60 protein-coding genes (2 of these 60 cut by a window edge) are annotated in these 57671 nt (G+C 38.9%); 36 read left to right on the top strand and 24 right to left on the bottom strand.

Going from position 1 to position 57671, the window contains the following annotated elements:
* Both adeG and adeF read right to left on the bottom strand, forming a co-directional pair.
* Positions 1-385, bottom strand: the beginning of a protein-coding gene (adeG, locus tag ACXM0J_RS02910) for a multidrug efflux RND transporter permease subunit AdeG (RefSeq protein WP_032062826.1). It extends 2795 nt beyond the left edge of the window; 385 of the gene's 3180 nt are visible here — the first part of the coding sequence; it begins with the start codon at positions 383-385; its stop codon lies off the left edge, out of view.
* A gap of 6 nt (positions 386-391) precedes the next feature.
* Positions 392-1612, bottom strand: coding sequence for a multidrug efflux RND transporter periplasmic adaptor subunit AdeF (adeF, locus tag ACXM0J_RS02905; protein WP_086265834.1), 1221 nt, complete (start codon positions 1610-1612; stop codon positions 392-394).
* Positions 1613-1811: 199 nt separating this feature from the next.
* Here adeF and ACXM0J_RS02900 point away from each other — a divergent pair, with 199 nt between their 5' ends.
* The 5 genes from ACXM0J_RS02900 to ACXM0J_RS02880 all read left to right on the top strand — a co-directional run bounded on the left by ACXM0J_RS02900 (position 1812) and on the right by ACXM0J_RS02880 (position 6078).
* Positions 1812-2840, top strand: coding sequence for a LysR family transcriptional regulator (locus ACXM0J_RS02900; RefSeq protein ID WP_086265835.1), 1029 nt, complete (start codon positions 1812-1814; stop codon positions 2838-2840).
* A 175-nt stretch (positions 2841-3015) separates the two neighbouring features.
* Entirely contained in the window at positions 3016-3801 is a 786-nt protein-coding gene (locus ACXM0J_RS02895) for an ABC transporter substrate-binding protein (protein WP_086265836.1), read from the top strand.
* Between the two features lie 91 nt (positions 3802-3892).
* A complete protein-coding gene (locus ACXM0J_RS02890; protein WP_005068247.1) occupies positions 3893-4582 on the top strand; it encodes an ABC transporter permease in 690 nt (229 codons plus the stop codon).
* On the top strand, positions 4579-5292 hold the full coding sequence (locus ACXM0J_RS02885) for an ABC transporter permease (protein ID WP_086265837.1): 714 nt from the start codon (positions 4579-4581) through the stop codon (positions 5290-5292). Before ACXM0J_RS02890 ends, ACXM0J_RS02885 begins: the two co-directional genes overlap by 4 nt.
* 9 nt (positions 5293-5301) lie before the next feature.
* Entirely contained in the window at positions 5302-6078 is a 777-nt protein-coding gene (locus tag ACXM0J_RS02880; RefSeq protein ID WP_086265838.1) for an ABC transporter ATP-binding protein, read from the top strand.
* 77 nt (positions 6079-6155) lie between these two features.
* On the opposite strand, the gene abeS is transcribed toward ACXM0J_RS02880, so the two are convergent.
* The 4 genes from abeS to ACXM0J_RS02860 all read right to left on the bottom strand — a co-directional run bounded on the left by abeS (position 6156) and on the right by ACXM0J_RS02860 (position 9874).
* Positions 6156-6485, bottom strand: coding sequence for a multidrug efflux SMR transporter AbeS (abeS, locus tag ACXM0J_RS02875; protein ID WP_017402972.1), 330 nt, complete (start codon positions 6483-6485; stop codon positions 6156-6158).
* Between the two features lie 241 nt (positions 6486-6726).
* A complete protein-coding gene (locus tag ACXM0J_RS02870; RefSeq protein WP_068563361.1) occupies positions 6727-6978 on the bottom strand; it encodes a YfhL family 4Fe-4S dicluster ferredoxin in 252 nt (83 codons plus the stop codon).
* 2 nt (positions 6979-6980) lie between these two features.
* On the bottom strand, positions 6981-8351 hold the full coding sequence (gene trhP, locus ACXM0J_RS02865) for a prephenate-dependent tRNA uridine(34) hydroxylase TrhP (RefSeq protein ID WP_086265839.1): 1371 nt from the start codon (positions 8349-8351) through the stop codon (positions 6981-6983).
* 56 nt (positions 8352-8407) lie between these two features.
* Positions 8408-9874 carry an aminotransferase-like domain-containing protein gene (locus tag ACXM0J_RS02860; protein ID WP_086265840.1) on the bottom strand — a complete coding sequence of 489 codons (1467 nt, stop codon included), beginning with the start codon at positions 9872-9874 and terminating at the stop codon, positions 8408-8410.
* Positions 9875-10102: 228 nt separating this feature from the next.
* On the opposite strand from ACXM0J_RS02860, the gene ACXM0J_RS02855 reads away from it, so the two are divergent.
* Positions 10103-10972: a PhzF family phenazine biosynthesis protein gene (locus tag ACXM0J_RS02855; protein WP_086265841.1), complete on the top strand. Its 870-nt coding sequence runs from the start codon at positions 10103-10105 to the stop codon at positions 10970-10972.
* Positions 10973-11026: 54 nt separating this feature from the next.
* On the opposite strand, the gene ACXM0J_RS02850 is transcribed toward ACXM0J_RS02855, so the two are convergent.
* Positions 11027-11806, bottom strand: coding sequence for a ferredoxin--NADP reductase (locus ACXM0J_RS02850; protein WP_002118187.1), 780 nt, complete (start codon positions 11804-11806; stop codon positions 11027-11029).
* A 101-nt stretch (positions 11807-11907) separates the two neighbouring features.
* Between ACXM0J_RS02850 and tsaA the strand changes: the two genes are divergently transcribed.
* Entirely contained in the window at positions 11908-12642 is a 735-nt protein-coding gene (tsaA, locus tag ACXM0J_RS02845; protein ID WP_086265842.1) for a tRNA (N6-threonylcarbamoyladenosine(37)-N6)-methyltransferase TrmO, read from the top strand.
* 6 nt (positions 12643-12648) lie between these two features.
* Here tsaA and ACXM0J_RS02840 read toward each other — a convergent pair whose 3' ends face one another.
* The gene (locus ACXM0J_RS02840) at positions 12649-13920 is read right to left on the bottom strand and encodes an MgtC/SapB family protein (RefSeq protein WP_086265843.1); all 1272 of its coding nucleotides are present in this window, start codon (positions 13918-13920) and stop codon (positions 12649-12651) included.
* 259 nt (positions 13921-14179) lie between these two features.
* Here ACXM0J_RS02840 and tfpB point away from each other — a divergent pair, with 259 nt between their 5' ends.
* The 4 genes from tfpB (at position 14180) to ACXM0J_RS02820 (ending at position 18484) form a co-directional block, all read left to right on the top strand.
* Positions 14180-15937: a type IV pilus assembly ATPase TfpB gene (gene tfpB, locus ACXM0J_RS02835; protein ID WP_086265844.1), complete on the top strand. Its 1758-nt coding sequence runs from the start codon at positions 14180-14182 to the stop codon at positions 15935-15937.
* Between the two features lie 80 nt (positions 15938-16017).
* Positions 16018-16377: a NirD/YgiW/YdeI family stress tolerance protein gene (locus ACXM0J_RS02830; protein WP_002118236.1), complete on the top strand. Its 360-nt coding sequence runs from the start codon at positions 16018-16020 to the stop codon at positions 16375-16377.
* Positions 16378-16484: 107 nt separating this feature from the next.
* Positions 16485-17147, top strand: a complete 663-nt coding sequence (locus ACXM0J_RS02825; protein ID WP_086265845.1) for a response regulator transcription factor — start codon at positions 16485-16487, stop codon at positions 17145-17147.
* Positions 17144-18484: a sensor histidine kinase gene (locus ACXM0J_RS02820; RefSeq protein WP_086265846.1), complete on the top strand. Its 1341-nt coding sequence runs from the start codon at positions 17144-17146 to the stop codon at positions 18482-18484. The genes ACXM0J_RS02825 and ACXM0J_RS02820 overlap by 4 nt, the downstream gene beginning before the upstream one ends.
* Positions 18485-18556: 72 nt before the next feature.
* On the opposite strand, the gene hemP is transcribed toward ACXM0J_RS02820, so the two are convergent.
* A complete protein-coding gene (hemP, locus tag ACXM0J_RS02815; protein ID WP_002118129.1) occupies positions 18557-18727 on the bottom strand; it encodes a hemin uptake protein HemP in 171 nt (56 codons plus the stop codon).
* Between the two features lie 136 nt (positions 18728-18863).
* Between hemP and ACXM0J_RS02810 the strand changes: the two genes are divergently transcribed.
* On the top strand, positions 18864-19763 hold the full coding sequence (locus tag ACXM0J_RS02810; protein ID WP_086265847.1) for an NUDIX domain-containing protein: 900 nt from the start codon (positions 18864-18866) through the stop codon (positions 19761-19763).
* A 24-nt stretch (positions 19764-19787) separates the two neighbouring features.
* On the opposite strand, the gene ACXM0J_RS02805 is transcribed toward ACXM0J_RS02810, so the two are convergent.
* Both ACXM0J_RS02805 and mrcB read right to left on the bottom strand, forming a co-directional pair.
* Positions 19788-20339, bottom strand: coding sequence for a tetratricopeptide repeat protein (locus ACXM0J_RS02805; RefSeq protein ID WP_086265848.1), 552 nt, complete (start codon positions 20337-20339; stop codon positions 19788-19790).
* 21 nt (positions 20340-20360) lie between these two features.
* Complete coding sequence (gene mrcB / locus ACXM0J_RS02800; protein ID WP_086265849.1) at positions 20361-22757, bottom strand: penicillin-binding protein 1B; 2397 nt, start codon at positions 22755-22757, stop codon at positions 20361-20363.
* 185 nt (positions 22758-22942) lie between these two features.
* Between mrcB and ACXM0J_RS02795 the strand changes: the two genes are divergently transcribed.
* The gene (locus tag ACXM0J_RS02795; protein WP_005073476.1) at positions 22943-23851 is read left to right on the top strand and encodes an NAD(+) kinase; all 909 of its coding nucleotides are present in this window, start codon (positions 22943-22945) and stop codon (positions 23849-23851) included.
* Positions 23848-24120, top strand: a complete 273-nt coding sequence (locus tag ACXM0J_RS02790; RefSeq protein ID WP_002118245.1) for a YeaC family protein — start codon at positions 23848-23850, stop codon at positions 24118-24120. The genes ACXM0J_RS02795 and ACXM0J_RS02790 overlap by 4 nt, the downstream gene beginning before the upstream one ends.
* A gap of 201 nt (positions 24121-24321) precedes the next feature.
* Here the strand turns inward: ACXM0J_RS02790 and ACXM0J_RS02785 are convergent, their stop codons facing one another.
* A complete protein-coding gene (locus ACXM0J_RS02785) occupies positions 24322-25335 on the bottom strand; it encodes a glycosyl transferase family protein (protein WP_086265850.1) in 1014 nt (337 codons plus the stop codon).
* 503 nt (positions 25336-25838) lie between these two features.
* Here ACXM0J_RS02785 and ACXM0J_RS02780 point away from each other — a divergent pair.
* A complete protein-coding gene (locus ACXM0J_RS02780; protein WP_002118145.1) occupies positions 25839-27197 on the top strand; it encodes a dicarboxylate/amino acid:cation symporter in 1359 nt (452 codons plus the stop codon).
* Between the two features lie 163 nt (positions 27198-27360).
* On the top strand, positions 27361-28506 hold the full coding sequence (locus ACXM0J_RS02775) for an acyl-CoA dehydrogenase family protein (RefSeq protein ID WP_017386519.1): 1146 nt from the start codon (positions 27361-27363) through the stop codon (positions 28504-28506).
* A 49-nt stretch (positions 28507-28555) separates the two neighbouring features.
* Here the strand turns inward: ACXM0J_RS02775 and ACXM0J_RS02770 are convergent, their stop codons facing one another.
* On the bottom strand, positions 28556-29182 hold the full coding sequence (locus ACXM0J_RS02770) for a hypothetical protein (protein WP_086265851.1): 627 nt from the start codon (positions 29180-29182) through the stop codon (positions 28556-28558).
* Between the two features lie 108 nt (positions 29183-29290).
* Complete coding sequence (locus ACXM0J_RS02765) at positions 29291-30235, bottom strand: alpha/beta hydrolase (protein ID WP_086265852.1); 945 nt, start codon at positions 30233-30235, stop codon at positions 29291-29293.
* 183 nt (positions 30236-30418) lie between these two features.
* Here ACXM0J_RS02765 and pheA point away from each other — a divergent pair, with 183 nt between their 5' ends.
* The 4 genes from pheA to ACXM0J_RS02745 all read left to right on the top strand — a co-directional run bounded on the left by pheA (position 30419) and on the right by ACXM0J_RS02745 (position 36024).
* The gene (pheA, locus tag ACXM0J_RS02760; protein WP_002049199.1) at positions 30419-31528 is read left to right on the top strand and encodes a prephenate dehydratase; all 1110 of its coding nucleotides are present in this window, start codon (positions 30419-30421) and stop codon (positions 31526-31528) included.
* A 107-nt stretch (positions 31529-31635) separates the two neighbouring features.
* Positions 31636-33882 (top strand): bifunctional prephenate dehydrogenase/3-phosphoshikimate 1-carboxyvinyltransferase, encoded by a 2247-nt coding sequence (locus ACXM0J_RS02755; RefSeq protein WP_213034448.1) that lies wholly within the window; start codon positions 31636-31638, stop codon positions 33880-33882.
* Positions 33883-34009: 127 nt separating this feature from the next.
* The gene (locus tag ACXM0J_RS02750; protein ID WP_005068294.1) at positions 34010-34393 is read left to right on the top strand and encodes a hypothetical protein; all 384 of its coding nucleotides are present in this window, start codon (positions 34010-34012) and stop codon (positions 34391-34393) included.
* 170 nt (positions 34394-34563) lie between these two features.
* Positions 34564-36024, top strand: coding sequence for an aminoacyl-histidine dipeptidase (locus ACXM0J_RS02745; protein WP_086265854.1), 1461 nt, complete (start codon positions 34564-34566; stop codon positions 36022-36024).
* A gap of 106 nt (positions 36025-36130) precedes the next feature.
* On the opposite strand, the gene ACXM0J_RS02740 is transcribed toward ACXM0J_RS02745, so the two are convergent.
* Positions 36131-37087 carry a ribonuclease Z gene (locus ACXM0J_RS02740; RefSeq protein ID WP_086265855.1) on the bottom strand — a complete coding sequence of 319 codons (957 nt, stop codon included), beginning with the start codon at positions 37085-37087 and terminating at the stop codon, positions 36131-36133.
* Between the two features lie 193 nt (positions 37088-37280).
* Positions 37281-37913, bottom strand: coding sequence for an alpha/beta hydrolase (locus tag ACXM0J_RS02735; protein ID WP_086265856.1), 633 nt, complete (start codon positions 37911-37913; stop codon positions 37281-37283).
* Positions 37914-38038: 125 nt separating this feature from the next.
* On the opposite strand from ACXM0J_RS02735, the gene yaaA reads away from it, so the two are divergent.
* Positions 38039-38818, top strand: coding sequence for a peroxide stress protein YaaA (gene yaaA, locus ACXM0J_RS02730; protein ID WP_086265857.1), 780 nt, complete (start codon positions 38039-38041; stop codon positions 38816-38818).
* A 217-nt stretch (positions 38819-39035) separates the two neighbouring features.
* On the opposite strand, the gene ACXM0J_RS02725 is transcribed toward yaaA, so the two are convergent.
* From ACXM0J_RS02725 to ACXM0J_RS02705, 5 genes are all read right to left on the bottom strand, one after another.
* Positions 39036-39821 carry a thiazole synthase gene (locus ACXM0J_RS02725; protein ID WP_001154366.1) on the bottom strand — a complete coding sequence of 262 codons (786 nt, stop codon included), beginning with the start codon at positions 39819-39821 and terminating at the stop codon, positions 39036-39038.
* Positions 39822-39834: 13 nt separating this feature from the next.
* Positions 39835-40032, bottom strand: coding sequence for a sulfur carrier protein ThiS (gene thiS, locus ACXM0J_RS02720; protein ID WP_004700562.1), 198 nt, complete (start codon positions 40030-40032; stop codon positions 39835-39837).
* Between the two features lie 13 nt (positions 40033-40045).
* Positions 40046-40411, bottom strand: coding sequence for a DUF423 domain-containing protein (locus ACXM0J_RS02715; protein WP_086265858.1), 366 nt, complete (start codon positions 40409-40411; stop codon positions 40046-40048).
* Positions 40412-40523: 112 nt separating this feature from the next.
* Positions 40524-41390 carry an RNA polymerase sigma factor RpoH gene (gene rpoH, locus ACXM0J_RS02710; protein WP_002115267.1) on the bottom strand — a complete coding sequence of 289 codons (867 nt, stop codon included), beginning with the start codon at positions 41388-41390 and terminating at the stop codon, positions 40524-40526.
* A 133-nt stretch (positions 41391-41523) separates the two neighbouring features.
* Positions 41524-41769 (bottom strand): sulfurtransferase TusA family protein, encoded by a 246-nt coding sequence (locus ACXM0J_RS02705; RefSeq protein WP_086265859.1) that lies wholly within the window; start codon positions 41767-41769, stop codon positions 41524-41526.
* A gap of 373 nt (positions 41770-42142) precedes the next feature.
* Between ACXM0J_RS02705 and ACXM0J_RS02700 the strand changes: the two genes are divergently transcribed.
* The gene (locus ACXM0J_RS02700) at positions 42143-42355 is read left to right on the top strand and encodes a cold-shock protein (RefSeq protein ID WP_000126912.1); all 213 of its coding nucleotides are present in this window, start codon (positions 42143-42145) and stop codon (positions 42353-42355) included.
* Between the two features lie 108 nt (positions 42356-42463).
* Positions 42464-43615: an ATP-dependent RNA helicase RhlB gene (rhlB, locus tag ACXM0J_RS02695; RefSeq protein ID WP_016140502.1), complete on the top strand. Its 1152-nt coding sequence runs from the start codon at positions 42464-42466 to the stop codon at positions 43613-43615.
* A 38-nt stretch (positions 43616-43653) separates the two neighbouring features.
* On the opposite strand, the gene ACXM0J_RS02690 is transcribed toward rhlB, so the two are convergent.
* Entirely contained in the window at positions 43654-44034 is a 381-nt protein-coding gene (locus ACXM0J_RS02690) for a putative periplasmic lipoprotein (protein ID WP_005073503.1), read from the bottom strand.
* Positions 44035-44238: 204 nt separating this feature from the next.
* Between ACXM0J_RS02690 and ACXM0J_RS02685 the strand changes: the two genes are divergently transcribed.
* The 12 genes from ACXM0J_RS02685 (at position 44239) to ACXM0J_RS02630 (ending at position 56595) form a co-directional block, all read left to right on the top strand.
* The gene (locus ACXM0J_RS02685; RefSeq protein WP_086265860.1) at positions 44239-44814 is read left to right on the top strand and encodes a nitroreductase family protein; all 576 of its coding nucleotides are present in this window, start codon (positions 44239-44241) and stop codon (positions 44812-44814) included.
* A 34-nt stretch (positions 44815-44848) separates the two neighbouring features.
* Complete coding sequence (locus ACXM0J_RS02680) at positions 44849-45922, top strand: NAD(P)H-dependent glycerol-3-phosphate dehydrogenase (protein WP_086265861.1); 1074 nt, start codon at positions 44849-44851, stop codon at positions 45920-45922.
* 56 nt (positions 45923-45978) lie between these two features.
* The gene (locus ACXM0J_RS02675; RefSeq protein ID WP_086265862.1) at positions 45979-46434 is read left to right on the top strand and encodes a SixA phosphatase family protein; all 456 of its coding nucleotides are present in this window, start codon (positions 45979-45981) and stop codon (positions 46432-46434) included.
* A 23-nt stretch (positions 46435-46457) separates the two neighbouring features.
* The gene (gene gspL / locus ACXM0J_RS02670) at positions 46458-47597 is read left to right on the top strand and encodes a type II secretion system protein GspL (RefSeq protein ID WP_086265863.1); all 1140 of its coding nucleotides are present in this window, start codon (positions 46458-46460) and stop codon (positions 47595-47597) included.
* Positions 47597-48076: a type II secretion system protein GspM gene (gene gspM, locus ACXM0J_RS02665; RefSeq protein WP_005073507.1), complete on the top strand. Its 480-nt coding sequence runs from the start codon at positions 47597-47599 to the stop codon at positions 48074-48076. Before gspL ends, gspM begins: the two co-directional genes overlap by 1 nt.
* An 89-nt stretch (positions 48077-48165) precedes the next feature.
* A complete protein-coding gene (locus ACXM0J_RS02660; RefSeq protein WP_086265864.1) occupies positions 48166-49170 on the top strand; it encodes a quinone-dependent dihydroorotate dehydrogenase in 1005 nt (334 codons plus the stop codon).
* A gap of 6 nt (positions 49171-49176) precedes the next feature.
* Complete coding sequence (locus tag ACXM0J_RS02655; RefSeq protein ID WP_044100971.1) at positions 49177-49764, top strand: CvpA family protein; 588 nt, start codon at positions 49177-49179, stop codon at positions 49762-49764.
* Positions 49765-49789: 25 nt separating this feature from the next.
* Complete coding sequence (purF, locus tag ACXM0J_RS02650; protein WP_044100970.1) at positions 49790-51331, top strand: amidophosphoribosyltransferase; 1542 nt, start codon at positions 49790-49792, stop codon at positions 51329-51331.
* A gap of 78 nt (positions 51332-51409) precedes the next feature.
* Positions 51410-53299 carry a M48 family metalloprotease gene (locus tag ACXM0J_RS02645; protein WP_078221132.1) on the top strand — a complete coding sequence of 630 codons (1890 nt, stop codon included), beginning with the start codon at positions 51410-51412 and terminating at the stop codon, positions 53297-53299.
* Positions 53300-53399: 100 nt separating this feature from the next.
* A complete protein-coding gene (locus ACXM0J_RS02640) occupies positions 53400-54047 on the top strand; it encodes a hypothetical protein (RefSeq protein WP_086265865.1) in 648 nt (215 codons plus the stop codon).
* Between the two features lie 11 nt (positions 54048-54058).
* On the top strand, positions 54059-55024 hold the full coding sequence (locus tag ACXM0J_RS02635) for a 2-hydroxyacid dehydrogenase (protein WP_086265866.1): 966 nt from the start codon (positions 54059-54061) through the stop codon (positions 55022-55024).
* Positions 55025-55167: 143 nt separating this feature from the next.
* A complete protein-coding gene (locus ACXM0J_RS02630; protein ID WP_086265867.1) occupies positions 55168-56595 on the top strand; it encodes a M48 family metalloprotease in 1428 nt (475 codons plus the stop codon).
* Positions 56596-56687: 92 nt separating this feature from the next.
* Here the strand turns inward: ACXM0J_RS02630 and ACXM0J_RS02625 are convergent, their stop codons facing one another.
* Entirely contained in the window at positions 56688-57134 is a 447-nt protein-coding gene (locus ACXM0J_RS02625) for a GatB/YqeY domain-containing protein (protein WP_002115302.1), read from the bottom strand.
* Positions 57135-57159: 25 nt separating this feature from the next.
* Positions 57160-57375 (bottom strand): 30S ribosomal protein S21, encoded by a 216-nt coding sequence (rpsU, locus tag ACXM0J_RS02620; protein WP_001136722.1) that lies wholly within the window; start codon positions 57373-57375, stop codon positions 57160-57162.
* 145 nt (positions 57376-57520) lie between these two features.
* Here rpsU and tsaD point away from each other — a divergent pair, with 145 nt between their 5' ends.
* A protein-coding gene (tsaD, locus tag ACXM0J_RS02615) for a tRNA (adenosine(37)-N6)-threonylcarbamoyltransferase complex transferase subunit TsaD (protein ID WP_086265868.1) crosses the window boundary here: on the top strand, positions 57521-57671 show its 5' portion. It continues 860 nt past the right edge of the window; the window shows 151 of its 1011 coding nt (coding positions 1-151); its start codon is at positions 57521-57523; the stop codon falls past the right edge of the window.

The raw sequence follows: 57671 nt of genomic DNA, 5'->3' as shown, positions 1-57671 counted from the left end.
CACCTAAGCGCTGTACATCTTCAGGTAAACGGGGCATGGCCTGAGACACACGGTTTTGAACCAGTTGTTGCGCTTTGTCTGGGTCGATACCGAGCTTAAAGTTCACCGTAATGGTTAAATTACCGTCGCTGTTTGCTTGAGATTGCATATACAGCATGTCTTCGACGCCGTTGATTGATTCTTCAAGCGGAGAGGCAACGGTTTCAGCAATCACTTTAGGGTTTGCACCCGGATATTGAGCACGTACCACCACAGATGGCGGAACAACTTCAGGATATTCAGAAATCGGTAATTGGAATACCGAAAGCAGACCAGCGAGTAAAATCAGTACTGATAAAACACCAGCAAAGATCGGCCGATCAATAAAAAATTTAGAAATATTCATATGTGATTAACCTTTTGCCGGAGTTGATGTTTTATCTGTTGGCTGAGGTTGAGGAGGAGTAGCGTTAGCAGTGATTTGCGCATTTGGCATCGGAACGAGGTGTGGCGTAACAGGGTCACCCGGACGAATTCGCTGTAAACCGTTCACCACAATACGATCACCCGCTTGTAGTCCGCTATTCACGATTTGCAAACCATCTTGTTGTGCACCGAGTTTTACTTCACGGTAGGCCGTCTGATTTTTAGCATCAACTACTACGACAAAGCGTTTATCTTGATCGACCCCAACTGCGGTTGGGCTAATCAGAATTGCTGAACGAGGTTGACCACCGCCTAAACGGATTCGTGCATATAAGCCCGGTAATAAAACCCCATTTGGATTATCAAAAGTCGCGCGAACACGAATCGTACCCGAGGTTGCATCTAGGTTATTGTCAATTGAGTTGATCGTACCTTCGCGAGAGAAACCAGTTTCATTGGCAAGTCCCATATAAACAGGAACTTGTGCTGAGTTGCGCTGATTACTGATATATTTCAGATAAGTTTGTTCATCAACATCGAAAGATGCATAGAGGCGAGAGACAGATACTAAACTTGTTAAGACTTGTGCACCGTTACCCGCAGAGACTACATTGCCGACTGTTACTTCGGCACGGGAAATTCGACCACTAACTGGTGCTGTAATACGGGTGTACTCAAGATTTAAACGGGCAGATTGAACGGCTGCTCTAGCTGCTTGTAGGTTGGCATTGGCTGAACGTGCATCATTTTGAGCTAAATCCAGTTCTTGACGTGAGACAGCATTACTTTGAATTAAACGTTGAATACGAGAAAGATTAGAACCCGTATAAGTGACTTGTGCTTCAGCTGAAGCGAGTTGTGCTTGGGCACGATTCAGTTCGGCCTCGAAAGGCCGTGGATCAATTGTAAAAAGTAAATCGCCTTTTTTAACGAGGCTTCCATCTTTGAAGTGAACGGCGATGAGTTTGCCGGAAACTTGGGGGCGAATATCGACTTGATCAATTGCTTCTAAGCGACCGGAATATTCTTGCCAGTCTGTAATGGTTTTGCTGATGACATTAGAAATATCAACAGTTGCAGCTTGTTGGGCAGAGGTCGGTGCAGCTTTTGCATCGGCATTTTCATGTAAAAACATAAAACTGCCTCCTGTTGCTAAGAGGGCAACAAAGATGGCAGACAGTGCGAACTGTTTGCGAGAAAATGACATGAGGTGCTCCTAGTTATTTGGATACCTGTTTTCAGACTTTTAGTTTTGGTCCGTATGGGAGAAACAGGGTTTATGGGATGGACGGAGCATAAAAGTTTGTCAATCACGAATAAATATATTAAATTCGATAACACTATTCGTATTTTTATAACAATTGATGTGTTTGACTAAAAATGCATTGATTGATAGGAGTGTGCGTGTGGATCTATTTCATGCCATGAAAGTATTTAACAAAGTTGTCGAAACAAATAGTTTCAGTTTAGCGGCTGACAGTTTAGGCCTACCGCGTGCTTCAGTGACTACAACCATTCAGGCTTTAGAGAAACATTTACAAGTTCGATTGCTTAACCGAACAACCCGCAAACTTAGTTTGACACCGGATGGTGCGGTTTATTATGAGCGTACTTCGCGAATTTTAGCTGATGTCGAAGATGTAGAATCAACGTTTCATGATTCGGAACGTGGGCCACGAGGACGACTGCGTATTGATGTTAAAGCTTCAATCGGGCGGCTGATTCTAATTCCGATGCTTTGTGATTTTCATTCCAAGTATCCTGATATTGATTTGGTGATTGGAATGAGTGATCGTCCGGTCGATTTAGTACAAGATGCGGTGGACTGTGTCATTCGTATTGGTCAATTGAAAGATTCAAGTTTAGTTGCGCGCCGTATCGGAACAATTCAATGTGTAACGGTTGCTGCACCACGTTATTTGATGGAGCATGGGGAACCCAAAACCATTGAGGCTTTACAAAAACATCAGGTCGTGCATTACTTTAACAGCCGTACAGGACGCAATATCGACTGGGATTTCATGGTGAACGGTGAGATTCATAGCGTTGGTGTGAAAGGGCGTGTTTCTGTCAACGATGGTGATTCATATATTGATTTGGCAGTGCAAGGTTTTGGCTTAATTCAATGTCCATATTACATGGTAGCAAAACATTTGGAATCTGGTGCACTTAGGGAAGTATTGACTGAATGGTTACCTGCACCTATGCCAATATCAGTCGTTTATCTACAAAATCGTCATTTATCGCCTAAAGTTCGAGTCTTTGTAGATTGGGTGGCTGAATTATTTGCAGGTTGTCCATTGTTGAGTGGTTGTTCAATGTCATTGGATCAAAAATGTGAATTTGCCAGTGCCAAAGAACATAACCATGAATATACCATTCGGACATTGGTCGAAAATGAAAATATGGCGGAAGCTTACACACTTAAAAACTAGCTTAAAATTTGAGTGATTTTTCAACATTTAATCAGTTAATACAATCCATTGTTTAGACACCTTCATAAATCCTTAATTTACTGGTATAGAAATTGCAATTATTTCGGCAGAAGAGTAATTTAGAAATTGCTCAAGTTTTTATCACCTTATTAGGATTTTAAGGAGAAGCTTCAAGATGGCAAGCTTTATGAAAAAAATGTTCGTTTCAACAACCTTAGTTTTGGCTGCTGTTGCAACGAATGTTCAAGCAAAGGATTGGAAGGTGATTCGTTTTGGTACTGAGTCGTCTTATGCGCCGTTTGAATATAAAACACCAGATGGTAAGTTAACTGGTTTTGATGTGTATTTAGGTAATGCAATTTGTGCAAAACTCAAAGCCAAATGTGTTTGGGTTGAAAACTCTTTTGATGGGATGATTCCAGCACTTAAAGCGAAAAAATTTGATGGCATTCTTTCATCAATGACAGTCACTGATGAGCGTGCAAAACAAATTGCATTTAGTAGCAAAATCTACAATACACCAACCCGTATGGTTGCAAAAAAAGGCTCACCTTTATTGCCTACCGCTGCCTCTTTGAAAGGTAAACGTGTCGGTGTACAACAGGGCACAATTCAAGAAACTTATGCTAAAACCTATTGGGCGCCAAAAGGTGTAACGGTTGTACCTTATCCAGTCCAAGATTTGATTTATCAAGACATGATGTCAGGTCGTTTGGATGCGACTTTACAAGATGCAATTATGGTTGACGGTGCTTTCTTAAAACAAGCAAAAGGCAAAAACTTCAGTTTTGCTGGTGGCAATGTGGTTGATGCAAAAACACTAGGTATAGGTGCAGCTATTGGTTTACGCAAAGAAGATGCGGATTTAAAAGCCAATATTAATAAAGCACTCGCTGCAATCATTGCAGATGGTACATACAAAAAACTCGAGAAAAAATATTTCTCCTTTAGCATTTACTAATGATGTGAAAAATGTCGGCTTAGTGCCGACATTTTTAAATCTATTCTCATCTCATCAATATTAGATATTGTTTTTAAGGAGAAGATGAGTCATGTTTTTTTCTGGCTTTGGGCCACTCCTGCTCAGCGGGACATGGATGACCATACAGCTTGCGTTGTTGTCACTTTTACTTTCTGTGATTATTGGCTTAATTGGTGCGAGCTCAAAACTCTCAAGTATTAAAATTTTACGTTATATAGCAACAGCTTACACTACGCTCATTCGAAGTGTGCCTGATTTGGTCATTATGCTGCTGTTATTTTATAGCTTGCAGTTGGGGCTTAACCAAATTACTGAAGCACTGCAAATGGACCAAATTGATATCAACCCATTTGTGGCGGGTGTGATTACTTTAGCGTTCATTTATGGTGCATATTTTACCGAGACCTTTCGAGGTGCATTTCAATCGGTTCCAAAAGGCCAAATTGAGGCAGCAATGGCTTATGGTATGTCACCTTGGCAGGTTTTTCACCGAGTGTTATTCCCTCAAATGATGCGTTTTGCGCTGCCTGGTATTGGTAATAACTGGCAAGTTTTAATTAAGGCGACAGCACTAGTTTCTATTATTGGCCTGACTGATATTGTAAAAATTACGCAAGATGCGGGTAGAAGTACCATGCAACTGTTCTTTTTCAGCATCGTAGCTGCTGCGATCTATTTGGCAATTACAACAGTGTCGAATCTGATTTTAATGTGGCTTGAACGTCGTTATTCTGCTGGTGTAAGGAAGGGACAATTATGATTGAAATCCTTCAACAATATTGGCAGGCATACCTTTGGACCGATGGTTTACAAATGACCGGAGTGGCGATGACTGCTTGGTTATTGGTGCTTTCTATTGGCATTGGTTTTGTTCTCGCTGTGCCCTTGTCACTTGCACGAGTATCGGAAAACCTTTGGTTGCGTGGCCCAGTTTGGTTATATACCTATGTTTTCCGTGGCACACCACTTTACATCCAACTGCTGATTATTTATTCAGGTATTTACAGCTTTGATTACATCCATGAACACCAGAGTCTTGATGCTTTTTTTCGAGAGGGCATAAATTGCACCATTTTGGCATTCGCGCTTAATACTGGTGCATATACCACTGAAATCTTCGCTGGGGCGATTCGTTCTATTCCACATGGCGAGATTGAGGCTGCACAAGCTTTCGGTATGTCGAAATGGAAACGATACACTCGCATTATCATTCCGTCGATGTTACGCCGTGCTTTACCATTTTATGGCAATGAAGTCATTTTAATGTTGCATGCTACAACCATTGCATTTACAGCAACAGTTCCTGACATTTTAAAAATTGCGCGTGATGTGAATGCGGCAACCTATGACACCTTCAATGCTTTTGGAATTGCCGCGGTGTTGTATGCATTGCTGGCATTTATTTTGATTTGGATATTTCGTAAGTTGGAAAAACGTTGGTTGGCATTTTTAAAGCCATCGAATCATTAGGAGACATAAATGGAACAAGTTGCAAAACTAGTGATTCGCGATTTACACAAGACATTCGGCGATCATGAAGTGCTTAAAGGAATATCACTTGATGCAAATGCCGGTGATGTAATTAGTATCATTGGTTCATCGGGTTCAGGTAAAAGTACCTTGCTGCGTTGTATTAACTTTTTGGAACAACCGAGCAATGGCACCATTAAGCTTAATGGTGAAAAACTGCGTACAGTCTTTGATAAAAAAGGCAATTTAAAAGTAGTTGAACCAAAGCAACTACAAAAAATGCGTACCCAGCTCATGATGGTATTTCAGCATTTTAATTTGTGGTCACACATGACAGTGCTAGAAAATGTCATTGAAGGGCCGATTCACGTACTTGGGGTAAAACGTGCTGAAGCAGAAGAGCGTGCACGCAAATATCTGCGTAAAGTTGGGCTACCTGAAAATGTTGAAAGTAAATATCCGGCATTTTTATCTGGCGGTCAGCAGCAACGTGTAGCAATTGCCCGTGCTTTGGCTATGGAACCGGAAGTTATGTTGTTTGATGAACCGACCAGTGCGCTTGATCCTGAGTTAGTGGGTGAAGTACTAAAGGTTATGCAGGGCTTGGCTGAAGAGGGACGGACCATGATTGTGGTGACACATGAAATGGGCTTTGCACGTCATGTGTCTAATCAAGTGATTTTTTTGCATCAAGGAAAAATTGAAGAGCAAGGTCATCCTGATGAAGTGCTCAACAATCCGAAAAGTGAACGTTTAAAGCAATTTTTGACGGGCAGTTTAAAATAAGCGGTTCATACCGAGTATGGTGGAATTTTTTTAAAAAAAAAGGATTCGCATCGTACTCGGTTGCTTTTTAATTATATTTATAGATGAGTATTTTTAGAAAACACATTAATAATCACAATACCTGCAATCATTAAAGTAAGACCAATGCATGCAGCTAAGTCTAAATGCTGTTTGTAAAATATCCAGCCTATTGCAGAAATTAAAATAATACCTGCGCCCGACCAAATAGCGTATGCGATACCGATCGGAATTGTTTTTAGCGTAAGGGATAATAAATAAAAAGCAATCGCATAGCCCACAACAGTAACGATGGACGGAATGGGAACAGTAAAACCTTGAGATGCTTTTAAGGCTGAAGTTGCAACGACTTCACAAGCAATCGCAATTGCTAAATAAAGATAAGACATGGGAAGCTACGCCAGAAAGAGTTTTAATCAATCTATATGAAATGTTGAAATGGTTAGATCAGCTTTAACGATTATTCAATTTTTTGGTACCAAGACACCGTTAAGCCAAACTGATCGTTTGATTTTATCATTAGCAAAGTGGTCTCAGCTATTTATTCGTTTATTTATTCATTGAGCAGCTTAGTCATTGAAGAGGATCAGTAACTTTAGCCTGATCCTCTATAGACTTTTTAAAGATAGATTAGCCGAGTAAATTTAACCCTTTAAATTTCTCTAGCAGTTGCTCTTTATTTTCAATATGCGCAGGATCTGGTTTTATACAATCGATAGGGCAAACCGCTTTACAGGTTGGTGTATCATAAAAGCCTACACACTCGGTACAACGCAGTGGATCAATCTCATAAACTTTGTTCCCTTCAAAAATGGCGATGTTGGGGCATTCTGGTAAGCACATATCACAATTGATACAGTCATTCGTAATCAAAAGCGCCATTTTCAACTCGCTGAATAAGCTAATGTAGAGGCAGTAATGTTTTCCTTGGCATGAGGCAAATTGCGTATGAGTAGGGCATAACTAACATCAACATCTTGTGAGAGTGGAATCTCAATAAAATGCCCCGAACCTTTAGCATCTGTAATTGGGTTACCTTTTAAATCGCGCATTTCGTTTAAGGTAAAGGTGATATTGCCTTGAGGCGTCATCAGCTCAAGTGAGTCGCCCACCACAAAACGGTTTTTAACTTCAATGAGAATATAATCGCCGTGACGTTCTAAAACCTCTCCACAAAATTGTTGGTAGTCGAAATGTGATGAACCATCGGCATAGTTTTGATATTCACTGTGTACATGACGTCTTAAAAAGCCTTCGGTATAACCACGATTTGCCAAACCTTCGAGCTGAGACATTAAGCTTGGGTCAAATGATTTACCTGCTAAAGCATCATCAATAGCTTTTCGATAAATTTGGGCAGTACGGGCACAGTAAAAATATGATTTAGTACGACCTTCAATTTTGAGTGAGGCGATGCCCATTTTGGTTAAACGATCTACATGCTGTACCGCACGTAAATCTTTAGAGTTCATGAAATAGGTGCCGTGTTCATCTTCTTCAGCCGCAAACATTTCTTCATCATTGCGTTGTACCAGCAGCGTTTGAGCCGAGGTTGTTTCTGATTGTGTTGATGAGCAGCAAGACTTTTCTGACGCGTTGAGCTGAGTAACTGGAATCACATCTCCATTTGCATCTTCTTGGGTTTCATGCAACTTATAGTCCCAACGGCAAGCGTTGGTACAAGCACCTTGATTGGCATCACGTTTATTCATATAACCAGAAAGTAGGCAGCGGCCTGAATAGGCCATGCATAGTGCGCCATGTACAAAAACTTCAAGTTCAATATCTGGTACGTTTTGCTGGATTTCTTCTATTTCTTCTAATGATAACTCACGAGATAAAATCACGCGGCTTAAACCGTAATCTTTCCAAAACTTAACAGTGGCCCAGTTAATGGCGTTGGCTTGAACAGATAGATGAATTTGCACATCAGGAAAATGCTCACGCACCATCATAATTAAGCCCGGATCAGACATAATGAGTGCATCTGGTTGCATCGCTACAATCGGTTCAAGATCACGAATAAAGTTTTTTAATTTGCTGTTATGTGGCTGAATATTCACTACAACATAAAACTTTTTGCCCAAAGCGTGGGCTTCATCAATTCCGATTTTTAAGTTGTCATGATCAAAAGCATTATTACGAACACGTAAGCTATAACGTGGTTGGCCGGCATATACAGCATCTGCACCATAGGCAAAAGCATAGAGCATGTTTTTAAGTGAACCTGCGGGAGAGAGAAGCTCAGTTTTCATAAAATAAAAGGCATAAAAAATATATGGTTTTATTTTATTAACTCCACATTTGGGATTCAACCTACTGAATTAGTAGGGATTTGTCCACTATCCTTTTGTACAGGCAGCATATTTTTTGCTAGCTCTCCTAAGCGCATCAAAGCATTTAACATTTTGGGGTTTAACTCAAAACAAGCTGCAATACGTAAACAATGACTAAATCGTTTATCAGCCGAACACAAAATTCCCGGCATACATAAGATTTTTTCATCCATTGCTTGGTGAAACAGTTCTAGGGTATCAATTGATTCGGGTAACTCTAACCATAGGATAAATCCCGCTTGTGGACGACTCACACGGCTACCGATTGGGAAAAAGCGGCAAATATAAGATTTGATGGTGTCAATTTGCTGTTGATAACGTTTTTTGAGTTGACGTAAATGTAGATCATATCCGCCATTTTCTAAGAAAAGGCCTAACGTTTCTGTGAGTAAAGCTGGCTCGGCAACAGTGGTTGTAAATTTAAGCTGCTGCACAATATTGCGAAAGCGCCCAGCTTCTAGCCAACCAATCCGATAGTCTGGTGCTACAGTCTTTGTATAGCTACCACATACCAAAACCCATCCGTTTTGGTCAAACGCTTTAATGTTGGGCAAGAGTGGCTCGGTGAGTTGCAATTCGGCATACATCGCATCTTCAATAACAGGAACTTGGAACTGATTAGCTAACTCTGCCAAGCGACGACGGTTACTTTCAGGCATGCTAAAACCTAGAGGATTGTGTCCTGTCGGAATGGTTAAAATGGCTTGTACACTTTGAGATTTTAAGAGTTCTTCAAGTGCATCAAGGCACATACCTGTATGTGGCGAGGTCGGTACTTCTACAATTTTTCGACCTAAATTATGAAGGAGTGGGTACAGGTTGTGAAATGTAGGAATCTCAAGCGCTATGCTGTCACCTGCTTGAGTTGTTGCCATAATCGCGAGACTTAAAGCCTCCATCGTGCCATGAGTGAGTACAATATCATCTGCTGAAAGAAACATACCGAGTTGTAAGCTTCGCCTAGCAATTTGAGTGCGTAAACGTATAGAACCGGGCGGTAAAGTATAGTTTTTAAAAATGTCTGGTTGTGTCCGTAAAACTTGAGCAGTTAAGCGTTTTAAACGTTCAATTGGATAGAAATTTTCCCCAGAAGGGCAAGCTAGGGCCAAATTGATATAGTCGGGGTCCATTTGCTTTTTAACAATTTGTGCGAGAAAACAGCTAATTCCTGAAAGAGATACTTTTTCTTCACTGATATAACGCTCTTCGAGTTCTAGTAAGTTGGACGGCGCATGACAAACATAGTAGCCAGACTGTGGGCGAACTGAAATTAAACCTTGATCTTCAAGCTGGCGATAAGCTTCTTTTACGGTGTTAATACTGACCTGATAATGCTGGGCACAATCTCGAATTGATGGCAGCCGAGAACCAATAGGCTGTCTGCCATTCTGAATTTGAAGAGTGAGGTCATCACTTACTTTTTTATATTTGTACATATCAATTCATTAAAAAGACAAAGCGATGGATACACTTTATAGTGATCTCTTATTTATCTCAAATATTGTGATTACTTTTGATCAGTTCATTTAACGCAAATCTAAACTTAAAAACTGTATCTATTATTTTTTATATTAATTGATACTGTGACCATTAAAAATAAAACAGTAAGATCAAAAAATGGTGAGGATTTAAAGCCATATTTTAAATTACAAAATCAGTAGGAGAGGTCTATGTCTGTTGTTGCATTTAAACAAGTTGATGTTTTTACTTCACACGCATTTAAAGGTAATCCTGTCGCAGTTATTATGGATGCCAGTACTTTAACATCTGAGCAGATGCAGGAAATTGCGAACTGGACCAATCTTTCTGAAACCACATTTGTGCTCCCTGCGACCGATTCACAAGCTGACTATCAGGTTCGAATCTTTACTCCGCAAAATGAATTGCCATTTGCAGGACATCCTACAATTGGTACTGCCTATGCTTTGCTTGAGGCTGGTCTAATTAAAGCGAAAGAAGGTAAGCTGGTACAGCAGTGCGGTGCTGGTTTGGTGACTCTGACCGTGAGTGAATCAAGTCATATTTCATTTGAACTACCTAAGCCTAAAATTACTCCACTAGATGCAATGCACACTGAGAAATTAGCAGAAATTTTAAAATGTGAAATAAATACTCAATGGAACGCTGCATTGGTGGATGTAGGGGCGCGCTGGATTGTATTGCAAGCTGTTAATGCTGACGCTGTTTTAGATAGCCAACCAGACTTTGCCGCTTTAAAAGAACATGACTTAGAAATGAAAGTTACGGGTGCGACAATTTTTGGTTTTCATGAAAATAATGATGAACAAAAACACATAGAAGTTCGTTCATTTGCCCCTTCATGTGGAATAAATGAAGATCCGGTTTGTGGTAGTGGTAATGGTAGTGTAGCTTCATTTATTCGTTACTATGGGATCCTTCCTGCACAAAATGATGTCGTACTTTCTTCACAAGGTGGGGCAGTAGGCCGAGATGGACAGCTTCGACTTGAATTGTATCAAGATAAAATTTTAGTGGGTGGAACCGCTGTCACCTGTATCGATGGCACAATTAAGTTGTAAAAACAGACATAAAAAAACCGAGGGCTTTGCCTCGGTTTTTTATATCTAGAAAAATTATTTTTCTACAAACGCACGTTCAATGACGTAGTCGCCCATTTCACCCATACGAGGTGATTCAACTAAACCGTGTTGGTCAAGTAATGCAGCAACGTCTTTTAAGAATGCAGGGCTACCGCAAAGCATTGCACGGTCAGTTTCACGGTTGAAGCGTGGTAAACCAATTTTTTCGAATAAAGCGCCAGTTTCAATTGCAGTTGTTACACGGCCTTGAGTGTGGAAAGGTTCACGAGTAACAGTAGGGTAGTAAACAAGTTTGTCTTTAATACCTAATTCTTCAAAGAATTCATGGTTTGGTAATTCGTTCAAGATAAGGTCTTGATAAGCTAATTCAGAAATATAGCGTGTACCGTGAACAACGATGACTTTTTCAAAGCGTTCGTAAGTTTCTGGATCACGAATAATTGATAAGAATGGAGCAAGACCAGTACCAGAAGATAAAAGGTATAAGTTTTTACCTGGTAAAAGGTCATCATGAACCAAAGTACCTGTTGGTTTTTTTGAAACTAAGATTTCGTCACCAACTTGTACTTTTTGCAAAATCGAAGTTAAAGGACCGTCTTGTACTTTAATTGAGAAGAATTCTAACTCTTCTTCGTAGTTTGCACTTGCAATCGAATACGCACGCATTAACGGTTTGCCATTCACTTCAAGTCCGATCATTACGAACTGACCATTTTTAAAACGTAAGCTAGTGTCGCGTGTAGTTTTAAAACTGAAAAGAGTGTCATTCCAGTGGTGAACATGAGTAATGCGTTCAACGTTAAAAGCAGCCATTAAAGGTCTCGATCACGATTAAAAGAAAACAGATTGCTATTCTAATCTAATTTCATTCCCGATAAACTGAATATATTTAATTGTGTTTATAAGAAAAAGTGATGATCAATTCTGTCACCTTACCCATCATTGGCCATATGTGCTCTCCCTATCGTGAAAAATTTGGTATTCCACGCCAGCCTAATCTGGTCAATATCGAGTCTTATATTGATATGGTAGAACCATATAATGACTTATTAGCCTTTGAGGGAATTGAGCAATTTAGTCATCTCTGGTTAGTTTGGCAGTTTCATGATAATAAAAATCAAGACAGCGCAGATAAGTTCCGTCCACAGGTTCGTCCGCCACGTTTAGGTGGTAATGAAAAAATTGGGGTATTTGCTACACGAAGTATGTATAGACCATCTCCAATCGGGCTTTCAGTCGTAAAACTTAATAAAGTGGAAAAGGTAGGGAAGTCCGTTCGTGTCTATGTCACAGGAAGTGATTTGTTAAATGGCACCCCAATTTTAGATATCAAACCCTATATTCGATATTCTGATGCAATTGCGGAGGCTCAAAGTGGTTATGCGCATGCAGAACCTGAACGAAAGGCAGTCATTTGGAATGAAACTGCGTTAACAGCACAAAAATGTTTTCTGCAAAATAAAGAAATAGATTCGCAGTATATTGATGAGCTTGAGCAAGTGTTAGCTTTAGATCCTCGGCCTGCTTATCAAGAAGACCCTGAACGAATCTATAAAATGAAATTTTCAAACTTTGATATTCATTTTAAGGTCGATCAATTTGTAGTTACCGTCATCGATGTGGTGAAGACTTCTTCGCTTGCACAATAGAAATTTTTAAAACCAATGGACATTGAGCCAAAGTAAAGTAATCAATATTCCCATGTGAATGAGTTGGGCGGGAACGAAAGCAAGGGCATAGTGTAGCCCGCCCGAAATTGCAGAATTCACACTTTTAGCAAGTGCATGAACTGCAAAGCCTCCTAAAAAGGCAATTAATAAGGATGTCATGTGTGCGCTATCAGGTTCACCTTGCACAATGACCGCTGCTATAGCTGCATGTATTTCAAATAATGAAGCAAGTAACGTTCCCGCGATTAATCCCGCATCGCCTAAAGATATACTTAAACCATAAACACCTGCCTGAATAAGGGTAAGTGTACCTGCAATAATAATGGCCTCTTTTAAGCTGAACATTCTTGAGTCAAGCTCGGGCGAAGCCGTACTAGGCTCGGCTTTACGTAATAAAATAAAGGCCCATACTGCTAAAACTATTAATGCAATAAGTGTAGGAAATATAATTAGCTTGAACCAAGCAAAGCTAATACCGATCACAATAATTAAGGTCTGAATCAGTGTTGAAACGCAAGACATCAATGCAGCACCTGCATTAGTCTTTGCATTTGCTCGACCAGAACGAACTTCTAAACCTAAACTGGCAATGGTCGCCGTACTTGAAACAAAACCAGAGGCTAAGGAAGAAAGTAATAAAGCATTTTTAGATGACAAAAGTCGCTTTGCTATATGAGCGAGTGCTTGCACAAATAAAATTAAAGTCAGTAATTTTAAAATCACATGTGGATTTAGAACTGGTCCCCAAAAAGGCTTATTGGGAACTAAAGGCAAAGCAATTAAAAGTAAGGCAAGTAGAAAAATACCATCACGCAATTCCGATTCAGTAATCCACTGACTGGCAATGCCATGCATAGACTGCTTAGCTATTAAGATGGTTGTCATGATCACAGCTAGGCCAGCAGCGAGCGAAATATTCCAAATACAAAGTGCGCCAATGAAGTAAGTCATAATAAAGGCGAGTTCGGTGGTTACGCCCGGGTCATTTGGCTGATTTTTAAGAGATACAATACTAATAGCACCAATAATTAAAGCACCGACAATTCCAATTTCAATACCGAATAAAAAACAGATCGCTCCTAATAACGCACTAATTGCAAAAGAACGGAAACCCGCAAAAGTTTTGTATTCATGTTTCAGTTTACTTCGTTCTCTTTCTAAACCAATTAACAAGCCGCAACCAAGCGCTGCCGCAATGACTGTAATGAATTCTTCAAATGATGCTGTTTGTAATGACATTGTCATTGGAAGTTCCATATTACTTCCTCTTTGGCTTATTGTTATAAGTAGATTTGAATCAATTTAAAAAAATTATGTATTCACGTTTAGTTTATGCTTTTTATTATAGTGAGCATAGTGTCTTTTTTAGACAAAACTAGGCATAAAATATTTCTATAAATATGACCTATAACACAAAAAAATATTAAGTTGAGAATTAGTTTAATTAACTGATGTTGAAGGATATTTAAATCTAAAACATCTCTGCTATATTATAAAAATATATTGGGGACAATGCATGAATGCACAAGTAGAAATAGATACGTATTGGTGTCTAGAACAACTATTACAAGAAGGTCGTATTACAGACCGAGACAAATTATTGGTACAGTCAAGTCACCGCCAAAAAGACCAGTTAAAGTGGCATCCATTACAGTGGATCGCACATTTTAATTTAAAAGATCAGCAACACACACATGCCCATTTGAGCTTAAACCGCTTGTGTTTATGGTTTGCAGATCGGGTTCAGCTACCTTTATTTGTAATAGATCCTTTAAAGGCAGATGTCAGCGCTTTAACGCAGGTCATGTCACAAGAGTTTGCGATTCGCAATCATATTTTAGCTGTTGAAATTCATGCTGACCGAATCGTGATAGGAACAGATCAGCCCTTTCAAACAGATTGGCTCAATAATCTCGAACGAAGTCTAGCACCTAAAAAAATTGAACGGGTACTGCTTAATCCCGAACAGTTACAGCGTTATTTGCGAGAATATTATCAGGTAAGTCGCGCGGTAAACTCGGCTCAAAAAGATGCGGCTCATGACCGCGACACTAAAAATGTTGAAGCACTTTTGCAGCTTGGCGATAGTCAAAATCCAGATGCGAATGATCAGCATATTGTGAAATTGGTCGACTGGATTTTACAGTTTGCATTTGAACAGAGTGCCAGTGATATTCACATGGAACCGCGCAAAGATAATGGTAAAGTTAGGTTCCGTATTGATGGCGTTTTACACACCATTTATAACATGCCTTCAAATACACTGACCGCCGTGATTTCTCGAATTAAAATTTTAGGGCGTTTGAATGTAGCGGAAAAGCGTAAACCACAAGATGGTCGCTTAAAAACACGTACACCAAAAGGGCAAGAAACCGAATTACGTTTATCAACCTTACCAACAGCATTTGGTGAAAAACTGGTTATGCGTATTTTCGATCCTGATGTGTTGGTGCGTTCTTTTCAGCAGTTGGGTTTTGATCAGTCATTGCTGCAACAATGGCAGCGTATTACACAAAATAGTCACGGTATTATTTTAGTCACGGGTCCCACAGGCTCCGGTAAAACGACCACGCTATATTCTTCTTTAAAGCAACTCGCAACTGATCAAGTCAATGTCTGTACTATTGAAGACCCGATTGAAATGCTAGAGCCTAGTTTTAACCAAATGCAGGTCAATAACGCAATTGAATTAGGCTTCGCAGACGGTGTACGTGCACTGATGCGACAAGACCCCGACATTATTATGATTGGGGAAATTCGTGATCAAGATACAGCGAATATGGCCATTCAGGCAGCATTAACAGGTCATTTGGTACTATCAACTCTACATACCAATGACGCACCGTCTAGTCTGACTCGGTTACATGATCTAGGGGTACAGCCATTTCTGACAGCCGCAACCATTTTAGGTGTGCTCGCACAGCGTTTAGTACGGCAGCTTTGCCCCCACTGTAAGCAAAAAACTCACATTAATGAGGATGAATGGCAACACCTAACCTTTGACTACATTATGGAAATGCCTGAAACAGTTTATCAGGCAGTAGGCTGTGAAGAATGTCGTCATACAGGCTATAAAGGGCGAGTCGGTATTTACGAATTTATGCCAGTCAGTCTTGAGCTTAAACATCTTGTTAGTAGTCATGTCACATTAAATGATTTAAGAACTCAAACTAAAAAAGAAGGTATAGAACCTTTAAGAATTGCGGGAGCCCGTAAAGTGATTGAAGGGCTTACAACATTAGAAGAGGTCTTGAGGGTTGTGCCATTAAATTAAGTTTTTCTTAAGATTCACCTCATTTATGCTTGATTTAATCGCTTTATCCCAAGAGGGAACCATAAACAGAGGGTAATAATATGAATATGCTTAAAGTAATGTTGATGACTGCTGGTATGACTGCTGCTGGCGTAGTTGTGGCAAATACACCAGTGAATCAAGCTGCAATTGCTCCGGCAACTGTCACCACAGTAAAACAGGCATTAACCTCAAAAGATAATACACCGATCAAATTACATGGTCAGGTTGTAAAATCTTTAGGTGATGAAAAATATCAATTTCGTGACAAGACCGGTAGCATTACAATTGATGTAGATGATGAACTTTGGCAAGGTCGCCCTATTTCAGCCAATACAAATGTGACTTTAATTGGTGAAGTAGACATTGACTATAAACCTTTAAAACGCGTAGAGATTGACGTAGATCAAGTTCAATTCTAATGAATCAATCTCTAGATTCACTACTTTTAGCCGCATTTAAATCATGCGGCTTTGCTTTTTTTATAAAGGCTTGGCAAGATCAAATCAGGATATAACAGGAAAAATAGATGAGAATTTTGCTTGCAGAAGATGATCGCTCTCAAGCTGAAAGCATTCAATCATGGTTAGAGTTAGACGGTTATCAGGTAGATTGGGTCGAAAGAGGGGATTATGCGCTCACGGCAATTGAACAGCATGATTATGACTGTATTTTACTTGATCGGGGACTACCACAACTGGCTGGTGAAAAGGTTTTAACATCAATCCGTCATAAACAAAAAAATGTTCCTGTTATTTTTATTACTGCACGTGACAGTATTCATGATCGGGTAGAGGGTCTGGATTTAGGTGCAAATGATTATTTAGTTAAGCCTTTTAGTTTAGAAGAGTTATCGGCTCGCATCCGCGCTCAATTACGTAAACAAACTTTGAGTCAGCAATCAATTCTAACGTGGGGTGATCTGCAACTCGACACACAAGCGAAAGTCGTATTAAGCGCTGGCAGGTCTATCGATTTAACGGCAAAAGAATTCCAAATATTGCGTAAGCTTATGGTGCATCCCGAGCATATTATTACCCGTGATCAATTAGAAGAAGCCCTTTATGCATGGGGCGAGGAAATTGAAAGTAATGCGATCGAAGTGTTTATTTATCAACTTCGAAAAAAAATCGGAAGCAGCAGCATTAAAACCATACGGGGGCTAGGCTACCGTATGGGAGATTTAAAATGAAATCGAATCGCTCATCTTTGCAGTCGCAACTGATTAAAACCACGATGTGGAGTAGTATCGTGGTGGGATTGTTGGCTTTAAGCTTACTCACCATATTTTCGATCTACCACAACATGTCAGTGCAAGACGAAATCATGGATGAAATTTCAGATACTTTGCTCGTTTCCGATCTTTCCGAACATTCCATGAAACAGTTTGATGAGCTGAGTGATGAATTTGATATTCAGTATGAGTTATTAAACACAGGCCAAGTACTTACTCATTCTCATACCTATCAGCATGAACTTTTTGAACAAGGTAACTTATCAGAAGGTTTTTCGTATTTTTGGTTTGATGGACAATTATGGCGTAGTCTAGCTGCACAGCAAGAAGACTCTCAACTACAAGTTGAAGTTTTTCAACCAATGAGTACGCGTGTTGAAGAGGTACTTAAAGCACTTGCTGGATATAGCGGTCTTATGGTGTTGTTCTGGCTATTACAATGGGTGATTATAAGTTGGCGTACCGAACATGAATTGGCCGCGTTAAATCTACTTTCTAGACGGATTGCTCAAAAAACTGCATCAAATTTAGAACCGATTCAAGAGCCAGATGTCATTACAGAAATTCAACCTGTTATAGATGCTTTAAATCAATTGCTTGCAAGACTGCAAAGAGCTCTCGTTGCTGAACAGCGTTTTACTGCGGATGCTTCGCATGAGCTACGTTCTCCGTTATCTGCCATACAAATGCGCCTTCAGGTTTTGCAGCGTAAATACCAACATCTTCCAGAACTTCATCAAGATTTTGAACGCATACAAGAAGACGTTTCTAGAAGTACAAAAATACTTGAAAATTTGTTACTTCTTGCTCGTTTGGAACCTAATGAAGCTGAGCAGCCCGATCTGCCTAAGACAGTTATCGATTTAAATTATTTGTTGGCAAGAGTGATTGAAACTGTAGATTTAGATGCGAAAGCTAAACAGATGTTGATAGAGACAAATACTTTATCGACAGAAACTAAAACATATGCGAATGAAGAATTGCTGTTTATTGCTTTTAGAAATTTATTTGATAACGCCATTCGTTATAGCCCGAATTTAGGCTCTATTCATGTTGAGATTAGTCAGTATGAACAGCAAATTAAGGTGTCTATTGAAGACACGGGAAATGGGGTAGATGATGAAGTGCTATTACGGTTAGGGCAGCGTTTTTTTAGGGTGCTTGGTACTCAGCAGCAAGGTTCTGGGTTAGGAATTTCAATTACTCGAAAAATTATTGAATTGCATAATGGCAAGTTACATTTTATGCATGCTGAACAAGGTGGTCTGAGGGCAGAGATTATTCTTCCTTCATAAAAAATAGCATGGTTACCCATGCTATCCATTTTTTGTTTTCCCACGAATATTATTGAAACGCGAGTATGTTTTTTATTTGGTTAAAATTAGGCGATTGTTGCGAGTGAGGCGTAAACGATATTCCTCGCCAGCATGCATAATGCGAATTTCACGGCCTAATGCAAAGAGATTATTAGAATGTAACATTGGTAAGGCGTGAGCTGTGTCATTGTTACGGGTAAATAAGCTAAAAGGTGCGTTCATTTGTTGTGCTCCGTGGTATGTTCTTGAACGATTTAAATGATAATCATTATCGAATAGATCTGTCAATGAGATTTTTAAGATTTTATAAAATGATAAAATTTGCTTACACTTGAGAAAAGTTTTAGAGAGTAAAAAGATGCCCAAACCAATAGTCGATGTCGCTATAGCAATCTTGATCCATCGTGGAAAAATATTAGTTGGATGGCGCGAAGAGCAGCAACATCAAGGTGGAAAGCATGAGTTCCCTGGAGGGAAGGTTGAGCAGGGTGAAACGCCAGAAGAAGCCTGCCGCCGTGAAATCTATGAAGAAGTGGGTATTGGTTTAAAAGATTGGCACCAGTTTGATTATATTCACCATGAATATGATGACATCATTGTTAATTTACATTTATTCCATAGTTATGTGCCTGATCAACTATTAAATCTTATTCATCAACCATGGGCATGGTATACACGTGAACAGTTGCTTCACCTAAACTTTCCAAAAGCCAATAAAGACATCATAACAAGGCTATACTGGCCTCATCTCATCAAAATTAGCAATACACTTAAACCTGTAGAAAACAGTGATGCCTTATTGTATTGGCGTATAGAGGATGAATTTGGCCCGCGAGAAGTAGAGCAACTAATTGCCTTAAATGAAGGGCAACGATCAAATTTAATTATAAATGTAGATATTTGGCAGCAATTAAGCCCTGAATTACAAAAACAGATTAAGACCGTTCATTTAAAACAATCTCAACTCATGAATTTGCATAAAGGCGATTTAACAGTGGGCGTACGTTATATTGCTGCTTGTCATGATGCTGTTTCTTTAAAGCAAGCTCAGCAAATTGGCTGTGATGCTGTTTTTGTAAGTCCTGTAAAACCAACTACGACTCATCCAGAAGCTGTGGCATTAGGTTGGGAACGTTTTAGTGATCTCGCTCAAAATAGCCAGATTCCGGTTTTTGCATTAGGAGGGGTGCATCCAGACGATTTAGCCACTGCGCAGCAGCATGGTGCATATGGCTTAGCAGGTATTCGTAATTTCTAATAAGAAAATAAAAAGTATTAAAAGCTAGAGAGCTTTTAATGCTTGCTGTGCTTCTTGAACAGTTTTTTGATTATTGCGTTGTTGCCCAGCTTTTAAGATGACTAACCATAGCTGCTTTTTCATTGGCTGACTTTGGGCAAAACTCAAACCACGTCTTGCTAAAGACTCAGCATTAGAATATTGCTGTTTATGATTTGCCGTAAGCGCAAGAAATAAATAAGTCTCAGCTGCTTGTGGTGCTAAACGCTGTGCTTGAAGCGCATAGCGTTCAGCCTCTGACCATTGCTGATTTTTATAAGCCTGCTGTGTTTTTTGCATTAAAACTTTAAATGCGGGTAATTGGCTTCCGTCATCATTAAAGCGTTGCGGTTTTTTTTGCTGAGGAACAATCACTTGTAAGCTTTTACGTTGAATTTCCGGATGATCATAAGGTGTAATTTTTACACCAGATGAGGACTCGGACTTCTTCTTTTCAGAAACAGGAGGTGTTTTCTCTTTTGGAGCTGAATGATCTGGTAAAGTTGTACAGCCGACCATAAGTACAGCACCAATATAAAAAACACCTTTCTTCAACATATCCTAATTTCCTGTTAACGCTTAGTTGTTATAACTACCACTTGAAATGATTCGTGTGTTATTCGACAGATCTTGTTCCATCTGGTTTTCACTTTCACGAATATAACTGTCGGTATTATCATCCTGAGAATCAGGAATTGTGTTATCACTTTGTGGCGTATATGTTGGATCAACTTGATAATAAGGTGCTCCACATGGCGTAGCACGGTGCGGAACCGTATGCGTTAGCATCGGAATATACATAGCACCATCACATGCCTGAGCAGATAAATCACCCGTTGCACGGTCAATCCACTGCCACTGTACTGTGTCTGGTTGGCGTAGGTTTACAGGCGTTTGACGTAATTGTTTCATCACATTAATCCATACTGGCAATGCACCAGATGAACCTGTTAATCCAGTCACTTTGTTATCATCTAAACCTAACCACACTACAGCAACGTGGTTACCTGAGTAGCCCGCAAACCATGAGTCACGTGTATCGTTAGTCGTACCTGATTTACCCGCCAATTTTAAAGCTGGAGACAAGCTATTATAAGCTGCGCGACCAGTACCCGAAGACATGACCTGTTGTAGACCATAATTCATGATATAGCCAACAGATGGATCAATGGTTTGTTGAACATTCAGGCCATAACGGTCAAGCAGGCGACCATTCGCATCTACGACAGATCGAATCGCGCGAGTCGGATATTTAAAACCACCTGTAGCAAAGTTCTCATAAATTCCAAGAACCTCCATTGGTGACATATTGACTGCCCCAAGGAAAATAGAAGGGTAGGCAGGAATGGTCGACTCAACACCAAACTTTCTTAAGTTGTTGGTAAATGTTGACAAACCAAACTCTTGACCCAAGCGTACAGCAGAGAGGTTATATGAATTTGCCAAAGCTTCACTCAGGCTGACTACACCATGTCCGCCACCACTGTAGTTTTTAGGTGTCCAGCTTTTGCCACCATCTACAGGGACACTAATCGGTGCATCTTCAATTTGGGTTGCCCAGTTGTAACGCCCAGATTCAATAGCACTTAAATAAATCACAGGTTTTAATAAAGAACCGACTTGGCGTTTTGCATCTACAGCACGGTTAAAACCAGTAAAGTCTTGTGTAGAACCAACAGCAGCAACAAGCTCGCCGTTTTCTGGATGTGCAATCAGTACAGCACCTTGTAAATTTTTCAAACGTGATGGGTTACTGTTTGCTAAGCGCTCTACAGAAGCTTTAAACGCATTTTGAACTTGAGTTTGAGTAATTGGGTCTAAAGTTGTAAAAATACGTAAGCCCTGATTAGTTAAATCACTTTCTTGATATTCTGTACGTAATTGACGACGCACAATATCTAAAAAGTCAGGGAATTTTGCAGGGCCTAAACTTGGTTTGCTTAGCACATTTAAAGGACGTGCAATTTCATCTTCATATTCTGCTTGAGTTAAATAACCCATTACACGCATGTTATTTAACACGGTATCGCGACGTTTTTTTGCACCTTCAGGATTTTTCCATGGGTTATACAAAGAAGGGCCTTGCACTAAACCGACTAAATAAGCTTGCTGTGCGACACTTAGCTCACGTAACGGTAAACCAAAATAAAATTGAGAAGCCAAACCATAGCCATTAATTGAGTAGCTACCATTTTGGCCTAGATTCACTTCATTTAAGTAGGCTTCTAAAATTTCATCTTTGCTGTAATGCAGCTCAATGAGTAAAGCCATTAATGCTTCATTAACTTTACGTTTGAGTGTGCGTTCAGGTGTGAGGTAGAAGTTTTTAACTAATTGCTGAGTCAGGGTTGAACCACCTTGACGTTTACCACCTGTGATATTACTCACCAATGCACGAGCAGTACCACGAATTGAAATACCGTGATGATGATAGAAATTACGGTCTTCTGTTGAAATTAAAGCTTCAATAAGTGGTTTAGGGACATTATTCAGTTTAATGAGAACACGGTCTTCATTATGTTGAGGGTAGATCCCGCCAATCAGAAGTGGCTCCAGTCGTGCAACACCAGTTGAAGAAGGTTTTGTACTTCGAACTTCAGCAACCTGATCATTTGCAAAACTTAACTCTAGTACTTGTTCGGGCTCAACACTGTCGCCGTAATCAAAACCACGCGTGTGGATATACATATTGCTACCCTGAGCAACATAGGTTCCAGACTTGTCATAATTACTTGAAGTTTTGTAACCCAAGAGTTTTAATTCTTGAGTGAAATTTGCTTGGGTAATAGGTGCGTTATTATAAATTTCCAAAGGACGTGCAAACACTTTGGCGGGAATATCCCACCGTTGTCCTTCAAATTTTTCACGGATAATATTATCTAAACGAATCAGATAGATACTAAGAGCAATAAAAGCACCAATGACCAAAATGGAAAAAATTAGTGCAAAGAAACCGATACCACGTTCAAACTTCATAAAAATGAGATAAAACCCTAACAATGCCTGTAATGATGCGATAGCTTGTCATCAATTTGCAATGATAAAACTGTGAATAATTGGAAAACTTAGATTGAATTTTACAGCATCTTGTTGTTATGTTTTTTTAAATTAATCAGGTTAATGTTATTATAGCCAAGTATCGCAGCGGAGCTTACTCATTCGTGCAAATTTCACATAAGTCCTTCAGAAACGTCGGGTTAATCGGTCGACCAGATAAATCATCAGTAGTAGAAACACTATGTTTAATTCATGATCATTTGTTGAACCTAGGCTTAAACCCCATTTTTGATCAGGAAACTGCTGAATTAGTGCCTTATGATCATGCACAAATTGTAAGTCGTCATTTATTGGGTGAAGTTGCTGATTTAGTCATAGTTGTTGGAGGCGATGGTTCTTTACTCCACGCTGCTAGAGCTTTAGTTCGCTACAATACGCCTGTTATTGGTATTAACCGCGGGCGGTTAGGTTTTTTAACTGATATCAAACCTTCAGAAGCCATTTTCAAACTTGACCAAGTACTTCAAGGGCATTTCCAGCTTGACCGCCGTTTCTTACTTGAAATGGAAGTAAGAACAAATGGTGAAGTCATTTATGACGCCATTGCTTTAAACGATGTGGTTTTGCACTCGGGTAAATCAGTACACATGATTGACTTCGAACTTAATATTGATGGTCAATATGTTTACCGCCAACATAGTGATGGTTTAATTGTTTCGACTCCAACCGGATCAACGGCTTATGCATTGTCAGGTGGTGGCCCAATTTTACATCCAAGTATGGATGCTATTGCATTAGTTCCAATGCATCCCCATACATTGTCATCACGTCCCATCGTCGTTGGTGGTCAAAGCGAAATTAAAATCGTTATTCGCGAAAATCGGGTATTACCAATGGTGAGTGCAGATGGACAACATAGTGTCTCGCTCAATGTTGGAGACAGTTTACACATCCGTAAACACCCATTTAAACTAAGTTTATTGCATCCGCCAGGTTATGATTTCTATATGGCCTGCCGTACCAAACTTGGTTGGAACCAAGATTTTGAATCTTTTCAAAGAGATGAATCATGAATATTGAACAAATGCTATCTGTTTTAAACCCTGAAATTGTGGAGCGTTTAAAAACAGCAGTAGAAATTGGTAAATGGCCAAACGGCGTTGTTTTAACTAAAGAACAACGTGAGACTTGTATGCAAGCTGTAATCGCTTGGGAGTTGAAGAACTTACCAGAAGATCAGCGTAGTGGTTATATTGACCGTGGTACAAAAGAAGAAGGCGAAGAATGTGATGATGATCATCACAAGCATGAACCAGAGTTTAAACCGATTCGTTTTGTTTAAAACTTAATAAGACAGAAAAATTATTTTTTGTTATTCCATACAGCCTTATATAGCATGTTTTTCATAAGTTATAGCATATAGGCTTTTATTACTTTTGAAGGATCAAAAGTAACCAAAAATCCTTTGTATCACTGACGATACTTCCTGTATCGCAGTGATACGGTCGACATCCATGTCGACCTTCACGATAGCATTTGTTAACTACGAATTAAGATTGCTTAAATTTCGTGTATCCCATAACACTTTTGCTTTTTGCATCGCTTCTTCAAAATTAGCAACAACGCCCATCGTATATAGCGCGATTCCGATGGTTTCTGTTACGGCCATTTCGCCATATTCATGATGCTGCTGACCAAGCCATACTGCTTTAAATGTTGCTAAATCTAATTCTTCTTCAATTGGGCTTCGCTCAGGTGTGAGCTTTGGTAACTCATGTTCATAAAGCTCACCATTTTTAATACCACAAATGAGTGTCTTAGCATCTGGATTTCGTTCAAATTCACCACCTTCACCTTTAATGACGGCACTATTTTGATAGCCTAAGCGTAACGCACTATGTTGATGTGAAGTTCTATAAGCAGGGTGGAATATTGCTTGTAAGGTAGCCTTAGCGTTAAAAGGATTAATTAAACGAGCCAAAGTATGAATAGGTGAACGCAATCCCATGACATTTCTTAGAGATATCAAGTCGCTTAAAACTGGTGAAATCACATCTAGTGGTAAGTAAGCGAAATTTTGCTCTACTAATTGTGCACTAGCTTCTTGTTCAGAATGACAAATTTGATAACCAAGATATTCTAAGACTTGCTCTGTATAAACACGGTTAAGCGTGTGACCTGACGCACCATGCATAACAATTTTATGGCCATGCTGGGCAAGCGTAAGGGCGGCTAACAAAAACCATGGATAGTGTTTTCGCTTACCTGCATAAGATGACCAATCTAAATCGACTTCTAAAGGCTCAAAATGAAGCTGATCTTTGGTCGCTTGCACAAACCCTGCAAGTTCATCAATCGATTCTTCTTTAACCCGAAGTAGCATTAAAAATGCACCTAGCTGTACATCTAGCACTTCACCTTTTAAAATCATGGTAAAAGCTTGATAGGCTTCTTCATAGCTTAAAGAGCGAGATCCGGTTTTCCCCTTACCTAAAATACGGACATATTGAGCAAAGGGATGTTCAGCATCTTTATAGATATTACGTTTAGTATTCATCGTAGTTCAAAACAATAAAAATGATGGGATGTAGGCAGCTCAAAATGAAATGTCCACAAGTATTTAATCAATATGACATAAAAAACTGCTGAAAAAATATCAAAAGTGTTTCTCATACTAAAGTCTTAAGGCTACCTGAGTGTTTTTTATGCGTATTAGCTAAAAAATTAACCGAATCGTTATTTAATTCGAGTACACTTTCTCGTGCTTTTTTGAGCACTCATATCATAATTTTATGTGATTCTCCTATATCTTCAGCTTTTTATTGAAAAAGTAAGAGGTTATTTCTAGCTACTCATAGTGGTTAGAAACTTCAGGTATTCTCCTGTTTTAGAAAACAGCTATTTTGTTTTCATTGAGGTAGTAGGAAGGTTTTTTGTTCACAAAAAACCATTTCCCTTTTGCGGTGTTAATGTGAAAGGTTAGGGCTGTGTATTCGTAAAGAATAGACGTTTCATTTTGGTATTTCCAACGGACTTGGAAATATAGATTGAAGTAAAGTTATGGCTAAAAAACCGATTTATAAATCACTTTATTTTCAGGTGATTATTGCGATTATTGCGGGTATCTTGGTAGGGCATTTTTCTCCAAGCTCAACGCAAATTGTCAATGGTGTCGAACAGCATATTCCGGGGTTAGGTGAAAAACTCAAGCCATTAGGTGATGCCTTTATTCGTTTGATCAAGATGATCATTGCTCCAGTTATTTTCTGTACCGTGGTAAGCGGTATTGCTGGCATGGAAAGCATGAAGTCAGTCGGAAAAACTGGCGGCGTTGCGTTGTTATACTTTGAAATCGTTTCAACAATTGCACTTCTAATTGGCCTTGTTGTAATTAACATTGCTAAACCGGGTGTAGGGATGAATGTTGACCCTACCACTCTCGATACTTCGGGCATTCAAAAATACGTCAGTTCTGGTGAGTCACAATCTACCATTGATTTCTTAATGCACATCATCCCTGATACGGTGGTTGGCGCGTTTGCAAATGGTGAAATCTTACAAGTCCTTCTTTTTGCAATTCTCTTTGGTTTTGCTTTACATAAGTTAGGTGATGCAGGACGTCCAGTTTTAAAATTTATTGATCAAGTTGCACATGTGTTCTTTAACATTGTGAATATGGTCATGAAATTGGCTCCGATTGGTGCATTCGGTGCAATGGCATTCACTATCGGTAAATATGGTGTTGGTTCACTCGTACAATTAGGGCAGCTCATTATCTGCTTCTATATTACGTGCTTACTCTTTATCTTCTTAATCTTGGGTACAATCAGCCGTATTAGTGGATTCAGTATCCTTAAGATGATTCGCCTGATTCGTGAAGAGTTATTAATTGTACTTGGTACATCTTCTTCTGAATCTGTTTTGCCTCGCATGTTACGTAAACTTGAAATTGCAGGTTGTGAAAAATCTGTAGTTGGTTTAGTTATCCCAACAGGTTATTCATTTAACCTAGATGGTACGTCAATTTATTTGACTATGGCTGCAATCTTTATTGCTCAGGCAACAAATACACAGCTTGATATTCAACATCAGATTACTTTGTTATTGGTACTCTTAATTTCATCTAAGGGTGCTGCAGGTGTAACAGGCTCTGGCTTTATTGTTATGGCTGCAACTTTATCTGCTGTAGGGCATATTCCAGTGGCAGGTCTGGCATTGATTTTAGGTATTGACCGTTTCATGTCAGAAGCCCGTGCATTAACTAACCTTGTTGGTAACTCATTAGCAACGATTGTTGTTGCTAAATGGGTCGGTGCTTTAGATAAAGATAAGCTAAATGATGCTTTAAACAATCCAGATGAAGTCGACAGAAAAATGATGGAGCAAAAAACTCCTCAAGTCGCTGAAGGTTTAGATTAATTCAAATAAACCTATATAAAAAAGGAAGCTTTGGCTTCCTTTTTTATTGGCTGACTGAAAAGTACAGTTTTAATGAGCAGCTATGCCATGACAGTTGCTAAAAAAATGATTAGCATGCAGAGCAATGAGATTAGATAAAACAATAAAGCTGAAGGAAAATATTATGTTGGCATACGATGCAGATTTAGAATTATTCCGTGATAATTTTAAACGTTTTATGAATGAGCATATTGCTCCACATTATGACCAATGGGAACGCGAAGGAATCATGCCACGTTCTGTCTGGAATCAACTGGGCGAAAATGGCTTTTTATGTGTGGATGTTCCAGAAGAATACGGTGGTTACGGCGTACCAACCTATTATTCATTAATGTTGGTTGAAGAATCGGCACGTGCTGGTTTTTGCGCATTATCAACAGCGATTTCTTGCCACTCTGAAATTGCTGCACCATACATTTTACACATTGGCACAGAAGAGCAAAAACAATATTGGTTGCCGAAAATGGTAACAGGTGAGGTGGTTGGTGCTATCGGTATGACTGAACCTGGAGCAGGTTCGGATTTACAATCAATGCGTACTAGCGCCATTTTGCAAGATGATCATTATTTATTAAATGGCTCAAAAACTTTTATTTCAAATGGACAGCATGCTGATCTTGTTGTGCTTGCAGTAAAAACTGATCCTCAAGCGCGTGCAAAAGGTGTTTCATTATTATTAGCTGATACTCATCTAGAAGGCTTCAAAAAAGGCACAAATCTAGACAAAATCGGTCTGCATTCTCAAGACACATCTGAGCTGTTTTTTGACAATGTTAAGGTTCCTAAAAACCAGTTACTCGGTCAAGCTGGGCAGGGTTTTGCTTACTTAATGCAAGAGCTACCGCGTGAACGTACGGCCATTGCTTCTACCGCAATTGGGGCAATCCGCGGTGCAATTGATTTGGCAACCGCTTATGTAAAAGAGCGTCATGCATTTGGTCAACCCATTTCACAGTTCCAAAATACGCGTTTTGTTTTAGCACAAGCAAAAATTGATGAGCTTGCTACAGCTGCTTTTTATGAGAGAAACGTTGCTCTATATCAAGAAGGTAAGCTTGATGTGGAAACAGCAGCGGCGCTTAAAAGTTTCAGCACTGACATGCAAATGAAAGTCGCAGATAACTTGCTGCAACTCTTTGGTGGTTATGGTTATATGACTGAATATCCAATTTCACGTTTCTTTGTAGATGCACGTATTCAACGTATTTACGGTGGTACAAATGAAATTATGAAAGAAATCGTAGCGCGTGGATTAATTGGCAAAGCCTAATTAAATAGATTTAAAAAAGCCTACCTTTTAGTAGGCTTTTTTATATTACCTATTTGTTAGTTTGATGAATGACAGGATAGTCTTGTTGTTTCGGTAATTGCTGTAATGCATGATTCATCTTTCTTAAAAACTCATCAGCTTCATCTTGATGAAATGAATCTTCGGTGTATTTACTACGTTCTTGAAAGACGACACCACAACCCGTTATTTTCATATTTTCAGGATTAAATGACCAGTCATTTGGATTCTTTAAGTTAATGTTTAAATCACTTTCACAGCTTTTCCATAAACGTGAAAACTCATTTGATAATTCTGCTTTAAATCCTCGTGTTGGATAGACTGAAAATCCTTTCATTTCGGGATTAGAAAACTGTATAAACTTGTCTACTGGCATACCGCCCCAAATGATTGCTGTATCTGGTGGTAAATAGATACCTGATAAATTTTTCTCTTTTAAAGCATGCATTTGCTCAAATTTCTGTCTGAAATGTTGCGACTGATAGGTCAGCTTGGTTTGAGGTGGGATTGGAATGCCACGAACTTGATTACCGACAGTCGTCATATAGTACGGAGAATTATCCCTACCATTGCATCCTGCGATTAAGGGGCAACCGCCACAAGCGGTTAAACTAAAACTTGTAATACCCAGTAAGCCTAAAACAATAATTTTATTCATTCTATTTTACTGTTGTTATGACATATTGGGTCAGTATAACCAATCTATACATTAAGAGGACTATCTTTAAGAACAACGAAATAATCATCTGTAAATGTAATTATGTTTTTACTTGGCTGGCTGCTGCAACGGCCCATCAAATAAAGATTTACAGCTTTCTAAATTTTGACATGAAGCAAACATAAGTGCTTTAGGCAAGCTCGCATACAAATTTGTAATATGTTGTTCAGCAGGGTTATAAAAATGCCAATAACTAAACTGGTTTGAACGTTTATTTTCTAAGGCTTTAAAGAAATTTGCTTCATTAAATTTATTGTTAAGTTGAGTGTGAGGGCCACCTTGCTCATGTGTACCGACTGTGGTCATGAGTAAAGGAGAATGATTTGGTTTTTGAGTTTGCCAATGATTTAACTGCTGAAATAACATGCCTTGGTCAAACCAGAGAGAAGGGCTTGCAGCAAAGTAACGCTGAAATGCATCTGGTTTTTGAAAAAAATGATAAAGCACAAACAAACCTCCAAAAGAATGTCCATAAAGACTTTGCTGTTGGCTATTAATCGGAAATTGTTTTGCAATTGTAGGCTTGAGTTCGCTATTTAAAAAAGCAATAAACTGATCAGCACCCCCATATTTATATTTACCTTGTGCTTGAAATTCAGCAGAAGGTTTTGGAGTGTAATCATAAGCACGCTTTTGCACATCAAAGGTTTTTTGCTGAGGGTAACCAACTGCTACGATCATGAGTGGATCTAGTCCTAATTTAGTAGAACCAGCGCCAATCGACTGAGCAATATTGACAGCACTTGGAAATGTAGCATTTCCATCTAATATATAAAGTACTGGATACCCATGTTGGGGCGGGGCGACAGGCGGTTTATAAATTTGAATAAGATAATCATGGCCTGCATTTTTAGATTTAATTTGAAATTGTGCCTGATTATTTTGAAAAACGATTTTTTGTTGATTTTGTATAGGCGTTTCAGCCAAAACAGGACAGCTTATTAAAGTACTTAATAGAAAACTATTAGATAAAAGGAAAAATGATTTTTGCATAATGGACGATAATAAAATTTATTATGCAAATGATAAATGAAAATCATTATCAAATAAAGTGATCAAGAAATGTGAGCAAAAAGGTTAATGAAAAAAGCTCTTACAGCTATATTGCCTAACAAATCAAAGCAGACTATTGTTATACTCTCGTTTAAAAGATGATTTTACTGAGGCTGCATTCTAATGATCAACGATGATCAAAACAAAACGACTTCTCTTAGTTTAGAACAAATTCGCGAAGATATTGATAGTGTAGATCAACAGATTCAAGAATTATTAAATCGACGCGCAAGCCTTGCTGAAGCTGTTGCAAAAGCTAAATTTGCTTCCGAAGAGAATCCTTTGTTTTATCGTCCTGAACGTGAAGCACAAGTTTTACGCAAAGTCATGGAGCGCAACCAAGGTCCTTTGTCTGATGTAACCATGGCGCGTTTGTTCCGTGAAATTATGTCTGCTTGCCTTGCTTTGGAAGCTCCGCAAAGTATTGCTTTCTTAGGACCAGAAGGGACTTTTACTCAATCTGCTGTTCTTAAACACTTTGGTAAAGATGCAGTAGTTCGTCCATTACCAACTATTGATGAAGTGTTCCGTGAAGTAGAAGCGGGTAGTGCACATTATGGTGTAGTCCCAGTTGAAAACTCATCTGAAGGTATTGTGAACCATACTTTAGATTGTTTTAAAACATCGAATTTAAATGTGATTGGTGAAGTTGAATTGCGTATTCATCATCAATTCTTAGTCTCTGAAAATACACGTAAAGACAGTATTAAACAGATTTATGCCCACCAGCAAACTTTGGCTCAATGCCGCCAGTGGTTAGACGCGCATTATCCGGGTGTTGAACGTGTTGCCTTAAACTCAAATGCAGAAGCTGCACGTCGTATTCGTAACGAATGGCACTCAGCAGCAATTGCATCTGATATTGCAGCAGGTATGTATAACCTTGAAATCTTGCATAGCAATATTGAAGATAATCCGGAAAATACCACTCGTTTCTTAGTCATTGGCCGTGAAAAAATTCCACAAAGTGGCAATGACAAAACTTCATTATTAATTTCAGCACATGACCGTGCTGGTGCTTTATTAGAAATTTTAGCGCCGTTTGCAAAACATAATATTAGCTTAACAAGTATTGAAACCCGTCCAGCATTACCTGAAAAGTGGGCATATGTATTCTTTATCGATTTGGAAGGCCATATCGATCAAGAGAATGTTGCTGCGGCAATAAATGATATTCGCCCAATGGTAAAAGAGCTTCGTATTTTAGGTTCTTATCCTGCTGCCGTACTCTAATTACTCATGTTGGAATAATGACATGCATCAAGATGGGCATGTCATTATGCTTAAAAACAAATTGCTCAAAGGTTTAAATCACTTTGAGCAAAAGCAAAGTTGAAGTTATGTCACAACCCCTATTTAAAAAAGTTGCATTTATTGGTTTAGGACTAATCGGGTCGAGTTTGGCACGGGTTATTGTTGCCGAAAAGTTAGCGACAACTATTGTGGCTTCTACACGCTCACAGAAAACTTTAGAAGATGCAAAATCACTTGGCTTAATACAAGAAGGATTTTCTGATCCTGTAGAGGCTGTGAAAGGGGCAGATTTAGTTGTTTTAGCCTTGCCAGTACGTGCGACACAAAAAGTGCTTGAGCAAATTAAGCCTTATTTGTCAGAAAGCACGGTTTTAACAGATGTGGGAAGTACAAAAGGTAATGTTGTTGATGCAGCAAAAGCTGTATTTGGTGAAGATTTACCAGCAGGTTTTGTACCAGGACATCCTATTGCTGGTAGTGAGCATACGGGCGTTCATGCAGGTAAGGTTGATTTATTTGCAAATCACAAAGTTATTTTAACGCCATTACCAACAAGCGCAAAATGGGCAGTTGAGAAACTGATTCAACTTTGGTCAGCTGCTAAGGCTGAAGTTATTTGTATGGATGTTGCCAAGCACGATGAAGTTTTAGCACATACAAGTCACTTACCGCACTTGATGGCATTTAATTTGGTTGAGCAACTTGCAAACCGAGAAGATAACCTTGATATTTTCCGCTATGCAGCAGGTGGCTTTCGCGACTTTTCACGGATTGCAGCTAGTGATCCACAAATGTGGCATGACATTTTCTTTGCCAATAAAACAGCCATATTAAATGCTGTAGATGGCTTCGAAAAGCAACTTACAGTACTTAGACAATTGATTGAAAGCGAAGACTCTCATGCATTAATGGGATTACTCGGCCATGCTCAGGCAGCACGTCAACATTTCAATCATATGTTAGCCAAAAAACCTTTAATGGAGAAAAATAAGGTGACACAGCAATTCAGTATCTTACCGGGAAATAAGGCATTTAAAGGTAAATTTACCGTACCGGGTGACAAATCTGTGTCACATCGCTCCATTATGTTTGGTGCTATTGCCGAAGGCACGACGCATGTCACTGGTTTCCTTGAAGGTGAAGATGCTTTGGCGACTTTGCAAGCTTTCCGTGATATGGGTGTAAGCATTGAAGGCCCAAAGAATGGTGAAGTGACCATTCATGGGGTAGGCATGCATGGTTTAAAAGCACCAGCGAGTGCCTTGTATATGGGTAACTCTGGTACAAGCATGCGTTTGCTTTCAGGTATGTTATCTGCACAAAAATTTGATTCAGTAATGACAGGTGATGCATCACTTTCTAAACGTCCAATGGAGCGTATTGCTAAGCCATTGCGTTTAATGGGCGCACAAATCCAGACAACAGGTGAGAAAGGTACACCACCTGTAAGCATTACGGGTAGCCAGCAATTAAAAGGTATTCAATACGACTTGCCAATGGCATCTGCTCAGGTGAAGTCGGGTATTTTACTTGCGGGCCTATGGGCTGAAGGTGAAACTTCGGTAACTGAGCCAGAACCAACTCGTGACCATACAGAGCGCATGCTTCGTGCATTTGGCTATGATGTTAAAACCGAAGGCAACAAAATTTCTCTTGTTGGTGGTGGAAAATTAGTGGGTACTAATATTCAAGTTCCATCTGATATTTCATCTGCTGCTTTCTTTATGGTGGGTGCTGCAATTACAGAAGGTTCCGATGTTGTTCTTGAAGCTGTAGGTATTAATCCAACACGTACAGGCGTAATTGAAATTTTAAAACAGATGGGTGCTGACCTGACCGTTGAAAATGAACGTATTGCCGGTGGAGAGCCTATTGCTGATATTCATATTAAAGGTTCACGCACGCTTAAAGGCATCCATATGCCTGAAGACCAAGTACCTTTAGCAATTGATGAATTCCCAGCTTTATTTATTGCAGCAGCTTGTGCCGAAGGTCAAACAGTATTAACTGGTGCGGCAGAACTTCGTGTGAAAGAGTCTGACCGTATTCAGGTTATGGCAGATGGCTTAAAAATCATGGGTATTGACTGCACACCGACTGATGATGGAATCATTATCGAAGGTAAAGGCAAATCTGGCGATTGGTCACCAATCTTTGCTGGCGGTGAAATTGAATCACATCATGACCACCGTATTGCGATGAGTTTTAGTATGGCAGGTCTTCGTAATTCTGGTCCGATTACAATTCATGGTACTGAAACTGTGGCGACAAGCTTCCCGACTTTCACTGAGTTGGCGAATCGTGCAGGCTTAACAATCGAAGTTAGCCAATAACTTTTGACCTGACACATTTTATAATTGCTAACACAATAGCAACGGCAGCAGCGAGCTAAAGGCTTGGCTGCTGTTTGTTTATTGCTTATGCTAAGTGCAGATAATGATAAAAGTGTTAGGATAAAGGATGAAAAAATTACAATTTATTGCCAGTTGCCCACAACATGGGGTGCTTGATCATCCACCAAATGAATGCCATATCACTCAAGAATATGTAGCGGCTTTACTGTTTAAACAATTGGGGCATTATGGCTTCGATGCACAGCACATTGTGCATGAACATGAAAAAGTAGAAGTGAGTATTGATAATCATCTTTTGCCATTATCTATTACTTGCCAGAAAACAGATCATGAAGGGCATCTCATGTGTGAAATCTCTGCCAATCCAGATGAAGAACAAGACTGGTTTGAGAAAATCGAAACACAAAGCATTATTCGTCAGCTTGCACAGGCCGTTGAAAATAGTTTAAAGGCCGATCACAGCTTTTCAGCATTTGAATGGAAAAACTAAGCACACGATTGTTAAGACTTATTCATGAAGTACGGCTTTTTAGAAAAGTCGTACTATTTCTTTAGATTAAAGATAAAAATACAAAATCTTTCCCTAAATCGCTACCTATCTTTAATGCATTGTGTATATTGAAATTATTACGATATTTACATAATTAGAGTGTGGTTTTCATGACACAAGTTGATATTGCAGCGTTATCTCCTCAAGTAGTTTGGCAGCATTTTCAAACACTTTGCACTATTCCTCGTCCGTCAAAACATGAACAAAAGCTTCGCGAGTTTTTACAAAACTGGGCTGAAAGTCGGAATCTAGAAACTTATGTAGATGAAGTCGGTAATTTGATTATTCGTAAAGATGCGACTCTGGGTAAAGAACATGTGTCTGGAGTTATTCTTCAGGGCCATTTAGATATGGTTACACAAGCCAATACTGGTACGGTACATGACTTCTTTAAAGACCCGATTCGTCCAGTTCTTGAGGATGGCTGGCTAATTGCCAAAGACACTACTTTAGGTGCTGATAATGGCATTGGGGTAGCCTTAGCTTTAGCAGTTTTAGACTCAAATGATATTGCTCATGGGCCAATTGAAGTTCTTCTAACCGTTGATGAAGAAGCAGGGATGAGTGGTGCACGGCTTTTAGAGTCTGGGGTCCTAAAAGGGAAATGGTTATTTAATATTGATACAGAAGAGTGGGGGCAGTTATATCTTGGCTGTGCTGGAAGTATTGATGTTGAAGTAGAGCAACCACTTACTTATGAACCAATCCCTGAAGATCTGAACATTGTGAATATTCAGGTTGCGGGCCTTAAAGGTGGTCACTCTGGTGTAGATATTCATTTAGGACGTGGCAATGCCAACGTTATTTTAGCCCGCTTTTTAAATCACCATTTAGCTCCGCTTGGCGGGCACCTTGTTGAGTTTATAGGTGGTACAGCCCGTAATGCTTTACCGCGAGAAGCAGTGGCAACCATTGCAATTTCGTCTAACCAATTACCCGAATTAGAAAAATTACTCGCTGAATATCAAACGATATGGAAAGACCAATTACAGAGTATTGATGATAATCTGCAATTAACTATCCAACCGAATAGTGCTGAAGTGACCGAAGCGATTGCTCAACAACAGCAAAATGAATGGTTGCAAGCTTTGGCAACAAGTCCTTATGGTGTTGCAAGTATGAGTCAGGTTCTACCAGATGTGGTTGAAACCTCAAATAACATTGGGGTGGTGAGACTAAATCGAGAAGGTGGAAAAGCTGTTTTAATGGTTCGTTCAATGGTGAACCAAGAAGCTCAAGATTTTGCCGAAAAAATTCAGGCCCATTTTAGCCAATTTAATATCGGCTCTACACTTACACCGTTAGTGTCGGGTTGGACACCAAACCCTGACTCGGCGGCTCTAAAGTGCTTACAACAAGCCTATCAAAATGCTTTTAATATTGAACCAAATCTTAAAGTAATCCATGCGGGTTTAGAGTGTGGGATTATTGCTGAACATTACCCACATTTGCAGATGGTTTCATTTGGACCAGATATTCAAGGTGCGCATGCACCGGGTGAACGAGTAAAATTTGATACTGTAGATAAATGCTGGAAGCTACTGGTAACCGCTTTGGCATCAGTAGAGTAGTTTTTACAAATAAGAAGCTCAATTGTGAGCTTCTTAAATTTTAACCTTTACATGAAAATGATCTGGACTCAATTCGGTGAATTCGACTTCACAACAAATATGATTTTTAGTCGATTTTTAAAAGTTGTCCTGTTTCACTTAGAGTAAATTCGTCAAAATCATTCGCTAAATAAAAATGACCTTTATAAAATTGGCGAACTCCTTCGGCAATAGCTTGCTGCCCAGTTTTATCCTGATGTCTAGGGCTAAAGTGTGTCAGAATTAAATTATGTAGAGATTGCTGCTCTGCAAATTCAGCTACCATTTTTGCTGAGCTGTGCATTGGACCTTTTCCTACTTTATCTAAAACTGTCTGCAAATAAGTCGATTCATGAATAAGGAGTTGAGCATCCTTACAAGCATCGGCTAATAATTCTGGCCGATCATTATCACCACCTATAATTGCATGGATTTGGTGATTCTGAACTTTGATAAAATCTTTCGATTTTAAAATTCGTCCTTCAAACTCAACATCATAGCCGCGTTTTAAATGCCCCCAGATATCACCTTTAGGAACGCCAAGCTGAGTTAGAGCCTGAGTATCTAACTTCTTCTGAATAGATTTGATATAAATACTAAAAGCAAAACTTGGAACACGATGGCTTAGTGGATGTGCTTGAACGATGAATTCATCGGTGATTTGCTGTGATTGTGTTGCCTCATTAACATCAATGAAATTGATTGGATAGGGCAAATATAAATCTGTAAGTTGAGTAGTGGTTTCAAACCACTGTTGTATTTCTTTCGGTGCAATGACCATTAATGGTTTTGTACGGGCATTCATGCCTGCACTTGCCAGTAAACCAACTAGGCCATAACAATGGTCACCGTGAACGTGTGTAATACAAATGGCAACTAGGTTTTGTAGAGAAAGTCTAGCTTGTTGAATGCGGTGCTGCGTACCTTCACCAGCATCAACTAAAATCCAATCCTTATTTTTACTATTACGAACTGCTAATCCTGAAACATTGCGTGAAAGGGTAGGTACACCTGAAGAAGTGCCTAAAAAAGTAAAATGAAGCATATTGTTGGAATTTTTTAGTCAAATGCATAAAGGTATTATAGACACTTATGAAAATTTTATAAGAACAATGGAGAACGATAGCGATCGAGTAAAAAATATTTAGCGCGTTTTGGGTTAAGTTGGAATAACTTTCAATAATGACATGGCTTAAAAATGATGGGCATACTCTCAAGTTATGCCCATCAAATACACTTTATTTCATGATAATAAAACGTGTAATGATTTGGCGAAGCTGTTTTAAATAACCTGTAAAGAAGTGGTTGGCCCCCGGTAAAATCGTAATTGGATGCTTTTGTGGTTTTGCCCACTCAATTGCATCTGAAAGTAAGGTGATGTCATCTTGCTCACCATGAATGAGTAGAATATCACCCTGAATTTCAGGTGTTTTATAGTGGCGTAAACCTACTACAGTAGCTGTTGGTAAACCACATAATATTAACTGTACAGGTCGTAACTCAGGGTCAAGCTGTGCAAAGCATTTTGCTAAAACATGTGAGCCAAAGCTAAAACCGCCTGCATAGAATGGCAAGCCTTCATGAAGATTACGAACGTGCTCAATTACAGCTAAAATATCTTCAGTTTCACCATGACCTTCATCATGAACGCCTTCACTGCCGCCTAAACCACGGAAACTAGGACGGTAAACAATACATCCATATTCATTAAAAATTTGGGTTAAAAGAGCAGGGACTTTATGTTGAGGGGTTCCACCTTGCAATGGGTGCGGATGGCAAACAACCGCAAAGCCTTTGATTTCACCTTCAGGGCGGTCAACGAAAAGTTCAATTTTACCAACTGGACCCTGGATGAAAGTTTGCTCAGACATAAAAGAACCGCTAAATAACAATACGTAATGCTATTTTACCGATAGTCGTCATTGAAAACACGAGTTAGCATTAAAAAATATCTACTGTTATAGTTGGTATTAAGAATAATTTTTTCAGGTTGTCTATGCTTGCTTTAATTTCTCCTGCAAAAACTTTGGATTATGAAACAGCGTTACCTACAGATGAGTTTACTCTGCCTCGCTTGTTAGAAAACTCAGCACAATTAATTGATGTGTGTCGCAAACTTTCTGCTTCGGAAATTGCGAGTTTAATGAGTGTGAGTGAAAAAATTGCCACATTAAATGCAGATCGATTTAGAGACTGGAATCCAGAATTTAATTTCTCGAATGCTCGTCAGGCGATTTATGCATTTAAAGGTGATGTTTACACCGGTTTAGATGCTTATCAATTAAAAGACAAAGATATTGATTTTGCACAGCAGCATTTACGTATGCTTTCTGGTCTTTATGGCTTACTGCGTCCTTTAGATTTAATGATGCCTTATCGTTTAGAAATGGGTACGAAATTAAAAAATACTCGCGGTCATAATTTGTATGAATTCTGGGGTGATATTATCACTAACCAAATTAATGAAGACTTGGCAGCAATTAAATCTGAATTACTGGTAAATCTAGCTTCAGATGAATATTACAAATCGGTCAATGAGAAGAAAATTAAGGCTGAAATTGTTAAGCCTGTTTTTCTTGATCAGAAAAATGGCAAATATAAAGTCATCAGTTTCTATGCGAAAAAAGCACGTGGTTTAATGGCTCGTTTTATGATTGAAAACCAATTAAATAAAGCTGAAGATATCAAAGCGTTTAATACCGATGGATACTACTTTGATGTTGAGAATTCATCAGCAAAAGAGTTGGTATTTAAACGTGATGAGCAAGTGGCTTAATTAAATTAATAATTTCACATACCATGCGGCCTTTGGCCTCATGTTTAATTTATTAAACTCTATATTGGCTATGCCTTACTTTTGAATGGTCAAAAGTAACAAAAACCTTTGTTGAACAGAGGGCACATCCATGTGGCCCCTGTTCAACAGTGGCATTCATGCCACTCAGCACGATAGCTTTTGTTATCGTGCTTTAAAATTTAGTCAAAATTAATGATTACTTAAAGAAATAACCTGTTTCAGGTGAGCTTGCATTTGCCATACGTTTGCGTGGCATACGACCAGCTAAAAATGCTTCACGACCAGCTTCAACAGCTTTTTTCATTGCGGAAGCCATCAAAATAGGATTTTGCGCAGCTGCAATTGCTGTATTCATCAATACACCATCACAACCGAGTTCCATTGCAATAGCAGCATCACTTGCTGTGCCAACACCTGCGTCAACTAAAACTGGTACTTTCGCATTTTCTTTAATAATTGAAATGGTGTGTGGGTTTAAAATACCTAAACCTGAACCAATGAGGCTACCTAAAGGCATAATCGCAACACAGCCCATACTTTCAAGTTCTTGCGCAATGATTGGATCATCAGAGGTATAGACCATAATCTCAAAACCATCATCAATCAAAGTACGAGCCGCTTTTAGGGTCTCGGTTACATTTGGATATAAGGTTTTTTCATCACCCAATACTTCAAGTTTTACTAGGTTATGACCATCAAGTAGCTCGCGCGCTAGCATACACGTGCGTACTGCGCTGTCAGCATCAAAACAACCTGCGGTATTTGGCAAAATTGTATATTTTTCTGGTGGAATGACCGAAAGTAAATTCGGTTGATCTGGATTTTGTCCAATATTCACACGGCGGATTGCGACGGTTACGATTTCTGCACCACTGGCTTGAATAGCTAAATCCGTTTCATTTAAGTCTTTATATTTTCCAGTTCCGACCAATAAACGAGATTGAAAAGAACGTGAACCAATAATGAGAGGGGTGTCTTGCATGGATAACTCCGACTTAGCCGCCGCCAACAGCGTGAATAATTTCGATACGGTCATGTTGAGCAATCGTAATTTGCTCTAATTTGCTTTTAGAAACGATTTGCTGATTGTGCTCCACAGCAAAGCGTTTTCCTTCAAGTGCCAGCTCCTGAATGAGTTGCAACAGGTTTTGGCTAGGCGTGTCCGTTAATTCGCCATTTAAATAAATTTGCATGATCACATTCCGATTATTTTGCGTATTTGAAAGCATTCCAAGCCAAAACCAGCCATCCCGCAATCATCAAAGCTCCACCAATTGGAGTAATAGCACCTAATATTCGTGGCAAACCTAGCGCCATGATATAAAGCGAACCACAAAAAAATAGAATACCAATCTGGATAAGCAAGAAGGATAACTTGATTGGGAAATCAGGAATAACCTTACTTAAAATACCAAGAGCTAATAAGCCAAGCGCATGATAAAAAAAGTAGTCGGTAGCAGTCTGCCACCAAGCAAGTTGCTCAGGACTCGCGTGAGCTTTAAGACCATGTGCTCCAAAAGCACCCAATATGACTGCAAAAGCAAGATTAAGGGCTGAAATGGCGATCCACATAACAAAAAACGCAACTGAATAATGAAAGGCAACGTTACCATAGAATAGGTTGGCTAAACATAGCCAGATAAAACAAAAGGGCGAATCGCCCTTTTATTTTTTACATTTATTTTTAGCTTGCTGACATGGCAGTTTTAATTTTTTCCATCGCATTTTTTTCAAGCTGACGAATACGTTCTGCCGAAACATTATATTCAGCAGCAAGCTCATGTAGGGTAGATTTATCATCATCTAACCAACGGCGCTGCAAAATATTACGCGAACGGTCATCTAACTGGTCCATGGCATCATGCAATGCTGAAGTACTTTGCTCTTCCCAATCTTCGTTTTCGACTAAGCGAGCAGGGTCGTAGCGATTATCTTCAAGATACAATGCAGGGGCCGTATGTGGCGTGTCGTCATCGTCATCACCTTGTGCTTCAAAAGCAGCATCATAAGCTGTTAAACGACCTTCCATTTCCAGAACTTGTTCTGGAGTTACATTTAAGTCATTAGCAATCGATTGAGCTTCTTCGAGCGTTAATTTTTTACTCGATTTTTTTAAACTACGTAAATTGAAAAATAATTTACGCTGAGCTTTTGTCGTTGCAATTTTAACGATACGCCAGTTGCGTATAACGTATTCATGAATTTCTGCCTTAATCCAATGGACGGCAAAAGATACTAAACGCACGCCCATATTTGGGTCGAAACGTTTTACGGCTTTCATTAAGCCTAAATTACCTTCTTGAATAAGGTCGCCTTGTGGTAGGCCATAACCTGCATAGCTGCGCGCAATGTGAACGACAAAGCGTAAATGCGACATTACCAGCATTTTTGCGGCATCAAGATCTTGGTCATAATAATAACGTTCAGCAAGTTCTTTTTCTTGCTCTGCCGTTAAAATAGGAATCTGATTGACAGTACTGATATATGCACCAAGGTTTACACCGGGCGCAGACAATGACAGGGGCATCAATTGATTGCTGCTGTCACTCATGAGTTCTCCTTATAGGATCGAATGGGATAACCAATAAATTCATCTTAATTTGAATCAGCTTCATAATTAAGGAAAATTGGGTAGAGAAATGTAAAATTTTATGCAATTTCTAATCTTTTAGTTTAGCAAAGAATTATTGAGTTTCAATTAAATAGTGAAATTCTCTGTCTGATATGTGAGTTGTTTGACACATAAAATGATGTAAACCACAGTAACGAGTTACATCAATTTCACTATGAGGATCTGACGATTTTAATAAAAATTGTTGTTTGCCCGACGCTTTTTTAAGTTCACGTTTTAGCATTAACAATGGCATTGGGCAGGGTTGTCCAAGGGCATTAATTTCAATGGGTGCTGTATTAGAAGAAGTATTGCTCATTCATCATCAAAACAACTAAAAAAAATATTCTAACAAATTTTTAGTAATTGCAGCATATTTTATGGAAGAAGATCTGGCTGATTTCTATAAAAAATATTGTAATAAGCTGTTTAAAAAAAGAACTAAAAATAGGGGAAATAATTGAAAAAAATTCTATTAATTGTCATAAACCCATGTTAAGCTCGAACCGTTTTAGGATTTACCACACAATCAAATTGATTTAATAACCCTATAACAAATGGATGTAACCGGAAATTGTTGATAGTTTTACAGAATGATTACAAGCTTTAAGATTATAAATATTTTAAAACCTTGTTTGCTCTGCTGTTTGCAACACCGGAAGGTCCTTTTTTCAACATCTGAGGATTGACTTATGACAGCTCGTGAACAAGGCGTAGTAAAGTGGTTTAATGACACTAAAGGCTTTGGTTTTATTCAACGTAACGGCGGTGACGACGTATTCGTTCATTTCCGTGCAATCGTAGGTGACGGTCACCGTTCTCTACGTGATGGTCAACGCGTAGAATTTAGCGTTGTACAAGGTCAAAAAGGTTTTCAAGCTGAAAACGTTCAGCCTTTAGACTAAGACTAATTCATCTTTTGATGAATCATGGACGCTCCAATTTTTGAATTGGGGCGTTTTTGTTTATAATGATCTTCTCATTCGAGAGATTGTTTGTTAGAGCACGTATTTATGACATCTGGTTTTGAAACCTTGAATTTACATCCGCAACTTAAAAAGGCGATTGATGCTTTAGGGTTTACTCAAATGACCCCAATTCAGCAAAAGGTTTTAAAATATACATTAGCCGGGCATGATGCAATTGGGCGAGCACAGACAGGAACTGGTAAGACAGCAGCCTTTCTGATTAGTGTAATTAATGATTTACTCAATAATCCGGTTCAAGAGCAGCGTTTCCGTGGTGAGCCACGTGCCTTAATTTTGGCCCCTACTCGTGAATTGGCATTGCAGATTGAAAGTGATGCAAAGCTACTCACAAAATTTTCAGATTTGCACCTTGTAACATTATTAGGGGGTGTGGATTTTGATAAGCAAAAGAAACAGCTAGATGCTAATTTTGTCGATATCATGGTTGCTACACCTGGGCGTCTAATTGATTTTGTAGAACAGAAAGAAGTTTGGCTAGATCAAATTGAATTTTTAGTTATTGATGAAGCCGACCGTTTATTGGACATGGGATTTATTCCTTCGGTAAAACGTATTGTCCGTTATTCTCCTCGTAAGGAACAGCGTCAAACGCTCATGTTCTCAGCGACATTTAGTTATGATGTTCTTAATTTGGCAAGACAATGGTTGTTTGAACCAATCACTGTTGAAATTGAGCCTGAGCAAAAAACGAATAATGATGTTGAGCAACGTGTTTATGTTGTGGCTAAACAAGATAAATATCGTTTATTACAAGATATTTTGCGTGAAGAACCGATCGATAAAGTGATGATTTTTGCTAATCGACGTGATCAGGTGCGCCGTCTTTATGATCATTTAAAGAAAGATGGATACAGAGTAGGTATGCTTTCAGGTGAAATTGCTCAAGATAAACGTTTAAAAATGTTAGAGCAATTTAAGCAAGGTAAACATAATATTATGATTGCGACAGATGTTGCTGGTCGTGGTATTCATGTGGATGGCGTGTCGCATGTCATCAACTTTACATTGCCTGAACAGTCTGATGATTATGTGCACCGTATTGGTCGTACAGGTCGTGCTGGCTCACAGGGGGTAAGTATTAGTTTCTTATCTGAAGATGATGCCTTTTATTTACCTGAAATTGAAAAAGCAATTGGTAAAAAATTACCACTGACCAGATTAGATGGTTATTGCTAATAAAAAAATCCCAATCATTTGATTGGGATTTTTTTTGATTAATTAATTTTACAATAGAATGTAAGCGTTGTTTGGTAATCATCATCTTTTGCTAGAGATGCATTTTTACCAGTTAATGTACCAATAACACCTGCTGCTGCTTCAACCATTTGACCTGTTTTTTCGCTTACAACATCTTTTAATACACCGTTATATGTTGTTTTTTCATCTACAACGACTGGCGTAGTGTTTTTTGAGCAAGTTTTTTGAGCTGCAGTAATCGCATTATTTTTCGCGATTAAATTGGTTTTACCAATACCTGTAACTTCAAACTGATTATTTTCTTTTTGAACTGCTAAAGTATTTTTAGGAGTAGTTGCGCAAGCACCAAGTAATAAAACAACACCGCTCATTGCGCTCGCTAAAATTATTTTTTTCATAATGCACCTAAAGTTAATCGCTAAAAGATATTGCTATTTGAACACAAGTTTTCTATTTGATTTTGAAGACGTTGTATGAGTTTTGATGTTTTGTATTAAAAAATGTCAAAGTGAGAGTTCGCTAATTTTATAAGCTAGATTCAATGGTGGATTAACGGTAGATTATGCTAATCTATTTTGAATTTTTGAGTTAGATCAATATTAATGACGGATTCAGCAATACAAATAATTCACCAAAATATTCATCAGCGTCAGTCTATTGGCCAATTAGTTGAGCCAGCTCCAAGTACAGAGCAATTAGAGTTAGCTTTCCAAGCAGCTTTGACTGCTCCAGATCATCATCGACTTAAGCCAACGCGTTTTGTGGTTGTTTCAGGCGAACAACGTGGTGCTTTTGGTGAAGTTTTAGCAAAGGCTCTAGCAGATTTAGGTGAAACTGATCCCGCTCAACTCGAACGTGTTAAACAACATCCTTTTCGCGCACCATTACTTATTTTAGCGCTTACACAATTACAAGATCACCCGAAAGTACCGCATTTCGAACAAATCTTAAGTACGGGTGCCGCAGTACAAAATCTTTTATTATCTCTACAAGCTCAAGGTTTTTCGAGCATGTGGCGTAGTGGTGCAGTTGTCGAATCAAATTGGTTAAAACAGTATTTAGGTCTGCAACCTCGTGATTTAATTTCAGGTATTATTTACGTCGGCACAGCAGCTAAAGTAATTGCACCGCGTGCAGATATTGAAAGTAAAGAATTCGTAAAAGTTTGGCAGGCTTAAACGTCTGTAGAAGTAAGAAATAGGATAATAAAAGATGGCTGAATTTAAGTTTACAGATTTGGTGGAACCTGTTGCGGTTGATAAAAAAACTGCTTTACGTATTACCGTTCTAGGGGGAGGAAGCTTTGGAACGGCTATGGCAAATTTAGCTGCACGTAATGGTTGCGATACCATGATCTGGATTCGTGATGCCGAAACAGCTGCGGAAATTAATAAAACCCACATTAATAAACGTTATTTGCCAGATTTTATTTTAGAGTCATCATTACGCGCTGTGTCTGATCTTGAGCAAGCCGTGTGTGATCGAGATATTATTTTGGTCGCAATTCCGAGTCACTCATTCCGTGATGTCTTAAAACAAATTGCTCCTTATATTACTGCACAGGCGGTTGTGTCTTTAACCAAAGGTGTTGAAGCTAAAACTTTCAGCTTCATGAGTGATATCATTCGTGAAGAATTACCTGAAGTTCCTTATGGTGTGCTATCAGGTCCAAACCTTGCAAAAGAAATTATGGCAGGTATGCCATCTGGCACTGTTATTGCCAGTGACTCCGAATTAGTTCGTTATGCTGTGCAACATGCTCTGCATAGTGCTTTATTCCGTGTTTTTGGTAGTGATGATGTGCACGGTGTGGAGTTGGGTGGTGCACTTAAAAATATTTATGCGGTTGCAATGGGCATTGGTGCCGCTTACAAAATTGGTGAAAACACCAAGAGTATGATTTTAACCCGTGCTTTGGCCGAGATGAGCCGCTTTGCAGTAAAACAAGGCGCAAATCCGCTTACATTCTTGGGATTGTCAGGTGTTGGTGATTTATTCGCGACTTGTAACAGCCCTTTAAGCCGTAATTATCAAATTGGTTATGCTTTGGGTTCAGGTAAAACACTTGATCAGGCAAGTAAAGAGTTAGGGCAGACAGCAGAAGGCATCAATACAATTGTTCAGGTGCGTGGTAAAGCAGAAGAACTAGACGTATATATGCCAATTACCAATGCTTTATATGAAGTTATCTTTGAGGGAGCACCTCCTTTAAATATTGCATTATCTCTTATGAAAAACGGACACCGTAGTGATGTTGAATTTGTTTTGCCTCATCATGAAGTCTGAAGAAGAAATGTCATAAATTGTGGTTATAATGCAAGAATTATTAACAAGGAAAATTTATGCAACTGACATTGGTTCGCCATGGGGAAGCCGCTCCACCTGTAAATGGTAACGATACTAAACGTCCTCTTACTGCTCGTGGACATGCTCAAGCTGAACAGACAGCAACATTTTTAAAAGATATTGTTAAGCCTGATATTTTTGTAGTCAGTCCTTTACTACGTGCTCAAGAGACACTGGCTCATATTCAGGCTTATTTTAAAGATGTGCCGGTATTGTTATGCGATAAAATTAAGCCTGATGATAATGCTAAAGAAGCAATTGAGTGGTTGTCGCAGATTCCTTATGAGTCAATTGTAGTAGTTTGTCATATGAATGTAGTAGGGCATATTGCTGAGCTACTGACTCATGAAAACTTTAATCCATTTGCACTGGCTGAAGCTCGAATTTATGATCAGGCTGTGATTGCAACTGGCTTATCAACACAAAAAAATAGTTTTATACCCACAATATAATTAAAAAGGTTATTTAGCCCATTATGCTGTATTTATGGATGCCTGAAACCAATGGAATATGGCATTGGTCTAACGGAGAAAACTGGTTGCAGGCTGAAAGTCTTGACCAATTAATACAAGACCTACAATTACATCAAGGAAAAGAGGCTGTCGTCTTTTTTCCTAGTCGTCATGCTCAGGTATTCCAGCAACAAATAGCAAAGTCTCATTACAAACAACTAGGGGCAGATGGTGTTAAATATTTGCTTGAAGAGTTTGTGACTTTACCGATTGATCACATGAAAGTGGTTCATCATTTTCATGCTGATCAATTAACAATATTGGGCGTTGCAAAAACCACTGTGGAAACATGGCAACATGCAATGAATTTGTTGCCAATCAAGCTTGTTGCTTTGTTGCCAGACTTTTTGATTTTGCCGGAACCACAAGAACACCAAGTTATCCTTTGTAATATTGATCAAAAATTACTGGCGCGTGAAAGTAAATGGGTGGGTAATTCACTAGATGATTTGGGATTATTTTTGGAATTCCAGCCAGTTGAAACAAACTATCAATATAGTGGATTAACGACAGAACAATTAGAAAGCTTAGAAGCAGCTTCTAGTGTTGAGCAACGTTCAGAGTTTTTTTATCAATTTCAGGGTTTAGATAAACCTAAACAGCATCCTTTTAATATTTTACCGAAAGCCAAAGGACAAGAGCAAACTGTCTCAGGTTACTGGAAAGCATGTGCTGTTATTCTTTTAGCAATCATTGTGGTTCAGTTTAGCTATGATTTGTTGCGTTGGGTAAAATTAAGAAATGTAGCGAATCAAACAGCTGAACAGACGATAGAGCAATATAAATATTGGTTTGGTCCTTCTAGTCGCGTAAATGAACAAAATATAAAAAGCCAATTTGAAAGTCATTTAAGAATGAGTAAACAAGGCGATACACAAGCACTTTCTTTATTGAGCCGTGTTGGACCTATTTTGATGCAAAGACAAATTTTAGCTCAGCAATTAAATTATGATGCTTCTACACTAACCATGGCCTTGAAAGCAAAATCGGGAGATGATTTGCAAGCTTTAACACAGCAGCTTAATCAGCAAGGATTTAAGGCGGAGTTAGGTAATGTTCAAGCCGATGGTGGTGGGGCAATTGGGGTGGTGAAAATACAATAATGAAAATGTTAGCTCAATTGCAGAACCGCTTTGATCAGTGGATCGAACAAGTTAATCAATATTTAGACCGTTTGACTGTCCGTGAACGTATTATGGTGGTCTTTACTACAATTTTTGTTGTAGTAGCTATTATTGGAGCTTCACTTTGGAAAATGCATTCCTTAGCAGAACAACAGCAACAGCGTTTAAATGATTTAAAAGATTTGATGGTGTGGATGCAAAGTAATGCAGTCACTATGAAACCTGCGAGTGAACTTGAGTTAGGGCAAGCAGAGAAAATACAACGTGTGGCTCAACAACAAGGTTTAACTGTTACTTCTCAACAAAATGGCGAGCAGTTACAAATTATTGTTACTCATCAGAATTATGCAATTTTAGCGAACTTTTTAACCCAACTGGCACAAATGGGCTTAAGTATTGAAAAAATGGAAATGGTTTCAAGCGAAGGACAGATTAAATTAACAGCGACGGTTCAATAACATATTAAAATATGCTGGTCTTAAGCATGGTGTTTTGTGCTCCCTGTGCCTATAATATGCCTACCTAAAATCAGTAGATTGTGATTGGTATGTTATATTCACTTGCTCGCCCAATGTTGTTTAGTTTAGCACCAGAGCGTGCCCATGAATTAACATTATCTATGCTTGATAAAGCACATAAGTTCGGCCTACTACGTCAGAGCGTAGAAGCTAAACCAACAACTTGTATGGGAATTGAATTTCCAAATCCGGTAGGGTTGGCGGCTGGTCTTGATAAAAATGGTGCACACATCGATGCTTTAGCTGGGTTAGGGTTCGGTTTTATTGAAATTGGAACAATTACACCGCGTCCTCAATCGGGTAATCCGCAGCCACGCTTATTCCGAATTCCAGAAGCTCAAGCCATTATTAACCGTATGGGGTTTAATAATGATGGTGTTGATAAGCTGATTGAAAATGTCAAAGCTTCAAAGTTTAAAGGAATTTTAGGCATCAATATTGGTAAGAATGCTGATACGCCTGTAGAAAAAGCTGTTGATGACTACTTGATTTGCCTTGAGAAAGTGTATAACTACGCTTCTTATATTACCGTTAATATTTCATCTCCAAATACTAAGAACTTAAGAAGTTTACAAAGTGGCGATGCATTAACTGAATTGTTGCAAACCTTAAAAGAAAGACAACTTGAGCTAGCTGAACAAAATAACCACTATGTTCCTTTGGTTTTAAAAGTTGCACCTGATTTAACAGCTGAAGATGTTGAGTTTATTGCAGCTCAATTAGTGCAGTTTAAAATTGATGGCTTGATCGTTACTAATACGACCTTATCAAGAGAAGGTGTAGAAAATCTACCTAATGGTAATGAGTCGGGTGGTTTATCTGGTGCACCTGTTTTTGAAAAAAGTACAGAATGCTTACGTTTGTTTGCTCAAACATTGAAAGGACAAATCCCATTAATTGGTGTGGGCGGAATTTTGTCGGGTGAACAAGCAGCAGTCAAACAGCAAGCTGGAGCAACATTAGTTCAAATCTATAGCGGGCTGATTTATACCGGTCCTGTTCTAGTGAAACAATGTGTTGCAGCCATGACTTAAGTGAATATGAACACAATTGATATCATTATTCTGATACTTTTGCTCATTGGGGGGCTAAACGGTTTGCGACAAGGATTTATTAAAGCCTTTGCGAACTTGGTAGGATGGGTCATTGCATTAATTATGGGTGCAAAATATGCTGTCCTTCTTGCGCCGTCTATGTCGGGTTTAAGTCATGATCCAGTTGTTCAAAAAATTGCAGCTTTTGCATTTATAGCACTTTTGATCATTGTTTTAACATGGATCGTCTCTGCATTTTTAAATGGCCTCTTGAAAAGTCTGAAATTGGGGCCATTAAATCGTTTAGCAGGTGGTGCTTTTGGTTCTTTAAAGGGTTTGCTGGTAGTGCTGATTACAATGCAGGGCGTAGGGCCTTGGGTTGAAAGCTCACCACACTGGAAGCAGTCCAAATTTATACAGTTTTTATTGCCTTATGCACCTCTAGCTACAGAGTTGTCTAAAGATGCAGCAAGTGAGGCATTTCATCAAATAACATCTGGAGGCAGTGCCTCAGGCGCTCCTTCAAAACCAATGGACGAATCGGAGGACTTAGAAAACCGATCCGACCATTCGACAAAGAATCCTTTTTATTAATTCCTAGCTTGTCTGCGAGGTTGCTATGTGTGGAGTTGTTGGTATAGCCGGTAAATCGCCAGTGAACCAAATGTTGTTTGATGCTTTAACGATGTTGCAACATCGTGGGCAAGATGCAGCTGGAATAGTAACCTGCCATGAAGGCCGTCTTTTCCTTCGTAAGGATAACGGTATGGTGCGTGATGTCTTTCATACTCGTCATATGAGAGCATTACTTGGTAATTATGGTATTGGCCATGTACGTTACCCAACTGCTGGTTCTGCGAGCAGTGCTGAAGCACAACCATTTTATGTAAACTCACCTTACGGTATTACACTTGCACATAATGGTAATTTGACCAATGCAGAAGAAATTCATGATGACCTGTTTAAAACAGATTTACGTCATATGAATACTGATTCTGACTCAGAAGTTCTTTTAAACGTGTTCGCGCATGAATTACAGAAGAAAGGCACTTTAAATCCTACAGCTGACGATATTTTTCACACGGTTTCTCGTGTGCATGAGCGTTGTCAGGGGGCGTATGGTGTCGTGGCGATGATCACTGGTCATGGTTTGGTAGGTTTCCGTGATCCAAATGGTATACGTCCACTCATTTATGGGTCACGAGTGACTGAACAGGGTGAGATGGAATACATCATTGCTTCTGAATCGGTTGCTATTACTGCTCTTGGTTTTAAAATTGAGCGTGATATTGAACCAGGTGAAGCAATTTTCATCGATGCAAATGGTCAGTTATTCTCTAAACAGTGTGCTGCTAATCCTAAATACCGCCCATGTATTTTTGAGTATGTTTATTTTGCTCGTCCTGATGCCATTATTGATGGAATTTCGGTTTACAAAGCACGTTTAAAAATGGGTGAAAAACTTGCTCATAAAATTTTACGTGACTGGGGTGAGGACCATGATATTGATGTGGTTATCCCAATTCCTGATACGAGCCGTACTTCAGCTTTAGAACTTGCAAATATTCTAGGTGTGAAGTTCCGTGAAGGTTTTATGAAAAACCGTTATATCGGTCGTACCTTTATTATGCCGGGTCAACAGCAACGTAAAAAATCTGTACGTCAGAAATTAAACCCAGTTGAGTTAGAATTCAAAGGTAAGAACGTTCTATTGGTGGATGACTCTATTGTACGTGGTACAACGTGTAATGAGATTATTCAGATGGCACGTGATTCTGGTGCAAAAAAAGTATACTTTGCGTCGGCAGCACCAAAAGTGATGTATCCAAACGTTTATGGTATTGATATGCCTGCTAAAGCTGAGCTTATTGCTTCAGAACGCAGTGTGGAAGAGATCCAAGAAATTATTGGTGCTGATCGTTTGATTTTCCAAGAATTGGAAGACTTGAAAAATGCTGTACGTACCAGCAAAGTGCCTGACTTAACTGAGTTTGATTGCTCAGTATTTGATGGAATCTATGTAACAGGTGATATTGATGGTAACTATCTAAATAATTTGGAGCAGAAGCGTAATGACTCTGCTAAGAAGAAAAAAGATGGTTATATTGACGTTAATGTCGATGCTGCTTCTGTAGATTTAACAGGCATCAAAGAAGAATAGAAATAGCCGAAAAAAGCGGGTATTTCCCGCTTTTTTCTTTTATGATGAAACCTAACAATGTAATTGGGAATATTTACATTGAAAGAAGTAAGCCACTATCTAATCGAAAATAAAAATATGGCATGGTCCATCACTATGTGTTTGGTTGCTGTGTTGCTTACTATTTTTATCTTAAATTTAATTTTAGGTTTACTCGTACATTTTTTTGATTATAGCCAACCAATTTGGTGGCACACTTTAAGTCCTTACTTCATTGCGCTATTACTTTTTATTATGGTTTGGTCGGTAGTGACCGAACTTTATATTCTGCGTAAAGGTGGGCACTCTTTAGCAAAACAACTTAAAGCACGTCGTTTGGTGAAAGAGGAAAGTACTCCCGAAGAACTTGCGGCATTAAAAATTACAGAACACTTAGCGCAAACTTTTTCACTTAAAGTTCCAACCGTATATGTACTACCTGATGAAGTTGGTGTAAATGCACTTACGGCAGGTTTTCATCCCAAAGATATCGTAATTATTCTGACATGGGGTGCTTTACAGAATCTGGATAAGCTTGAGTTATATGGTTTATTGGGCCATGAGTTTAATCAGATTTTATCGGGTGAGGCTGTTGAGAATACAAAATTAAAGATTTTATATAGTGGTTTAACAACTTTTAGTCAGTGGGGTAGTAAATTAGCCAAACAAGGTTTTAAGCGCTATAGCCCGGGCTATAAACATAAATTTGAAACAGTTTTTGTTGCGGTGGGTGGAGTCATTTGGTTGGCTGGAAGCCTCGGTGTACTGATTACTCGTTTTATCAAATATTTGACTTTGAGTGGGCGTACCTTTCGTAATGACCAAAAAACAGTACGACTATTAAAAAATAATGCAAATACCCAAACCTTGTTGCGTATTTATGTTCACCACTCTGGTTCGCAAATTCACAGTGCTTATTCTGAGTCGATCGCACATATGTGTTTTGCTAACTCACTGAGCCCCCAAAGCTGGATGAATATTCACCCGAGTATTCGTGAACGTATTTATGAGTTAAATCCCACTTTGCTACAAGATTTACAATTAGAAAATTTAAAGAAACTTCGTAACCGTCCGTTGTTTAGCTTATTTCATTTCTTGGAAGAATCTGAGAAAGAAATTTATATTCCGTGGTCATCTCCACAGCCTCTACCTTTATTAAGGCTTTCACCAATTAGTTTTGCATTAAATGATGCGATTAAGCCCCTGAGTAGTGATGTACGTCGAAATAAAAAGCGTCCAGAATTAATTCAACGAGCACTACAAACTGCGACTGGTTCGCGTGAAGTGATGGTCGCTATTTTGATGATTCGCCAATATCGGGAATTCATTCCAAAAGATGCACCTGTGAGTCATGCCATTATTGATGCATTATTGAATTTGGATGGGCGTATCCATATTCAGATATTTCATGATGCTTGTAAAAATATTGGGCATATACCTGCAAGTATTGCGCGGCAATTTCTTACTAAGCTAGCACTTATTATCCAAGAAGATGGTGAAATTGGGTTGTTAGATGCACTTTTACTGGAGCGGGTTAAACATGAGTTGAACTTAATGCCGTTACATTTACCGACTGCATTTGAAGAAGTGAAACCTCAAATTGTTCGTTTAATTGATGCTTTACTTCATGTTCAACAAATTAATAGCCCTAATCAGTTGGAAGTACGTGAGCGCATTTTACGTTCGTTACTCAATCCAGATGAAATGTATATCTATGATGAAATTTCAGATGAGCCATTAGATCTTGCTGAAATTTTAAATGATATTGCTGGTTTATTATTACGTGACCGTCTAAGTATTCTAGCTATTGCAGAGATGTGCTTGTGGAGCGACCGTATTATTACGCAAGATGAACTCGATGTGCTTGAATTGCTTTATTGGCGTTTTGGCTTTGAGACAGAAGAAATTGTGGATCAAATGCAAAAGAGAAATAGTGTGATGATTATTTAAAAGACATATACGATTATAAAAACATCTGAATGAAATAAAACACTGAAAAAAAAACTGAAGCCCGTTAGAATGTAGATAGAGTAGAGGTATTGATTTACAGATGATTGGGCAGCAAAGAAATATATTGGCAACTTTGGGAATTGATGTATGGATTCCTAAGACACAGGTGTGCCAAAAAAATAATGCTCAAAGCCTCTGGCGAGATCAAGCTGCTCCAGAAGGTGAGCCAATTATATTGCCTTCTAAGAGCAATCCAGTTGTTGAGCAGCCGACCAAACCACAAGTCAACGAAATTCCAAAAGCTGAACCTGAAATTGCGGTACCACTTCCAGTAGAAGTTCCGCCTGTTGTAGTACCTCGTGCTGAAGTACAAGCTCCAGTGGTTGCGATTGCATCATTTGAGTTGCAAGCTTTTGCGCTTGAAAAATGCGTTATTTTTTTAGATGTTACTAATTTAAGTGAAGAAGAAAAGCAGCTTTGGAATAACATCCAAAAAGCAAAAATAGGGCAATATGCTGAACTAAAATGGCCGTTCCCTTTAGCTAACTATCAAGACCAACGTGGTGCAGGTTCATATATTCAAGGATTTTTAGATGCTGTCGCAGCAGACAAGAAAATCTTGTGCCTTGGTGAATGTTCTTATATTCAACATGCCAATATTATTCATTTGGCGAATTTAAAAGAGATGTTGGAGAAACCACTCCTTAAAAAAAGGTTATGGCAATTAATGCAAGATAACAACGAGTAGTAGGGATTTACATGAAAAAAGTTGTAGTTTTTAGCCAAATTGATGAAGAAATTTTGTCTCGATTACAACAGGATTATCATGTTGTGGTTCTTAATCCAAAACTGGGTGATATTAATGAGCAAATACGCCAACAAGTTGTCGATGCTGATGGAATGATTGGTGCTGGTCGACTTCTTAATGAAAGTAATCTTGCACCTGCTCAAAAACTCAAAATTATTTCATCTGTAACAGTTGGCTATGACAATTATGATGTGGCTTATCTAAACCAAAGAAAAATCTGGTTATCAAATACACCTCATGTTTTAACTGAAACAACGGCTGATCTTGCTTTTACATTATTACTAAGCGCTGCTAGAAAAGTTCCTTTTCTTGATCATTGGACTAAACAAGGTGAATGGAAAAGAACTGTTGGGCCTCAACAGTTTGGTTTAGATGTTTTTGGAAAGACGCTAGGAATTATTGGGCTTGGTAATATTGGTGCTGCAATTGCACGCCGTGGTTTTTATGGATTTAACATGAATATTGTTTACCATAACCGCCGTGAAAAGCCTGAATTGGCAGAGCCTTTAAAAGCACAATATCTTGGTTTAGATGAGTTATTGCAACAGTCTGATTTTGTAGTAACCGCAGTTGATTTAAATAATGAATCGAAAGCCTTGATGGGTAAAGCTCAATTTGAGCTTATGCAAAAGCACGCTATTTTTATAAATATTGCGCGTGGTTCAGTGGTTGACGAGCATGCATTGATTGAGGCCTTACAAAGCGGTGAAATCTTTGGAGCTGGTTTAGATGTATACGAAAAAGAACCTTTACAAGATTCGGAGCTTTTTAAACTGCCAAATGTTGTTACTTTGCCTCACGTAGGATCTGCGACTGCAGAGACCCGTAAAAAAATGGCAAATCTTGCTTATAAAAATCTAGTTGAAGCTTTAGAGGATAAAATTCCTAGATATTTGGTAAACCCAAACTTTGCATAAATGATTAATAACACTTCATTGCAAAACTAAGCGATCTCGAGTGATATATTAAAAGTCTATTGATTGAACATAATTTTTTATGTTTTATATCAGTAGACTTTTTTTGATGGTTTAATTTTACTAGAGAAAAACTTTTGAGATTTTTGCCAATTATTTTAAGTACGGCTTTTATAACAAATGCTTCGTACGCACAGCCTTTCGATCCTCAGCCTTCTGCAAATCAAGTAGAAATTCCAAATATTGGAAGTGGGATTGGTTTGCTTGATCAACAAAAAGAAAAATTTATTGGCGAAAAAGTTTTTCGTGAAGTCCACAAACAAATGCCTGTTATTCAGGATGTTTGGTTAGAAGATCAATTTTTTCAGGTATTTTCGAGTATTTTAAGTGAAACTCAGCTTGGGCAGCCGATTGGTCTAGTCGTGATTAAAGACCCACAAATTAATGCTTTTGCTGTTCCGGGTGGCTTATTTGCACTCAATACAGGGCTTATTGCCTCAGCACGAAATATTGATGAAATTGCTGGTGTTATGGCGCATGAAATTGCGCATGTATCGCAAAGACATTTTAGTCGCTCTGAAGAAGCCTTTAAAGGTCAAACATTGCTAAGTCTAGCAGGACTTTTAGCGGGGGTGGCTATAGCTGCGCAGGGTGGTGGCGATGCGGGTGCAGCAGTGATGCTTGGTACCCAAGCTGCACTCATGGATAAGCAATTAACATATAGTCGAAATCAAGAGCGTGAAGCAGACCGTATTGGTATGCAATATATGTATGCGGCGGGTTATAACCCTCAAAGTATGGCTGATTACTTTGAAACAATGCATAGAGCTACAAGTCGAGTAAGTTTTTTACCGGATTTCTGGTTGACTCATCCCTTGACGACTGAGCGTATGAGTGAAGCTAGGCTCCGTGCAAACCAGCTGCCTAGAGTTAAAAATCGTATATATGATGCAGATTTTGAGATTTTAAAATGGTACACCATGGTGGTTGCTAATCAAGCAACTGAAAACCAACTACAAAGTTTAGCGTCCCAAAAAAATATTGCTGGTTTGATTGCTTTAGCAGCATTTTACACAAGACAAGGTGATTATGTACAAGCGCAGTCTACTCTAGATCAAGCGAAATCTAGTGGAAAGCCTCTTGTAACATTATTGCAGACAGATATTTATCTGGGTCAGAACAAATTAGATCAAGCTTATACTACAGTTGCTTCTATGCAGATGACGATGCCTGAAAATAAAGCTTTTAGTTATAAGTTGGCTGAGGTGCTGCTGCGCCAAGGTAAGTTTGCGCAAGTTCAAACCTTGGTTCAAAGATTTATTAATAAGAATCCAAGAGATATACAAGGTTGGCAATTTTTACAGCAAGCTGCGAATTTGGATAAGAATGGACCTTTAAGAGCAGTTAATGTTCTACGCTATCGGGCTGAAGCAGAATATTGGTCGGGTAGTGAGGAAAATGCAATTAAATCAATGTTGCATGCCCAGCGATTAGCAAAAGATAATCAAGCAATGTCGGCAAGAATAGACAGTCGTTTGAAACAAATGCAAGATGAGCGAAGAATGAAGATTTAAGAGCTATATCTTACTTAATTTGCGGATGCGCAAATATATACAAACTAAAGAAGCTTGATTGGAAGAAATATAAAATTTAAGAAAGAGGGGAATTAAGCTAACTTAGCTTTAATTTTTGCTGAAACTTGAGCAGGATCGGCACGCCCGGCTATGATCGGACGTAGAGAATTCATCACCTTACCCATATCTTTCATGCTAGTTGCTTCTTGAGCAGCAATCGTTTGCTCAATGATAGAATCAAGCTCTTCCTCAGTCATAGCTTCTGGTAGAAACTGAGAGATAATCTCAGCTTCGGCTTGTTCTTTACTAGCTAAATCATTACGACCAGCACCTTCAAAGGCTTTGATCGATTCTTTACGTTGTTTAATTTGCTTTTCAATGACCGCAAGAACCTGAGCGTCGTCAAGCTCTTTGCGCTCATCGACTTCGATTTGCTTAATTGCCGCTTGTAGACTACGCAAAACCGTCACTGTTGCCATATCTTTGGCACGCATAGAAGTTTTTAATGCATCAGTAATTTGGTTTTTTAAAGTAGTCATAATTCAGCAGTCAATCACAAATTAATTAGTAAAGGCGAGTAGTACGTACAGATTCGCGAGCCAATTTCTTTTGGTAGCGTTTAACTGCTGCAGCTTTTTTGCGCTTACGTTCTTGAGTTGGTTTTTCGTAGAATTCGCGTTTACGAACGTCAGCTAAAACACCAGCTTTTTCGCATGAACGTTTGAAACGACGGATAGCTACGTCAACTGGTTCGCCTTCTTTCAACTTAACTTGTGGCATGTAAAATCCTCTAGATTATGGATAAGATCAGGCACACCATTGCGCCAGATCACAAGTGAAGGTCAGTATTTTACTCATTTACAACTCATATCACAAGTCTATAATAGCGATTGCAATATTTTGACTCATATAAAAGGCAGTTTTGATGATTGTTTTAGGCTTGGAAACTTCTTGTGATGAAACAGGGTTGGCACTTTATGATAGCGAACTCGGCGTACGGGGACAGGTTCTTTATAGCCAGATTAAACTTCATGCCGAATATGGTGGAGTAGTACCTGAACTTGCTTCTCGTGACC

The sequence above is a fragment of the Acinetobacter sp. GRABPA_MV_2 genome, from assembly GCF_056725885.1.
The sequence above is the reverse complement of the archived record's forward strand: the minus strand, read 5'-3'. Positions and strand labels throughout refer to the sequence as shown.

Coding starts and splice junctions, on each gene's coding strand:
- gspL (WP_086265863.1), top strand. CDS start 46,458: ATGCTGTATTTATGGATGCCTGAAACCAATGGAATATGGCATTGGTCT.
- tsaA (WP_086265842.1), top strand. CDS start 11,908: ATGATCAATTCTGTCACCTTACCCATCATTGGCCATATGTGCTCTCCC.
- ACXM0J_RS02855 (WP_086265841.1), top strand. CDS start 10,103: ATGTCTGTTGTTGCATTTAAACAAGTTGATGTTTTTACTTCACACGCA.
- ACXM0J_RS02660 (WP_086265864.1), top strand. CDS start 48,166: ATGTTATATTCACTTGCTCGCCCAATGTTGTTTAGTTTAGCACCAGAG.
- pheA (WP_002049199.1), top strand. CDS start 30,419: ATGATCAACGATGATCAAAACAAAACGACTTCTCTTAGTTTAGAACAA.
- mrcB (WP_086265849.1), bottom strand. CDS start 22,757: ATGAAGTTTGAACGTGGTATCGGTTTCTTTGCACTAATTTTTTCCATT.
- ACXM0J_RS02820 (WP_086265846.1), top strand. CDS start 17,144: ATGAAATCGAATCGCTCATCTTTGCAGTCGCAACTGATTAAAACCACG.
- hemP (WP_002118129.1), bottom strand. CDS start 18,727: ATGAACGCACCTTTTAGCTTATTTACCCGTAACAATGACACAGCTCAC.
- ACXM0J_RS02690 (WP_005073503.1), bottom strand. CDS start 44,034: ATGAAAAAAATAATTTTAGCGAGCGCAATGAGCGGTGTTGTTTTATTA.
- ACXM0J_RS02805 (WP_086265848.1), bottom strand. CDS start 20,339: ATGTTGAAGAAAGGTGTTTTTTATATTGGTGCTGTACTTATGGTCGGC.
- ACXM0J_RS02830 (WP_002118236.1), top strand. CDS start 16,018: ATGAATATGCTTAAAGTAATGTTGATGACTGCTGGTATGACTGCTGCT.
- ACXM0J_RS02625 (WP_002115302.1), bottom strand. CDS start 57,134: ATGACTACTTTAAAAAACCAAATTACTGATGCATTAAAAACTTCTATG.
- ACXM0J_RS02825 (WP_086265845.1), top strand. CDS start 16,485: ATGAGAATTTTGCTTGCAGAAGATGATCGCTCTCAAGCTGAAAGCATT.
- yaaA (WP_086265857.1), top strand. CDS start 38,039: ATGCTTGCTTTAATTTCTCCTGCAAAAACTTTGGATTATGAAACAGCG.
- ACXM0J_RS02770 (WP_086265851.1), bottom strand. CDS start 29,182: ATGAATAAAATTATTGTTTTAGGCTTACTGGGTATTACAAGTTTTAGT.
- ACXM0J_RS02640 (WP_086265865.1), top strand. CDS start 53,400: ATGATTGGGCAGCAAAGAAATATATTGGCAACTTTGGGAATTGATGTA.
- ACXM0J_RS02885 (WP_086265837.1), top strand. CDS start 4,579: ATGATTGAAATCCTTCAACAATATTGGCAGGCATACCTTTGGACCGAT.
- ACXM0J_RS02680 (WP_086265861.1), top strand. CDS start 44,849: ATGGCTGAATTTAAGTTTACAGATTTGGTGGAACCTGTTGCGGTTGAT.
- ACXM0J_RS02755 (WP_213034448.1), top strand. CDS start 31,636: ATGTCACAACCCCTATTTAAAAAAGTTGCATTTATTGGTTTAGGACTA.
- ACXM0J_RS02785 (WP_086265850.1), bottom strand. CDS start 25,335: ATGAATACTAAACGTAATATCTATAAAGATGCTGAACATCCCTTTGCT.
- ACXM0J_RS02655 (WP_044100971.1), top strand. CDS start 49,177: ATGAACACAATTGATATCATTATTCTGATACTTTTGCTCATTGGGGGG.
- ACXM0J_RS02870 (WP_068563361.1), bottom strand. CDS start 6,978: ATGGCGCTTTTGATTACGAATGACTGTATCAATTGTGATATGTGCTTA.
- rpsU (WP_001136722.1), bottom strand. CDS start 57,375: ATGCCACAAGTTAAGTTGAAAGAAGGCGAACCAGTTGACGTAGCTATC.
- rhlB (WP_016140502.1), top strand. CDS start 42,464: ATGACATCTGGTTTTGAAACCTTGAATTTACATCCGCAACTTAAAAAG.
- thiS (WP_004700562.1), bottom strand. CDS start 40,032: ATGCAAATTTATTTAAATGGCGAATTAACGGACACGCCTAGCCAAAAC.
- ACXM0J_RS02765 (WP_086265852.1), bottom strand. CDS start 30,235: ATGCAAAAATCATTTTTCCTTTTATCTAATAGTTTTCTATTAAGTACT.
- gspM (WP_005073507.1), top strand. CDS start 47,597: ATGAAAATGTTAGCTCAATTGCAGAACCGCTTTGATCAGTGGATCGAA.
- tfpB (WP_086265844.1), top strand. CDS start 14,180: ATGAATGCACAAGTAGAAATAGATACGTATTGGTGTCTAGAACAACTA.
- ACXM0J_RS02705 (WP_086265859.1), bottom strand. CDS start 41,769: ATGAGCAATACTTCTTCTAATACAGCACCCATTGAAATTAATGCCCTT.
- ACXM0J_RS02735 (WP_086265856.1), bottom strand. CDS start 37,913: ATGTCTGAGCAAACTTTCATCCAGGGTCCAGTTGGTAAAATTGAACTT.
- ACXM0J_RS02850 (WP_002118187.1), bottom strand. CDS start 11,806: ATGGCTGCTTTTAACGTTGAACGCATTACTCATGTTCACCACTGGAAT.
- ACXM0J_RS02740 (WP_086265855.1), bottom strand. CDS start 37,087: ATGCTTCATTTTACTTTTTTAGGCACTTCTTCAGGTGTACCTACCCTT.
- ACXM0J_RS02890 (WP_005068247.1), top strand. CDS start 3,893: ATGTTTTTTTCTGGCTTTGGGCCACTCCTGCTCAGCGGGACATGGATG.
- ACXM0J_RS02700 (WP_000126912.1), top strand. CDS start 42,143: ATGACAGCTCGTGAACAAGGCGTAGTAAAGTGGTTTAATGACACTAAA.
- adeF (WP_086265834.1), bottom strand. CDS start 1,612: ATGTCATTTTCTCGCAAACAGTTCGCACTGTCTGCCATCTTTGTTGCC.
- ACXM0J_RS02895 (WP_086265836.1), top strand. CDS start 3,016: ATGGCAAGCTTTATGAAAAAAATGTTCGTTTCAACAACCTTAGTTTTG.
- rpoH (WP_002115267.1), bottom strand. CDS start 41,390: ATGAGTGACAGCAGCAATCAATTGATGCCCCTGTCATTGTCTGCGCCC.
- ACXM0J_RS02880 (WP_086265838.1), top strand. CDS start 5,302: ATGGAACAAGTTGCAAAACTAGTGATTCGCGATTTACACAAGACATTC.
- ACXM0J_RS02840 (WP_086265843.1), bottom strand. CDS start 13,920: ATGGAACTTCCAATGACAATGTCATTACAAACAGCATCATTTGAAGAA.
- ACXM0J_RS02685 (WP_086265860.1), top strand. CDS start 44,239: ATGACGGATTCAGCAATACAAATAATTCACCAAAATATTCATCAGCGT.
- purF (WP_044100970.1), top strand. CDS start 49,790: ATGTGTGGAGTTGTTGGTATAGCCGGTAAATCGCCAGTGAACCAAATG.
- ACXM0J_RS02715 (WP_086265858.1), bottom strand. CDS start 40,411: ATGTGGATCGCCATTTCAGCCCTTAATCTTGCTTTTGCAGTCATATTG.
- ACXM0J_RS02790 (WP_002118245.1), top strand. CDS start 23,848: ATGAATATTGAACAAATGCTATCTGTTTTAAACCCTGAAATTGTGGAG.
- ACXM0J_RS02745 (WP_086265854.1), top strand. CDS start 34,564: ATGACACAAGTTGATATTGCAGCGTTATCTCCTCAAGTAGTTTGGCAG.
- abeS (WP_017402972.1), bottom strand. CDS start 6,485: ATGTCTTATCTTTATTTAGCAATTGCGATTGCTTGTGAAGTCGTTGCA.
- trhP (WP_086265839.1), bottom strand. CDS start 8,351: ATGAAAACTGAGCTTCTCTCTCCCGCAGGTTCACTTAAAAACATGCTC.
- ACXM0J_RS02675 (WP_086265862.1), top strand. CDS start 45,979: ATGCAACTGACATTGGTTCGCCATGGGGAAGCCGCTCCACCTGTAAAT.
- ACXM0J_RS02635 (WP_086265866.1), top strand. CDS start 54,059: ATGAAAAAAGTTGTAGTTTTTAGCCAAATTGATGAAGAAATTTTGTCT.
- ACXM0J_RS02725 (WP_001154366.1), bottom strand. CDS start 39,821: ATGCAAGACACCCCTCTCATTATTGGTTCACGTTCTTTTCAATCTCGT.
- ACXM0J_RS02775 (WP_017386519.1), top strand. CDS start 27,361: ATGTTGGCATACGATGCAGATTTAGAATTATTCCGTGATAATTTTAAA.
- ACXM0J_RS02780 (WP_002118145.1), top strand. CDS start 25,839: ATGGCTAAAAAACCGATTTATAAATCACTTTATTTTCAGGTGATTATT.
- ACXM0J_RS02810 (WP_086265847.1), top strand. CDS start 18,864: ATGCCCAAACCAATAGTCGATGTCGCTATAGCAATCTTGATCCATCGT.
- ACXM0J_RS02750 (WP_005068294.1), top strand. CDS start 34,010: ATGAAAAAATTACAATTTATTGCCAGTTGCCCACAACATGGGGTGCTT.